This window comes from Nonomuraea sp. NPDC004354 (assembly GCF_053602555.1).
The window spans coordinates 1127248-1182959 of the sequence record NZ_JBSGDV010000001.1 but is presented as its reverse complement, the minus strand read 5'-3'; the positions used below and the strand labels follow the sequence as shown (position 1 = coordinate 1182959).

Genomic DNA, 55712 nt, shown 5'->3' with positions numbered 1-55712 from the left:
CGTCGTGCTGCTCGTGTCCGGCAACCCCCGCAGCTGAGCCCCTCCGGCGCGCCCGCCCGCGCTCTCATGAACAAGAGAAGATGGTTGAGCTGGGCGTTTTAGCGTACTCACCGACGGGGACGCCCCGAATGTCACATGACGTCCGGGGTATCCGCGTTGGGGGGCGCAATGGGAGAGCCACGGCCGCCTGAAGGCGGAGGCGTCGGCACCGTCGAGACCGAGCTGACGGGCGTCACCGAAGGCCCACAACGCAGTCTCGGCCTCGGCGCGGCCATCGCCCTGGTGATCGGCAACATCGTCGGCACCGGCATCTTCCTGCTCCCCGCCTCGCTGGCCGCCTTCGGCACCGTCAGCATCGTGGCGATGGGCCTGGTCACCCTCGGGGCCATCGCGATGGCGATCGTCTTCGGCAGGCTGGGCGCGCGCATCCCGGCCGGCGGCGGCCCCTACGCCTACGCGCGCAACGCCTTCGGCGAGTTCGTCGGCTTCTGGAACGCGTGGTCGTTCTGGCTGACCGCGTGGATCGGCAACGCCGCCATCGCCGTCGCGTGGGTCGGGTACGTGCAGTACTTCGCGCAGCAGGTCTTCGGCCTCAACTGGACGGGCACGACCGCGGCGATCGTCATCGCGCTGGTGGGGCTGTGGATCCCCGCGGTGGTCAACCTGATGGGCCCCAAGAACATGGCCGCCTTCCAGCTCGTCACCACGGTGCTGAAGTTCGCGCCGCTGCTGTTCGTCTCGCTGGTCGGCCTGTTCTTCATCCAGGGCGGCAACTTCGGGCCGTTCAACGCCACGGAGGGCAACGTCGTCGCCGCGATCTCCCTCGCCGGCGCGGTGGCGTTGTTCATCTACTCGGGCGTGGAGAGCGTCTCCATCGCCGCGGAGAAGATCAGGGACCCGATGCGCAACATCGGGCGCGCCAGCGTCATCGGCGTGCTGGCCTGCGCCGTGCTCTACATGCTGAGCACCGTCGCGGTCATGGGCACTGTGCCGTACGCCGAGCTCGTGAAGTCGTCGGCGCCGTTCGCCGACGCGATCAACAACATGTTCGGCGGCACCGGGGGCGGCATCGCGATGGCCGCCTGCGCCATCTTCTCCGGCATCGGCGCCCTCAACGGCTGGACCATGCTGGTGGCCGAGATGCCCAAGGCCGCGGCCCAGGACGGCATGTTCCCGCCGCTGTTCGCCAGGGAGTCACCGCGCGGGGCGCCCATCCCCGGCATCCTGATCGGCACCGTCCTGACGTCGGGCATGCTGCTGGTCGCCTACTCGTCGGAGAACGCCTTCAACACCATCGTGCTGCTGGCCTCCTTCACCACCGTCATCCCCTACTTCTTCTCCGCCTGCGCCCAGCTGTTCTGGCTGGTGACGGGTGAACGCCAGGTCAACAGGGGACGGCTGGGCCGCGACCTCGTCATCAGCGTCGTCGCGCTGCTGTTCGCGTTCTGGATGGCCTACGGATCAGGCCCCGAGGCGGTGCTCGGCGGAACGCTGATGCTCCTGGTGGGCGTGCCGGTCTACATCTGGGTGAAGGCCAAGCGCGGCGAGTACGGCCCGCTGGTCTAGGAAAGGAATACCTGTTATGACCTTTCATGTCGATTCCGAGGTAGGCAGGCTCCACCAGGTTCTGCTGCACAAGCCCGAACTGGCGCTGAAGCGGCTCACCCCCACGAACAAGGACGAGTTCCTCTTCGACGACGTGCTGTGGGTGCAGCGCGCGGTGGAGGAGCACGAGGAGTTCCAGCAGACGCTGCGCGACCAGGGCATCACCGTCCACATGCTGGCCGACCTGCTGCGCGAGACCCTCGACATCCCCGAGGCGCGCAAGCACATCCTCGACCACGTCGTCGACGAGCGCTGGCACGGGCCGCTGGCCACCGACGCCATCCGCAACACCCTCGACTCGCTGCCGTCGAAGGACCTGCAGCAGGCCCTGACCGGCGGCATCACCAAGTCGGAGATCATGGAGCGCGGGGCCGACCCGAAGAGCGTCGCCTTCCACGTGCTCGGCGGGAACGACTTCGTCCTTCCGCCGCTGCCCAACCACCTGTTCACGCGTGACACCTCGTGCTGGATCTACAACGGGGTGTCCATCAACGCGATGAGGAAGAAGGCCAGGCAGGCCGAGACGGTCAACTTCGAGGCCATCTACACCTACCACCCGATGTTCACCTCGGAGGCGGGCCGCTTCCAGGTGTGGATGCCGGGCACCAAGGTCGCGCCCGCCACCATCGAGGGCGGCGACGTCCTGATCATCGGGCGGGGCGCCGTGCTGATCGGGATGAGCGAGCGCACCCAGCCGCAGGCGGTCGAGATGCTCGCCCGCCACCTGTTCGCCACGGGCGGAGCCAAGAAGATCGTCGCGCTGGACATGCCGAAGGCCCGCGCGTTCATGCACCTCGACACGGTCATGACCAACGTGGACGTGGGCGTCTTCACCAAGTACGCCGGCCTCGGCATGCTGCCGTCCTACACGATCGAGCCGGGCGACACCGAGAAGGAGCTGAAGGTCACCGACCACCCGGCCGAGGACATGCACAAGGCGATCGCCCAGGCGCTCGACCTCGACGACATCAAGATCCTCACCGCGACCCAGGACGTCAACGCCGCCGAGCGCGAGCAGTGGGACGACGGGTGCAACGTGCTGGCCATCGCGCCGGGGGTGGTGGTCGCCTACGAGCGCAACACCACCACCAACAACTACCTGCGCGACAACGGCATCGAGGTCATCACCATCCGCGGCAGCGAGCTGGGCCGCGGCCGGGGCGGGCCGCGCTGCATGAGCTGCCCGCTGGAGAGGGACGGCATCTGACCATGGGCTTCAACCTTCGCAACCGCAGCTTTCTGAAGGAGCTCGACTTCACGCCCGCGGAGTTCGGCTTCCTGCTCACCCTGTCCGCCGAGCTCAAGCAGGCCAAGTACGCCGGCACCGAGCAGCGGCGGCTCACCGGCAAGAACATCGCGCTGATCTTCGAGAAGACCTCGACCAGGACCCGCTGCGCGTTCGAGGTGGCCGCCCACGACCAGGGCGCGCACGTGACCTACCTCGACCCCTCGGGTTCGCAGATGGGGCACAAGGAGTCGGTCAAGGACACCGCGCGCGTGCTGGGCCGGATGTTCGACGGCATCGAGTACCGGGGTTCCAAGCAGGAGCACGTCGAGGAGCTGGCCGCCTACTCGGGCGTCCCGGTCTGGAACGGCCTGACCGACGAGTGGCACCCCACGCAGATGCTGGCCGACATGCTCACCATGCGGGAGCACACCGACAAGCCGCTGCGCCAGGTCTCCTTCGCCTACCTCGGCGACGCCCGCAACAACATGGGCAACTCGCTGCTGGTCACGGGGGCGATGTTCGGCATGGACGTGCGCCTGGTGGCGCCCAGGTCGCTGCAGCCCGACCCGACGATGGTCGTCAAGCCGGCCACGGACCTGGCCAGGCAGACCGGCGCCACCCTGACCATCACCGAGGACGTGGCCACGGGCGTCGAGGGCGTCGACTTCCTCTACACCGACGTCTGGGTCTCGATGGGCGAGCCCAAGAGGGTGTGGGACGAGCGGGTCAGGCTGCTCAAGCCGTACCAGATCAACGACGAGGTGGTGGAGGCGACGGGGAACGACGGCGTGAAGGTCATGCACTGCCTGCCCGCCTTCCACAACAGGGAGACCAGGGTCGGCGAGGACATCTACGAGAAGACGGGACTCGACGCCCTGGAGATCACCGAGAGCGTCTTCGAGTCGCCCCGCTCGATCGTCTTCGACCAGGCCGAGAACCGCCTGCACACGATCAAGGCCATCATGGTCGCCACCCTGGGGAGCTGACATGAAGGTCCTGGTGGCGCTGGGGGGAAACGCGGTCCTGCGGCGCGGCGAGCGGCAGGACGACCACGTCCAGCGGGCGAACCTGGCCGCGGCGATCAGGCCGCTGGCCAAGGTCGCCGAGCGGCATGAGCTGATCATCACGCACGGGAACGGTCCACAGGTGGGCATGCTGGCCCTGGAGAGCGCCGCCGACCCCAAGCTGACCAAGCCCTACCCGTTCGACACGCTGGTCGCCGAGACGCAGGGCATGATCGGCTACTGGATGCTCCAGGCGCTCCAGAACGGCCTGCCGGGCCGCCAGGTGATCTCGATCATCACCCAGACCCTGGTCTCGGCCGTCGACCCGGCCTTCCAGAACCCGACCAAGTTCGTCGGGCCGGTCTACGACCAGGCGGAGGCCGAGAAACTGGCCGAGGAGAACGGCTGGGTGGTCAAGCCCGACGGCCAGTACTGGCGCCGCGTGGTGCCCTCGCCCAAACCGCAGCGTGTGGTCGAGACGCGGCTGATCCGCGGACTGATGCGGGACGGCGTCATCGTCGTGGGCGCCGGGGGCGGCGGCGTGCCCGTCATCCGCGACGAGAACGGCCGGCTGACGGGCGTCGAGGCCGTCATCGACAAGGACCTGACGGGCTCGCTGCTCGCCGAGGCCCTGGAGTGCGACGCCTTCCTCATCCTCACCGACGTGGAGCGCGTCATGCGCGACTTCGGTACCCCCCAGCAGACCGAGATCGGCCACACGACGCCGCACGAGCTGCGCGCGATCGACTTCCCCGCGGGGTCCATGGGCCCCAAGGTGGAGGCGGTCTGCAGGTTCGTGGAGACGACCGGCGACATGGCGGCCATCGGGCGGCTGGATCAGGCCTTGGAGATCCTGGACGGCAAGGCGGGCACCATCATCACGCCCAACGCCACCTGGCCGCTGTCCAGCACGTTGTAGGGAGGTGCCCGTGGCGCTGGCCGAGCGGCTGTTCCGCACCAAGCCCACCGACCAGATCGTGGCGGAGGGCGGTCATGGGGAGGGCGGCGACCTGCGCCGCACCATGTCTTTGTGGCAGCTGACGCTGTTCAGCGTCGGCGCCACGCTGGGGACGGGGATCTTCGTCATCCTCGGGCAGGCGGTGCCGAAGGCGGGGCCCGCGGTGGTGCTGTCCTTCGTGCTGGCCGCCATCACCGCGCTGTTCTCCGCGCTGTCCTATGCCGAGCTGGCCGGGACCATCCCGGTGTCCGGGTCGTCCTACTCCTACGCCTACGCCACGCTCGGCGAGCTCGTGGCGTGGGTGTGCGGCTGGTGCCTCATGCTCGAGTACGCGGTCTCGGTCGCGGCCGTGGCGGTGGGCTGGGGCGAGTACCTCAACACCTTCTTCGAGAGCACCTTCGGCTTCTCGCTGCCCGACTCGATCACCCACTCCCCCGGCAACCAGGGCGGCGTGATCAACCTCACGGCCATCCTGATCGTCCTGCTGGCCACCTGGCTGCTGCTGCGCGGCACCTCCGAGTCCGCCACCGCGAACACGATCTTCGTCTACATCAAGGTGGCCGTGCTGATCTTCTTCTGCGTGGTCGCCTTCACCGCCTTCAACTCGGCCCACTTCACGCCCTTCGCGCCGCTGGGCGTCGCCGGCATCACGGCCGCGGCCTCCCAGGTGTTCTTCTCCTACATCGGCTTCGACGCCGCCTCCACCGCCGGCGAGGAGGCCAAGAACCCCAAGCGCGACCTGCCCCTGGCGATCCTCCTGTCGCTGAGCATCGTGACGGTGATCTACGTCCTGGTCGCCATCGCCGCCATCGGGGCCATGGCCTGGACCGACTTCGATCCCGAGAGCACCGAGGCCGTCCTCGCCGTCATCGCCAACATGGCCACCGGCTCCACCTGGGCGGGGGCCATCGTCTCCTTCGGCGCGGTCATCTCGATCGCCAGCGTGGTCATCACCGTCCTGTACGGCCAGACCCGCATCCTGTTCGCGATGTCCCGTGACGGGCTGATCCCCAAGATCTTCGAGAAGGTCAACCCGCGCCGCCAGGTGCCCGTCGCCAACACGATCATCGTGAGCCTGTTCGTCACCGTGCTCGCCGGGTTCGTGCCGCTCGGGCAGCTGGCCGAGGCCACCAGCATCGGCACGCTGTTCGCCTTCGCCATCGTCAACGTCGGTGTGCTGGTGCTGCGCCGTACCAGGCCTGACCTGCCGCGCAGCTTCCGCACCCCGCTGTTCCCCGTCACCCCGGTGCTCGGCGTGATCTTCTGCGTGCTGCTCATGTCCGAGCTGGCGGGGGTCACCTGGGTGGCGTTCCTGCTGTGGTCGGCCGTGGGCCTGCTGGCCTACTTCGCGTACGGCTTCAGACATTCGCGGCTCAACACCGGGAGCATCCGATGAAGCCCGAGCACGTCCTGTCCGGTTTCCTGCCCGACTCCCGGGGCCGCGACGGCCTGACGCTCGCCGTCATGCTGGCCAGGCAGGCAGGCGCGCGGCTGACGGTCGCCACCATCCAGCCGCCGCCGTGGACCACGCCGGGCCCGGCCAAGGCCGAGGAGAGCGCCTGGCTGGCCTTCCTCAACGAACAGGTCGAGGCGGGCTTCGAGCAGGCCAGGAAACTGGCGGGCGACGAGGCCGAGTACGTCATCCACTACAACAGGGGCAGCGGGCGGGGCCTCGTGGAGGTGGCTCGGGCCGCGGACGCCGACCTCGTGGTGATCGGCTCGGGCCCGCGGGGCCGCAAGGGGAGCATCTCCCTCGGCAGCACGGCCGACCAGTTGCTGCACGCCTCTCCGGTGCCGGTGCTGCTGGCCCCCAACGGCTACGCCGAGCAGGCGCCGCGGCGCATCGAGCGGCTGACCGTGGCCTACCGGCGCAGCCCGGGCTGCGACGCGGCCCTCGCCTCCGCCGTGGAGCTGGCCGCCGCCCTGGACGCGCCGCTGCGGCTGGTGACGCTGGTGGTCGGCGCGGGGCGCGCCAAGATCGAGCAGCGGATGCTCGACGGGCTGCGCGCCCAGGCGACGACCGACCTGGAGAAGGCGGCGCGGGGCTGGGAGCCCGAGGCGGCGATCGAGACGCTGGCGGGCAGGACCGTCGCCCAGGCCATGGACGGAACGTCCTGGCTGGACGGCGAGCTGATCATCGTCGCCTCCAGCTCGTCAGGACCGCTGCGGCGCGTCTTCCTCGGTGACACATCGGTCAAGATCATAAGGGTGGCGCCGCGTCCTGTGCTCGTTCTGACCAGACAGCCCGGCGGCTCTCGGCAAACAGTGACGAAGTAGTGTTGGCCATGGGACAAGAGTGATGTTTGAGGCGGACCATCCCGGACCGGATTCGGCATCTTTTTTCCAATCAGCTTGACCTTAGGCGTCCACAGCTTTACCGTCACTGTCCGTAACCACACCTTGCGGCGTACCGGGGTAAACCCCAGTAGCCCGGCTACCGAAGGTGCCTGTCCGGCACCCACCCCCCGGTGGTCCAGGCAATCGTCGCGAGGGAGGACAATCAACTGAGAGCAGCACATACAACAGCCGGGGGCCACACAATGCCGTCTGAGTACGCCAAGTCGCTGGGTGCACGACTCCGCGCCATCCGCACCCAGCAGGGTTTGTCCCTGCACGGAGTCGAAGAGAAGTCGCGTGGACGCTGGAAGGCCGTCGTCGTGGGTTCCTACGAGCGTGGCGACCGGGCGGTCACGGTGCAGAAGCTTGCCGAACTTGCCGACTTCTACGGCGTGCCGGTCTCGGAGCTGCTGCCGGGGGGTGCAGCGCCCAGCCCTCTCGGGCCGACGCCGAAGCTTGTGATCGACCTGGAGCGTCTGGCGACGCTGCCCAAGGAGAAGGCCGGCGCGCTGGCCCGCTACGCGGCCACCATCCAGAGCCAGCGCGGCGACTACAACGGCAAGGTCCTCTCCATCCGCCAGGAAGACCTGCGCTCGCTTGCCGTGATCTATGACAAGTCGCCCAGTGAGCTGACGGAGGAGCTCATCAGCTGGGGTGTGCTGGACGCGGAGGCCCGCAGGGCCGTCGAGTCCTTCTGACGCTCCCGTAGGCGCGGGCGGGGCGCTTCCCGGTGATCGGGGGCGCCCCTTTCGTCGGTCTCCGGCGGCGCGCCCCGGCCCGAGACCCCCGCACCAGACTCCCCCACCGCCCGTGGTGCCGGTGAAGGAGGGACACATGGCCGTTCAGGTCGCGGTGTGCGGGCCGCGAGAGTGCTCGGCCACCGACCGGGACAACGCCCGCGAGCTGGGCCGGCTGCTCGCCGAGCGAGGGGCCGTGGTGGTGTGCGGCGGCTACGCGGGGGTCATGGAGGAGGTCGCCGCCGGAGCGCGGGCCGCCGGCGGAACGGTCGTGGGCATCCTGTCGCGCGCCGACCGGGAGGGCGCCAACCCGCACCTGACGATCGTGGTGCCCACCGGCATGGGCGAGGCGCGCAACGGCGTCATCGTCAACTGCGGGGACGCCGTCATCGTGGTCGGCGGCTCGTGGGGCACGCTGTCGGAGCTCGCCCTGGCGATGCGCAAGGGGCGGGTGCCCGTCGTGCGGCTCGGTGGCTGGCAGGTGCTCGACGAGCAAGGTCATCCTCTCCCCGGCGTCCGGTACGCCACCAGCCCCGAACACGCACTGGAGCTCACCGGCCTGTGGTCGTGAGAGCGATGGTTCGGCGCCTTTCCCGAAACCCGTTCGCCCGCCGACGCGTGGTTACCCGCATGAAAGCGAGCGGCAAGCTGTCCTGCCTATAAATCTGCCAATAGAGGCACATATAGGACTTTTTGGACAGATCCATGGACTGGCAGCACGAATGGCTCACGTCGTTCACATCAACCGCGGTGACCTTCGGCGGCATCGTCCTCGGCGGCGCCCTGGCGGTCCCGCTGCTGACCCGCTACACGCGCTGGGGGCGGCAGTTCCGGCTGCTGGCCTTCCCGTACTTCCGGCCCGGCCGCACGTGGGCCAGCCGGCGGCCGCTCCTGGCCATGCTGCTGGTGCTCTGGCTGACGGTCGTCGGGGTGCGCCTGGAAGTGCTCGCCTCCTACGCGACCAACGGCCTGTTCACGTCGTTGCAGGCGATGGACCCGGACATGTTCTGGCTCCATGTCATCGTGTTCGCGGTCCTGGCGGCGATCTACGTCGTCAGCAGCCAGCTCGCCTACCTCATCACGCAGCGCCTGATCATCCACTGGCGAGACTGGCTCAACGACCGCGCGGTCGCCGACTGGCTGGACGGCCGCGCCTACCATCGGGGCAGGTTCGTCGCGACCCCGGTCGACAACCCCGACCAGCGCATCGAGCAGGACATCACGCAGTTCGTCGAGCAGTCCTACGACCTGTCGCTCGACGCCGTCCGCGCCGCCCTGCGGCTGGTGTCGTTCACCGCCGTCCTCTGGACGCTGTCAGGACCGATGACGATCTTCGGGTACGAGGTGCCCAGGGCGATGGTCCTCCTCGCCTACGCCTACGTGATCGGGGCCTCGTTCATGGCCTTCAAAATCGGCCGCCCGCTGATCCAGCTCACCTTCCTGAAAGAGAAGTTGTCCGCTTCCTATCGATACGCGCTGATGCGCCTGCTGGACAACTCCGAGAACATCGCGTTCTACGGCGGTGAGGAGGTGGAACGGACCACCCTGGCCACCAGGTTCCGCTCGGTCATCGGGAACGCCTGGCAGTGCGCCAAACGGTCGTTGCGGCTCCAGGCGTTCAACGGCGCGGTGTCCCAGGCCTCGATCGTGTTCCCGTTCATCATCCAGGCGCCGCGCTTCTTCCACGGGGCGATCTCGCTCGGCGACGTCACCCAGACGGCCGACGCCTTCAGCCAGGTGCACGAAGCGCTGTCCTTCTTCAGGTACTCCTACGAGAGCTTCGCCGCCTACCGGGCGACACTGGACCGGCTCACGGCGCTGACGGACGCCAACAAGGAGTCGCGCGCCCTGTCCGGACCGGCCTTCACCAACCGGCCCGACGCACTGGAGATCGAGGACCTCCAGGTGTGGCGCCCCAACAGCCAGCCGCTGATCGAGAACCTGACCCTGAGCATGAGCCCGGGGCAGGCCCTCCTGGTCAGAGGACCCTCGGGAAGCGGCAAGACCACGTTGCTGCGCAGCCTGGCCAGCCTGTGGCCGCACGCGCACGGCGTCGTCCGCCGCCCCGCGGGGCCTCACACGCTGTTCCTGTCGCAGCAGCCGTACCTGCCTCTGGGCGACCTACGCACCGCGCTGGCCTACCCCGAGCCCGCGCACCGCATCGGCGAGGAGCAGGCCCGCGAGGCGTTGCGTTCGGTCCACCTCGGCCACCTGGAGGACCGCCTCGACGACGAGGCGCACTGGGCGCGCACGCTCTCACCGGGCGAGCAGCAACGGCTCGGGTTCGCCAGGATCCTGCTGACCCGGCCCAGCCTGGCCTTCCTCGACGAGGCGACGTCCGCTGTCGACGAAGGGCTCGAGCACACGCTGTACCAGCTGATCCGCGAGCGCCTACCGCGGTGCATGTTCGTCAGCGTGGGCCATCGCCGCACGCTGCACCCCTTCCACACCCACCACCTGCAGCTGCTCGGCGCCGGACGCTGGGGCATGGCCGCGGCGGGTGGATAGTCCTTGCCTGCGCCGGTCAGACGCGGCCCCGCCCAACTCCCGGCCCTCCGCCCAGCGCCATCGCGGAGCGAGTCCGTGACACCGGAGCGCAGGGCCGGCCGTGAGACCGCAGCACGGGGCTGAGCTGTGCGTGGGGCCGGGCCCGAGCCGGGCCATGGGGCCAGGACGTCGCGGGCCCAGCGCGGGCCCGGGGCGCGGGACCAGGGCGTCGCAGGCCCGACCGCCGGGCCGGAGCGCGGGACCAGGGCGCGGGACCAGAGCGTCGCGGGCCCGACCGTAGGGCCGGAGCGCGGGACCGGACCACGAGACCAGACCACGAGACCGGGGCGCGGGACCGGGGCGCGAGACCGGGGCGTGGGGTCGAGACCGTCGCGGGCCGGACGTGAGGCGGGGCGTGGGGTCGAGGCCGTCGGGGGCCGGGGCGTGAGGCCGAGACCGTCGCGGGCCGGGGCGTGAGGTCGAGACCGTCGCGGGCCGGGGCGGGTGGCGGGGCGCGTCAGGCGGGTGTGGCGTGCCGGGCGAACTCCCACGGGTCGTGCGCGGAGAACACCCGCACCTCGTCGGCGTGGTCGCGCACGAGCTCGCGCAGCCTGGCCTGGTTGGCCACCCGTAGCTCCCCGTCCACCTGCGAGTCCAGCTGCACGATGTCGAACAGCAGGTGCGACTCGGGCCCGGCCGGGTCGATCTCCTTGTGGTAGAAGTACGCGTCGCCGGCGTGCAGCCACCAGCCGTCCCCGTCCCTGACCGCCACCGCCGCGTGCCCCACCGTGTGACCGCCGAGCGGCACCAGCAGGAAGTCAGGTGACAGCCCGCGCAGCGGCTGGGCGCCCGCCAAGCCGTACCACTCCTCGCGCGACTCCCCCGTGGCGTACAGCTCCCAGCGGGGGCCGTGCGACCAGTGCGCGGGACGGTAGCGGCGGCTCGGCGCCCCTGCCATCGCCGCCGCGTGCTCGGCCGCCATCACGTGGACGGTCGCCTCGGGGAAGTCGGGCAGCCCGCCCGCGTGGTCGACGTCGAGGTGGGTGAGCACGATGTGGCGCACGTCGGCGGGATCGTGGCCGAGGTCGGCGATGCGGCGGAGCGCGGTCTCGCCCCTGTCGAGGCTCGGGGCGACCAGCTCCACCCACTCCGGGTCGAGCACCTCCTCCGGCCGCTCGACCGAGTCGACGCCGAGGCCGGTCTCGACCAGGACGAGACCGTGGGCGTCCGTCTCGACCAGCAGGGCGTGGCTGACGGCGGGGGCTGGGGCGAGCCCGTCGTAGGTGGGGTCGACGGTGCGCATGGAGGCAAGGTTCAGATGGTGAACTTTCGTCATGCCCCTAGACTGCGACTTGAATCGCGGTTCAAGTCAAGGGGTGCGAAGAATGCTGCTCGACATCGGCGAGGTGGCCCAGCGGTCGGGCCTGGCGGCCTCGGCGCTGCGGTTCTACGAGCGCAAGGGGCTCATCAGGGCGACCGGGCGCAACGGGCTCAGACGCGCGTACGAGCCGGACACGCTCCACCGGCTGGCGTTGATCGCCTGCGCGAGGAGCGCGGGGTTCTCCCTGGGCGAGATCGGCCGCTTGCTGGACGCCAAGCCGTCCGACGAGGCACTGCGCGACCGGATCGCCGAGAAGGCGCGCGAACTGGACGACCGGATCGCGCAGCTCACCCGGATGCGTGACAGCCTGCGCCACGCGGCCTCGTGCACGCACGACCCGCTCGTCGCCTGCCCGGAGTTCAAGCAAACGGTGCGCGGGACCGGATGACGCTCAGCGCCTCATGACACCGGAGACCACTGAGTGCGGGAGGACGAGCGCACAGAGAGCGGTAGCAGGAGCGGGAGCGGGGATGTGAACGCGTGGGGTGGAAGGGGGAGGTCCGGCTCGCGGAGGGATCGAGCCGGACGGCCGGCTGGGCGTTCATCCTCCCACCGACGAGAATGACGCGACCAGCCGCGACTGAGACCGGGTGTGCGGCCCTCAGCCCGCCAGCGGGACGCTGACGGGAAGGGCGGGCTGCCCGGCGACGCCGAGGATCTCCTCGACCATGGACACGAACGTCTCGGCCTCGGCCAGGAGCTCGTCGGCGTCGGCGAGGGTCACGCCGCGCACCATGCCCGCCTCCGCGGCCGCGCGCTTGGCGGCGCTGACGGAGAAGTAGGCGGCCCACTCGGCGAGCCTGGGCTCGACCTCGGGCAGGAGCTCCCAGGCACTGCGCAGCCGGCGCCTGCGCCCTTCCATCGGACGGGGCCGGGCGGCCAGGATCGCCGCCGCCGAGCGCAGGGCGGCGAGGTGGGCGGCGACGTAGCGGGTGGCGGGGGTACGGGCCGTCACGGCGTCGGCCAAGCAGGTGCGTGACTCGGTGAGGTGCGCCCTGACTGCGGGCGACAGTCGGGGCCCGTGCGTGTCGCTGAGCCTTGTCGTCATGCCAGCCTCCTTTGAGGGGTCGTGGCGGCTCCCGGCGTCTCCGTCGGTGGAGCCAACACTCGCAGACGCCACCGACATTTCCGCCGGGCGACCGGACGAGGAGCTTCCCCTCTCCCCGTCCGGTCAAGGCGCGCCCGCTCGTCTCCGCCGACGACGAGGACGCGCCTTTCGCCCGTGGAACCCGACCGCGGGCCCCGCATGGGGGTGGCGGGAGCCCGCGACCAGGTTCTTCGACGCGAGCCGCGAGTCTCACGTCACTCCGTCGAACATAATTTCGATGACCTTGAATGTCAACCGATTGGCGAACACAGGTTCGATCATGGGGCCTGACCTGCGGGGCGAGCGCGACACGCGGAGCGACCGGGACACCGGGCGATGCCGCAGGAGGACCGCCAAGAGGCCCTTGAGGGACCGCGAAGAGATCGCTGGAGGCGCGCCGAGAGGCCGGGAGGGATCGTCGGGAGATCGCTGAAGGTACGCCAAGAGGCCCCGGAGGGGACCGCCAAGAGATCGCTGGAGGCACGCCAAGAGGCCGGGAGGGATCGTTGAGAGATCGCTGAAGGTACGCCAAGAGCCGCTGGAGGGATCGACGCGGGCGATGCCGCCCGAGGACTCCCGCGCCTCGGCACGGCGGCGCCATCACCTGCGGGTCTCTGCGCATCGCCGCAGCGATGGCACCACCTATGGGACTTCCGTACATCGGCGCGGCGATGACGTCGAAGGACTCCTCGGTCGCCGGGACGATGGCGCCCACGAGGCACTTGCCGATCGGCGCGACGAACTCGCGAAGGGCGCCCACAGATCGGCTCAGTGACACCCGAGGGCGCCCATCGAGCAGGCGATGACCGAGGGCTCCCACGGATCAGCGGGATGACACCCGAGGGTGCCCGAAGCAGGCGATGACCGAGGCCGCCCACAGATCAGCGCGATGACCGAGGGCACCTACAGATCGACGCGATGGCCGGGGGCGCCCTCGGACCGGCGCTATGAGGGCCGAAGGCCGCCTACGGATCGACGCGGGTGATGGCGCCGGAGGGGCACAGGGTGAGCGCACGGCTCACGGCGTCCTCGGCCTCCGGCGGCACCTCTGCCGACGTCAGCACGACCAGGCCCTCCTCCTCGTCCTGGTCGAACACCAGCGGCGCGGTCAGCACGCACATGCCCGCGCCGATGCACACGTCCCTGTCGGCCTTGACCTTCACCACGCCACCTCCAGTGCGTGCACGCCGTAGATGCTCATGTCCGAGCGCATGGGCACCGCGTCCACGGGGACGGCGAGCCGCAGGGCGGGGAAGCGTCCGAGCAGCGCGGGGTAGGCCACCCGCATCTCGATCCTGGCCAACTGCTGCCCGAGGCACTGGTGGATGCCGTGCCCGAAGGACAGGTGCCCGCCCGCGGGCCGCCGCACGTCGAGGACGGCAGGGTCAGCATAGCGGGCGGGGTCGCGGTTGGCGGCCGGGATGGACACCGCGACGCAGTCGCCCGCCTTGATGAGCGTGCCCTCGATCGTGACGTCCTCCACGGCGGCCCGCGTCGCGCCGAAGTGGATGATCGACAGGTAGCGCAGCAGCTCCTCCACCGCGTTGTCGATCACGGACGGGTCGTCGCGGACGAGCGCCAGCTGTTCGGGGTGCTGCAGCAGCGCGAACGTGCCGAGCGCCAGCATGTTGGCAGTCGTCTCGTGACCCGCCACCAGCAGCAGGAAGCCCATGCCGGCGATCTCGTCGTCGCTCAGCTCGCCGCTGTCGACCAGCCCGGTGAGCATGTCGTGGCCCGGCTCGGCCCGCTTGCGCGCGACCAGCGTGTAGACGTACTTGATCAGGTCGCCGACCTTGGCCGTCAGTTGCTCGGGCGAGTTCGCCAGCCGCAGCAGCTCGGTCGTGTCTCGCTGGAACTGCTCCCTGTCGTCGTACGGCACGCCGAGCAGCTCGCAGATCACCAGTGAGGGGATCGGCAGCGCGAAGGTGCGCACCAGGTCGGCGGGCGGGCCCGCGCGCTCCATGTCGTCGAGGCGAGCCGCGGTGATCTCCTCGATGCGCGCCCTGAGCTGGTTCATCCTGCGCACGGTGAACTGCCCGGTGAGCAGGCGCCGGTAGTGCGTGTGCTCGGGCGCGTCCATGCGGAGGAAGAATCCGGGCGGCACCTCCCCCTCGGGTACGCGCCGCGAGGCGAGCAGCGGGTGCAGCCGCCGGGGGACGGTGCTGAACCTCGGGTCGGCCAGGACGGCCCGGCCGGCCGCGTGTCCCGTCACGAGCCAGCCCTGGTGTCCGTCCGCGAAGGTCAGCGGCCGCACCGGCGCCGGGTCGTCGAAGAGCTCGTCGGGCGGGTCGAACCTGCGCTGCCGGGTCATCGGGTAGCTCATGTCGCGCTCCTTCGTGAGATCGACGTGATCGACTACCCTCCAGAAAACCTCATCGCATGCAAAATTTCCATCAGTGCACTACATTGCTTCAATGACGGATATGGCAGGACTTCGGGCGCGCAAGAAGGCAAGGACCAGGCGCGCGCTCGTCGAGGGCGCGATGCGGCTGTTCGCCGAGAAGGGGTTCGAGCAGACGACGCTCGCCGAGATCGCCGCCTCCGCCGAGGTGTCGACGCGCACGTTCTTCAGCTATTTCGCCGGCAAGGAGGACATCGTCTTCTTCGACGCCGGGGAGCGCCTCGACCGGACTCTCACCATGGTGGCCGCGCGGCGGCCGGGAGAGTCGGTGGCGCAGCTGCTGCTGCGCGTGGTCGAGACGGGCGCGACCTGGGAGGACGATCTGGCCAGGAGCCTCGGGGGCGAGCGCTTCCAGCTCGTGATGACGGTCCCCGCGCTCCAGGCGAGGGCGCTCCACCTGCTGTTCGACAGCCAGCGGCGGACGGCCGAGGCGCTGTGCGCGGCCTACCCGGACGAGCTGGACCCGGTGGCGGCTGCTGCCGCGGTGGGGGCGATGGTGGGCGCGACGAAGCTGGCGGCCGTCATGAGCCTGTCGAGGGGCGAGCCGTACGCCGAGGTGTGGGCGGCGGTACGCGCGGCGGCGCGGATCGTCGCCGGCGGTCTCGACTCGCTCGGCACCACGAGACGATCCGCCTGAGACCCGCCTGACGGTCCCGCCTGAGACCCGTCTGACGGTCCCGCCTGACGGTCCCTTCTGAGGCCCGTCTGAGGCCCGTCTGACGGTCCGTCTGAGGGCCCCGCCTGACGGTCCGCCTGAGGAGGCCCGCCTGAGACCCGCCTGGCGATCCCGCCTGAGACCCGCCTGACGGTCCGTGGTCCGTCTGAGGAGGCCCGCCTGACGACAGCCTGCGCCCGCCAGGGCTCACCTGAGGTCCTGAACCACTGACCCACGGCGGCGCGCCCAGCGGCCGGCGGAGCGCGGCGGGTTGGCGGTCGCCCACGTCCTGCCCCGGATGGCATCCCCCGCGTGACCGCCGTGAGCCGGCACGGCCGCGCCACCGGCCGGCCCGACACCCGGTCGCTGATCGGCTACGACCACCGACCGGGGTCAGGACCTCCTCGGCTAGCGCCTGAAACGGCCCCGGACGTGCACGGGCACGCCCTTGCCGAGCATTCCGGGCAGCACCTCGGCCACGTTCATCGGCAGCCGCACGCAGCCGTGGGAGGCCGGGTACAGCGGCACCGACAGCGCGCCGTGGAAGGCGATGCCGCCGTTGAAGAAGATCGGGTTGTAGAGCTGGCCCAGGTACGACTTGTGCCAGCCCTTCGCCCGCCACGTCGTCCTGTAGTCGCCCGTCGGCGTCGTCGCCGACCCGCAGAACCGCTGCGACTTGCCCTGCCAGACCGCCGTCTCGCAGTACGGCACGCCGCTGCCCGACGAGGTGTGGGAGATCAGCTTCACCTGGTCGTCGACGTAGTAGACCAGGATCTGCTTGGTCAGGTTGACCTCGACCCTGGTCGGCTTGCCGTTCTTGACCAGGACCTGCGGCTGCTTGGGGTTCTCCAGCGCGTCCCAGGTGCGCCTGCCGACCGTGCTGGTCGGCCTGATCCCGTTGACCTTCTGGAACGCCCATACGGCGGCCAGCGTGCTGCCGCCGTACCTGCCGTCGGCCTTGCCCGGCAGGTAGGAGAGCTCCCGGAGCCGCTTCTGCAGCCACACGACCGCCGAGCCCTTCGAGCCGAGCTTCAGCGTCTTGTCCGGCGCGGTGACGGTCCGCTCCACCCGCGCCATCGCGCCGGCCGCCGTGGCGGGCGACGTGATGGGCGCCGCGGCGGGCGACGTGACGGGCGCGGGGGCGCGCATGACCGCGGCCGCGGGCTGCGGCGTGGCGGCCGTGCCGCACGCTGAGAGAACGACGGTGCCCACCGTCAAGAGAGCAGCCAGGCCGAGCTGGCGCCGAGCTCCCATGCCATCCATCCCCTCAAATAATTAACAATCGAATCAAAGGACCCTAGCGCACCACCATGGACCGGCAATTCCTGGGTCAATCTGTTTAGAGTGGGCGCATGCCGGAAAAGTTCTTGCACCCCAACGCTGTTCGTGTCGCATCGGCGCTGCGTGAGCTGGGCGCGACGGGTGAGATCGTGGTGCTGCCCGAGTCGGCGCCGACGGCCACCGCGGCGGCCGCGCAGCTGGGGTGCGAGGTCGGCGCCATCGCCAACAGCCTGATCTTCGCCGCTGACGGCGCTCCGCTGCTGGTCCTGACCAGCGGCGCCCACCGCGTGGACGTCGAGCTGGTCGCCCGCACGGCGGGGGTCGAGCGGGTGCGCAGGGCCACCCCTGAGTTCGTCCGCGAGGCGACGGGCCAGCCGATCGGCGGGGTCGCCCCGGTCGGGCATCCGGCGCCCATCCGCACCTTCGTCGACACGTGGCTGGACAAGCACGACCAGGTCTGGGCCGCCGGCGGGCACCCGCACACGGTCTTCCCGACCACCTTCGACGAGCTGTTGCGCATCACCGGCGGCACGGCGGTCGAAGTCGAGTGATAGCCATCCGCGGCACCGGATCTGCGGAGTTCACCGACCGTCTCGAGTCGGTGATGGGCATCTACACGGCCGCCATGAAGCCGCCGGCCGACCAGCTCGCCGGGCGGCAGGCGATCATGCGCGGCCACGGCGCCAACCCGGCCTTCCGCTGCCTGTTCGCCGAACTGCCCGACGGCCGGGCCGCGGGTTTCGCCTACGGGTTCCACGGCCAGGCCGGACAGTGGTGGCACGACGTGGTCTACCGCGCGCTCGCCGAGAAGTCGGGCCTCCAGGTGGCCGACGCCTGGTTGGGCGACTCGCTGGAAGTGGCCGAGATCCACGTCCACCCCGATTACCAGGGCAAGGGCATCGGCAGGGCGCTGATCCACGCCCTGTGCGAGGGCCGTCCTGAGCGGTCGGCGGTGCTGTCGACGCACGACCAGCCGACGGCCGCCCGGCACCTCTACCGGGCGGTGGGCTTCACCGACCTGCTCACCCAGTTCGTCTTCCCCGGCGGGTACGAGCACTACGCGATCGCGGGCACGCCCCTGCCCCTGCCCCCGCGCTGAGCGGGCGCGGCGGCGGGATCAGGCCGACAGGGCGGCCGGCTGGATCAGCTGGAACACCTCACGCGTCGCGCTCGACCGGTTGAAGGTGATGAAGTGGATGCCGGGGGCGCCCTCGTCGAGCAGCCGCTGGCACAGCTCGGCCCCGTGGTCGATGCCCAGCCGCCGGACGGCGGCCGGGTCGTCGGCGACGGCCTCGAAGCGGGCGGCGACGTCGGGCGGGAACGGCGCGCCCGACAGCTGCTCGGACCTGGCGATCGTGCTCATCTTCGTGACGGGCATGATGCACGGGATGATCGGCGTCTCGCAGCCGCGCGCCGCCACCCGGTCCCTGAGCCTGAAGTAGTCGTCGGCCCGGAAGAACATCTGGGTGATGGCGTAGTCGGCCCCGGCCGAGCATTTCCTGACGAAGTACTCGGTGTCGCTCTCGATGTCGGGCGAGCGCGGGTGCTTGTAGGGGAAGGCGGCCACGCCGACGCAGAAGTCTCCGGCCTGGCGGATCAGCTTGACCAGTTCCTCGGCGTAGAGCACGCCTTCGGGATGGCGGATCCAGTCGCCGTTGGGGTCGCCCGGCGGGTCGCCGCGCACGGCCAGGATGTTGCGCACCCCGGCGTCGGCGAAGCGCCCCACGAGGTGGCGAAGCTCGCGGACCGAGTGGTTGACCGCGGTGAAATGCGCCACAGGGGTGAGCGTGGTCTCGTGGGCCAGCCGCTCGACGATGTCGACGGTGCGGTCCCTGGTGGAGCCGCCCGCGCCGTAGGTGACGGACACGAAGGTCGGCCGCAGTGCCTCGAGCTCCCTGATCGACCGCCAGAGCTGGCGCTCGCCCTCCTCGTTCTTCGGGGGGAAGAACTCGAAGGAGAAGGAGCGGCCGCCAGAGGCGAGGAGATCGCGGACGGTGGGGACGCGATCGGGAAGGACGGAGGGTCGACCCAGAGCCATAATCCAAGGCTACCGGTACGGACGCGGGCGACGTGGCCACGTCCATATGACGGGAGCGGGAGATCGAAACGCCGGCTACAGCCCGTTACTCTCATGGCATGAGCCTGGACACCCTCCGTACCGAGGTGGATCGCTCCCTCGGGGAGTTCCTCGACCGGCAACGTGCCGTGGTCAGCGGCCCCGACCTCGCCCCCCTGCTCAACGCGGCCAGAGAGCTGCTGGCGGGCGGCAAGCGGCTGCGTCCCGCCTTCTGCTACTGGGGGTGGCGCGCGGCGGGCGGTTCCGACGAGCCCGGCGTCTTCGTCGCGGCGGCCTCCCTGGAGCTGCTGCAGGCCAGCGCGCTGGTGCACGACGACGTCATGGACAAGAGCGACCTGCGCAGGGGCATGCCCTCGGCGCACCGCCGCTTCCAGCACCTGCACGAGAAGAGCGACTGGTACGGCTCGGCCGAGCAGTTCGGCGAGGGCGCGGCGGTCCTGCTGGGCAACCTGCTGCTGATCTGGTCGGGCGAGATGTGGCGCTCGTGCGACCTGCCCCACCTGGCCGTCGCCCAGCCCTTCCACGACCACATGCGCACCGAGCTGATGTGCGGCCAGTACCTCGACCTGCTGGAGCAGGCCCACGGCGAGAACACCTTCGAGTCGGCCCTGCGGGTGGCGCTCTACAAGAGCGGCAAGTACTCGGTGGAGCAGCCGCTCAGGCTCGGCCTGATGCTGGCCGCGGGCGCCGGCGCGCCGTGGATCGACGAGCTGTGCGTCGAGTACGGCAACCGCGTCGGCATCGCCTTCCAGCTGCGCGACGACATCCTCGGCGTGTTCGGCGACCCGATGGAGACCGGCAAGCCCGCCGGCGACGACCTGCGCGAGGGCAAGCGCACCATGCTCATCGCCCGCACGCTGGCCGCAGCCACGCCCGAGGACGCCGCGACGGTGCGCAGGCTGCTCGGCGACCCCGGCCTCGACGCCGAGGGCGTCGCCAAGCTGCGCGGCGTCATCGAGGCCAGCGGCGCGCTCGAGGCGTGCGAGAAGATGATCGGCACGTACCTGGAGGAGGCTCTCGCCTCGCTCGACGACGCGCCGATCACCGCCGAGGCCCGTGCCGCCCTGGCCGAACTGGCGGTGGCCGCCACCTCGCGCAAGACCTGACGGGCCGCGGCGGTCGCGGACCTACCGGCCCAGCCGCTTGGCGAACTCGGCCGCCGCCGCTCCGGGGTCGTCCGCCTCGGTGATCGCCCTGACGACCACGACGCGGCTGACGCCGTACGACCTGACCTCGTCGAGGTTGCCGAGGTCGATGCCGCCGATGCCGAACCACGGACGGTCGCCGAGCCCCGCCGCGTGCCTGAGCAGGGCGGGTCCAGGCGCCGGCCGGCCTGGCTTGGTCGGGGTGGGCCAGATCGGCCCGCAGCAGTAGTAGTCGACGCCCTCCTCGACGGCGGCGGCCGAGGCCTCCGCCGTCGAATGGGTGGACCTGCCGATGAGGATGTCGTCGCCGAGTATCTCTCGCGCGACGCTCACGGGCAGGTCGTCCTGGCCCAGGTGAAGGATGTCGGGGCGGGCGGCGAAGGCGATGTCGGCCCGGTCGTTGACCGCCAGGAGCGCGCCGTGACGGTCGCACGCCTCGCGGAAGACCTCCAGCAGCGCGAGCTCCTCGCGCGCCTCCAGGCCCTTCTCCCTGAGCTGGACGATGTCGACGCCGTTGGACAGCACCGCGTCGAGGAAGTCGGCCAGGTCGCCGCGCTTCCTCCGGCCGTCGGTGCAAAGGTAGAGGCGGGCTTCAGAAACCGAGCGCTTGGGCACGCCGCTTGACCTCGGTATGGCGACCCGCCTTGATCGCGTCGATGGGCGAGCCGGGCAGCGACTCGTCCGGGGTGAACAGCCAGCGCAACGCCTCGGCGTCGTCGTAGCCGGCGTCGAGCAGGAGCGTGAGCGTGCCCGGCAGGCCCTTCACCACGTCCCTGCCCTCGAGGAACACCGCCGGGACCTGGGGGCCGCCCGCGCCCCGCCGTACGCCGAGGAGCTTGTGGTCCTTCAGGAGCTGCTTGGCCCGCCCGATCGAGAGGGCGAGGCGGTCGGCCACTTCGGGAAGCGTCAGCCACTCGCCGACGAGCTGGTCGGTTTCCCGGTCTATCTGCGCAACAGAAAGCGTCACGAATCCACCACTACCACATCGCATCCGGCTTCAAACTACACAGTCACGTATCCCGACCTCGGGATCTTCCAGGCGTAGGGGGTCGAGTCGCTGTCCTGACTCGATGATCCTACGGCCCTGGACGAGGTCGCGTGGCCTGTTGACGGTCAGCACCCCGGCCAGCCTGTCGGTGTCTGTCAACCAGCAGACCGACCACTTGGCCGCCGAGGGATCGCCGCGGCGCAACAGGCGCGCGCCGGCATGGTGGCCGGCGTACTGCACCATGTGGCCGAACTGCTCCGACCAGAAGTACGGCACAGGATCATAGACCGCCTCGTCGCCCAGCAGCGTGGCCACGGCGACCTCGGGGGCGTTGAGCGCGGTGTCCCAGTGCTCCACGCGCAGCCTGGTGTGGAAGCGGCGCGACCACCAGGCCGCGCAGTCGCCGACGGCCACGACGTTCGGCAGGGAGGTGCGCAGGTGCTCGTCGGTGACGACGCCGTTGTGCAGGTCGATGTCGGAGCCGGCCAGCCACTCGACGGCCGGGCGGACGCCGATGCCCGACACCACCACGTCGGCCTCGACGAAGTCGCCGTCGACCAGGCGCACCCCGCCCTCCTCCACGGCCGCGACCATGGTGTCCAGCCGCAGGTCCATGCCCTCGTACCAGGGGACGGTGTCGCCGCCCACCTCGGGCCCGAGCACGTGCGCGAGCGGGGCGGGGCCCGCCTCCACGACGGTGACCCGGCAGCCGGCCGTACGGGCGGCCGTGGCCACCTCCGCGCCGATCCAGCCCGCGCCGATGACCGTGACCCTGGCGTCCGCCACCAGGCGGGCCCGCAGCTCCAGGGAGTCGTCGAGGGTGCGCAACACGTGCTGGCGGCCCTCGCCTGGCAGCCTGATCGGCTCCGCCCCGGTGGCGATGACCAGGCCGTCGTAGCCGATCTCGCCCTCGGTCGTCTCCAGGACCCCCGCGCGCAGCCCCTTGGCCGACACCCCCGGCCGGTGCTCCACCCGCATGGCCTCGAGGTCGGAGTCGACGAAGCTGGAGTCGGCCGTGCCGAGCAGCACCGCCTTGGACAGGGGCGGACGATCGTAGGGCCGGTGCCGCTCCTCGCCGACCAGCGTGATCCTGCCGCTGAATCCACGAGATCTCAGCGCCTCGACGCTGCGTATGCCTGCCAGTCCGGCGCCCACCACCACGACATGATTCACGCTCAGACCATAACCAATCCGGCGCCGGTCACCAGGGTCCGGGCCTTGAGTAGGCTTGTTCGCGGAAGACGCGCGGGAGTCCGGCCGTACCGGGCTGAGAGGAAGGCTGTGACGGGCCTTCGACCGCAAGACACCTGATCCGGGTCATGCCGGCGAAGGGAGCGAGATGCATCTGATCGTGGGCGGCGGCGTGGTTGGCCTGTCCGTCGCCTGGCGTCTGGCGCGCGCGGGCACGCGTGTCACGGTGATCGACCCGGCCCCGGCGCGTGGCGCCTCCCACGCGGCCGCGGGCATGCTGGCCCCGGTCAGCGAGGTCTCCTACACCGAGGAGTCGCTGCTCAGGCTGGGGCTGGCGGCGCTGGAGCGCTGGCCCGCCTTCGCCGCGGAGCTGGAGGCCGACAGCGGGCTGCGGCTCGACTACCGCGCCCAGGGCACGCTGGACGTCGCCTTCGACACCGACGACCTGGCGGCGCTGGACGAGCTCGCCGTGTTCATGGACAAGCTCGGGCTGCCGGTGCGGCGGCTGACGGGGCGCGAGTGCCGCCGCAGGGAGCCGATGCTGGCGCCGTCGGTCAGGGGCGGCGTGCTGGCCGAGGGTGACGCGTGGGTCGACCCCAGACGCGTCACCGCGGCCCTGCTGGCCGCGCTGGAGAAGGCGGGGGTGGCGCTGGTGCGGCGGCGCGTGGCCGCGCTGGTCCGCGACGGCTCGGCCGTGGTGGGCGTACGGCTGGAGCCACCCTCGGCCGCCACCGGGAACGTTCCGGCGGACGCCACGGACGGCGGGCCGGCCGACTCCCCGAACGGCAGGCCGATCGACGCCTCGGACGACGGGCGCGCGGACGCCTCGGACGCCTCGGGTGATGTGCTGACGGGCGAGCGGGTGGTGCTGGCGGCCGGCGCGTGGAGCGGCGGGCTGACCGACCTGCCGGTGCGCCCGGTCAAGGGCCAGATCATGCGGCTGCGCTCGCCGTCCCCCCTGCTCGGCACCTGCGTGCGCGGCGTGGTCCACGGCTCGCCCGTGTACCTGGTGCCGCGCGGCGACGGCGAGCTCGTCGTCGGCGCCACCCAGGAGGAGCTGGGCTTCGACACCACGGTGACCGCGGGCGGCCTGTACGAGCTGCTGCGCGACGCCAGGGAGCTGGTCCCCGGCATCACCGAGCTGCAGGTGGCCGACGTCGTGGCGGGACTGCGGCCGGGCACCCCCGACAACCTGCCGCTGATCGGCCCGTACGGCCCCGGCCTCACCGTCGCCACCGGACACCACAGGGGCGGCGTGCTGCTGGCCCCGCTCACCACCGCGATCCTCCACGGCGAGGAGGGCGAGCTGGCCGCCCTGTGCGCGCCGCAGCGGTTCCAGACAGCCGGACAAGGAAGTGACTGATGCACGTGACGATCAACGGGGCCGCGCACGAGGTGCCCGACGGCACCACGGTGGCCCAGGCCGTCCAGCGGCTGACGGCGCAGACGACGGGTGTCGCCGTGGCGGTCAACGACGAGGTGGTCACCAGGGGCACGTGGGAGAGCACCTCGCTGGCCGACCGCGACAGGGTCGAGATCCTCACGGCGGTGCAGGGTGGATGAGCTGATCATCGCCGGGGAGAAGTTCGGCTCCCGGCTCATCATGGGCACCGGCGGGGCCCCCTCCCTCGAGGTGCTCGACCAGGCGCTGGCCGCCTCCGGCACCGAGCTGACCACGGTCGCCATGCGCCGCCTCGACCCCGGGGCCAAGGGGTCGGTGCTCGACGTGCTGCGCGCCCGCGGGATCAAGGTCCTGCCGAACACGGCGGGCTGCTTCACGGCGGGCGAGGCGGTGCTGACCGCGCGGCTGGCGCGCGAGGCGCTCGGCACGAACTGGGTGAAGCTCGAGGTCATCAGCGACGAGCGGACGCTGCTGCCCGACCCGATCGAGACCTTCGACGCGGCCGAGCGGCTGGTGGCCGACGGGTTCGTGGTCCTGCCGTACATCGGGGACGACCCGGCGCTGGCGCGGCGGCTGGAGCAGGCGGGGTGCGCGGCGGTGATGCCGTTGGGCGCGCCGATCGGCTCGGGGCTCGGCATCCGCAACCCGCACAACATCGAGCTGATCGTGGAGGCGGCGTCGGTTCCGGTGATCTTGGACGCGGGCATCGGCACGGCGAGCGACGCCGCCCAGGCGATGGAGCTGGGGTGCGACGCGGTGCTGCTGGCGACGGCGGTCACCAGGGCGCGGCGGCCCGACCTCATGGCGGCGGCGATGCGGTCCGCCGTGGAGGCCGGGCGGCTGGCGCGCCAGGCCGGACGGATCCCGCGCCGCCGCTACGCCGAGGCGTCCTCCCCGATGACCCCCTGATCCGCGCGGGGGTCCGCCACGGCCCCCGCGCCACCGGGGGCCGTGGGGCCGCGATGGGCGCAGAGCACCGGTGGGACGTGACCTCCGGGCAGGCTTCGCGCCGCCTTCCCAGATCAGGAATCAAACGGGCATCGGTTTGGGACTGTCGGGCCATGCGGGGGGCGAATCGCCCGTAAACTCGGCCAGGTGGACACGACGATCGCGGACCCCCTCGTAGGGCGACTGCTCGACGGGCGCTATCGCATCGAGTCCCGGATCGCCCGGGGCGGGATGGCGACGGTCTACCTGGCGCTCGACATCCGGCTCGACCGCACGGTCGCGCTGAAGGTCATGCACCGCACGCTGGCCGAGGACCCCGCTTTCGTGCGCAGGTTCATCGGCGAGGCCAAGTCGGTGGCCAGCCTGTCCCACCCCAACGTGGTGCACGTGTTCGACCAGGGCACCGACGGCGACGTGGTGTACCTGTCGATGGAGTACGTGCCGGGCAAGACGCTGCGCGACGTGCTGCGCTCGCGGGGCAGGCTGCCCGCCCGCGAGGCGCTGGAGATCATGATCCCGGTGCTGGCCGCGCTCGGCGCCGCCCACCAGCAGGGCATGGTCCACCGCGACATGAAGCCGGAGAACGTCCTGCTGACCGACGACGGCCGGGTCAAGGTCGTCGACTTCGGCCTGGCCAGGGCGATCGAGGCGACGAACCAGACACGCACCGGCGTGATGATCGGCACGATCGGCTACATGTCGCCCGAGCAGGTCACCACCGGAGGGGCGGACGTCCGCAGCGACGTCTACGCGGCGGGCATCATGCTGTTCGAGCTGGTGACAGGCCGCCAGCCGTACGACGGCGAGACGCCGATGTCGATCGCCTACCGGCACGTCCACGACACCGTCCCGCCGCCCTCGTCGGTGGTGCCCGACGTGCCGCCGCTGATCGACACGCTGGTGGCGCAGGCGACCGCGCGCGATCCCGAGAACCGCCCCGCCGACGCCTCGGCGATGCTGGTGGCGGCCGTCGACACGCACCGGATGCTGCCGCGGGAGTCCATCCCGCCCTACTCCACGGGGCAGCACGCCGTGCCCAACGCCTCGCAGCCGCAGCCGCAGCCGTCGCAGCCACAACCGTCGCAGCCGCAGCCGCAGCCGAGGGCGGCGGCCGCGCCGAACCCGACGCTGGTGGTCTCCCGCACCGAGGTGCTGACCGCGCCCGCCGGACAGGCCGGCCAGCCCCCCGCGCGCCGGCGGGGCTTCCGGCCGAACTGGTTCCTGGTGACGCTGGCCGGGCTGATGGTGGTCGCGGTCGGCCTGACCGGATGGTACTTCGCGCAGAGCAAGTACGCGCTCGTGCCCAACCTCGTCGGCATCAGCGTCTCGGCCGCCAAGAGCGAGGCCGCCAAGAACGGCTTCCTGGTGAAGGAGGCCCCGGGGCAGTACGACGAGAAGGTGGCGGAGGGCAAGGTGATCAGCACCGACCCCGTCGCCCAGACCGAGGCGGAGATCGGCCAGACGATCACGCTCGTGCCCTCGCTCGGCGCCAAGCGGGTGACCGTGCCCAACGTGGAGGGCCTGGGCCAGAACGACGCGGCGGTCAAGCTCGCCGAGCAGGGCCTCAAGGTGGGCAAGGTCACCAAGATCGCCAACCCGAAGGTGCAGCGCGGTCTGGTGACGCAGACCAGGCCGAGCATCGGCGACCGGGTCAAGGAGGGCACCCGCATCAACCTGGTGCTCAGCGCCGGGCTGGTGATGCCCGACGTCGGCGACATGTCCAAGGACGAGGCCGCCGCGTTCCTGACCCAGCAGGGCTTCCAGGTGCAGGTCAACGAGGTCGACGACGACGCCGAGCCGTGCCAGGTCATCTCGCAGAACCCCCGGCCGAAGGCCGAGGTCGACCCCGGCACGATGACCAGCATCACGGTCTCGCGATGCGGCGGCCTCTGGCTCGACTGGTTCGGCAAGCGCAACGGCCAGGCCGACGACCACGCCGAGTTCAGGATCGTCCCCAACGTGGTGTTCAAGAGCGTCCGTGACGCCACGACCGAGCTGCAGCAGCAGGGCTACCGGGTGCGGGTGCGCAACCTCACCAACGGCGAGCAGGTTCGCTTCCAGCGCCCGATGCCCGGGGAGGAACGGCCCTCCGGCACCACGGTGACGATCTGGCGCTGAGCGGCCGGAACCCGTGGCGGCCCGGCGCGGTAGAAGGAGCGTGAGACAGACCTCCTTGCCTGCCGCTGTGTCTGCCGCTGTGCCCGCTGTCGTGCTGGTCGCCGTGCTGGTCCCTGTGCTGGCCGCCGCCGCGGGATGCTCGCCCGCCGTCCCCGCGTCCTCTGCCCGTACGGCCGGCCCCTGCGATCCCGGCCCGTGCGCGCCCGGCACGTCGGGGGTTCCCGGGACGGACGGTCCCGGGCGCGGCCCCCGTGACCCCATGCCGCCCGTCTCCGGCCGTCCGCTGCCGCCGGGCAGCGGGCTGCGGCTGCTGGTCACCGGCGACAGCGGCGCCTTCAGGTTCGACGTCGACTCGGGGGTACGCACCGAGCTGCGCGGCCTGCCGGACGGCCGGCCGGTCTGGTCCTTCACCGCGGGCACCCGCGAGCTCGTCGTGACCACGCCCGCCGACCCCTCCGCCGAGGGCCGCCTGTTCCTGCTGTCCGGTGACCGGGCCCGCCCGCTCGGCGGCGCGGTGTCGTCCGCCTTCGCCGCGGCCGACGGCAAGGGCGTGTGGGTGCTCCAGCGGGCGCGCGGCGACGACGGCTGCCGCCTGCGCCCGCTCGACTTCCGAGGTCGCGAGCGCGGCCCTGTCCTGCCGATCGCCTGCTCGCGCGCTCCCGCCCAGGACACCCCGCAGGGCCTGCTGTCGTATGCCGCCCAGGAGCGCGCCCGGCTGCTCGACAGGACCACGGGCGAGGAGGTCTTCGCCGAGGAGCGGGTGCACGCCGTCACCCGCGACCTCGTCCTGGTCTCGAGGGCGTCCCGGCTGTCCCTGGTCGAGCCGGCGGCCGGCCGCCGCACGCCGCTGCCCTCCCCCGTCACCGGGGGCAGCCCGTCCACCGCCGAGGTCAGCCCGGACGGGCGGCTGATCGCGCTCTGGTTCGCCGATCCGGCCTGGCCGGGACCACGCCAGTACCTGGACGTGCAGGTGCTGGATGTGCGGGCGCGGACGTGGACGCGACTGCCGTCGATGCCGGTGCCCGCCTCGCTCAAGTCGACCTCGATGGCGTGGAGCCGCGACGGGCGGCTGGTCCTGACCGGCGACTTCGTGACGACCGACCGGGTGATGCCCGCCGAGACGGACTACGCCGGCTTCGTGGCGGCGTGGCGGCCCGGCGAGCCCCGGCTGTCGCTGCGCAGGCTCACGCTCCCGCCGCGGCACCAGGCCAGGCTCGTCCCCTGAGCCCGCCGCCGCCTACGGTGTCTGTGACCTGCAAGGACGCGTTCTGCGGGCTGCAGGTGACGTGCAAGCGGCACGCGATATCGGTGGTCACCACAGCCCGGGATCCGGCAGGGGGCCGGAGGGGGGAGGGCTGTCCGGAGAAAGCATGAGCACGAAGTCGACACCGGGGTTGCTCGCGACGGCCGCCGTGGGGGCGCTGGTCCTGTCGGTTCCCGGGATCGCCACCGCCGCGACCGTCCCGGCCGCCCCGCCGCCCGTCGCGGGCACCGCGGACATCGCGGACATCGCGGACATGCCCAGCTCCTGGGGTTCGGTCTCCTCGGCGAACGGCCTGGCCGAGGCCAGCGGCACGATCATGGTGAGGGCCTCGACCGACGGCGACACCGACGCCAGGGCCGCCGTGATCCTCCGCGACCTCGACAACGGATCGGCTGAGACGCGGCGCAGGTGCGCGCGGGTGGTTTTCCAGGCCCTCGCCACCACCACCGGGCGCTGGAGCACGGCGTACACCGCGACGGCGTGCGGCGACGTGGCGCGGACCTTCGGCTTCGAGGTGACCCGGGTGAAGGGCATGCGGGTCCGGGCCTGCCAGTCCGACGGCCGCGTCGCCCAGCACTGCGGCGGCTGGAAGACGCTCTACGACCTCGACCGGCTCGACAGCCCGGAGGTGGAGATGGCCGACGAGGTCGTCAGGCTGACCAACGAGGCACGCGCCGCCGCCGGCTGCGAGCCGCTCACTCCCGACCCGCGGCTGCGCGACGCCGCGGTGAGCCATTCCGACGACATGGCGGCCCGGAACTACTTCGGCCACACCTCCCCCGACGGCCTCGGGCCCGGCCAGCGCATCGAGGCGGCGGGCTTCACCCCGCCGGCCGCGTGGAGCGAGAACATCGCCAGAGGCAGGGGCACGGCGGCCGAGGTGGTGAAGAAATGGATGGCCAGCCCCGGGCACAAGGCCAACATCCTGAACTGCGGCTACGCCTACGTCGGCGTCGGCTACACGCGCCAGCGCTGGACCCTGTTGATGGCCAGCCGGTGACCGGCCCCGCAGGGGCGGGCGGGCCCCCGCCGCCGCGCCCCGCGTGACGGCTAGGCGAGCGTGCCGAGCAGGCGAACGCGGGCGAGGCCGCCGTCGGGGTAGATGTCGACGCGCGCGTAGGCGGCCGGACGCGCCTCCTCCAGCCGGAAGCGGTGCGGCGTGTCGGGCTGCAGGCGTGTCTTCGGCAGCAGCTCGAACCACGTCTCGCCGTCCAGGCTGCCCTGCACGGACGCCGCGCCGGGCGCGTTGAACAGCAGGTTGGTGGTGTCGAGCTCGACCACCTTGACGACACCGGGCGCCGCCAGTCGGATGACGAGCCAGTCGTTGCCGCCGTCGCGCCTGCGGGCGGTCTCCCAGCCCTCCGCCTGGTGCCGGGCCAGGCCGGGGGCCAGGACGTTGTTCGGCGCGGAGTAGAACTCGTCGGAGCAGGCGGTGACGACCGCGCCGTTGGCCAGCGCCGCCAGGTCGAGGCCCAGCCCCTCGTACACCGACAGGTCGGCGCGGACCTCGCCGTGCACGCGCAGGCGGGCGATGCCGCCGTCGGGGAACATGTTGAGCCGGACGTGGGTGTAGCGGCTCTCGTCGGAGACCTCGAAGGCGTGCTCGGCGTCGCCCTTGAGGTCGGCCTTGGGGACGATCTCCACCCACGTCGCCTCGGCCAGCTCGGCCGGGCTCGGGTGGCCGCTGACCGCGCAGGCCTCGACCGAGGCGTGCGGCGGGTAGTTGCCCTTGAACCAGGCCGTGTCGATCACCACGCCGCGGATCACGCCGGGCATGCCGAGGCGCACGACGGCCCAGTCGTGGCCGGGCTCGCGGCGCCGCCGGGTCTCCCACCCGTCGTACACCTGGCCCTTGTTGCCGAACGTCTCGGCCTGGAAGCCGGGACGGCCGGGCCTGATCAGGCTCTCCTTCTCGGCGAAGGACTCGTCGCTGGCGGCCACGACGGAGCCGCCCACGGTACGCAGGGCCAGGTCGGGAAGGGTGGTGAAGTCCGGCATGCGGTTCGCTCTCTCTCCTGCTCGGTCTCGATGGTAGGTCAGCGGAAGACGCCTCGCGGCGGCGCGGTGACGTCGACGGGGACGCCGCGCAGCCACGTGGTGCGGACGGCGCCCTTGAGGGTGCGCCCGTGGTAGGGGGTGACGGGGTTCTTGTGGTGGAGGGCGGCGGCGTCGACGGTGAGGTCGGCGGCCGGGTCGAAGGCGACCAGGTCGGCGTCGCCGCCGGGAACCAGGCCGCCCTTGCCGTGGAGGCCGGCCAGCACGGCCGGGTTGGCCGACATCCAGCGCACCACGTCGGCCAGGCCGTGCCCGCGGGCCGCGGCCTCGGTCCAGACCGCCGCCAGCCCGAGCTGGAGGGAGGCGATGCCGCCCCAGGCGGCGGCGAAGTCGGGCAGCTTGAGGTCGGCCGTCGACGGCGAGTGGTCGGACACGACGCAGCTCAGCACGCCGTCGGCGAGCCCGGCCCACAGGCGGTCGCGGTTGCCGGCCGAGCGGATGGGCGGGCAGCACTTGAAGGCGGTGTCGCCTTCGGGGACCTGCTCGGCGGTGAGCGTGAGGTAGTGCGGGCACGTCTCCGCCGAGACGCGCACGCCGTCCCGCTGGGCGGCCGCCAGCGGCTCCAGACAGTCGGCGCTGGAGACGTGCAGGATGTGGACGCGGGCGCCGGTCTGCCTGGCCAGCTCGATGACCTGCTCGACGGCGCGCCGCTCGGCGGCGCCCGGCCGCGACAGCAGGAACTCCGGGTAGCTCGGCCCGGCCGGCTCCCGCAGCAGCGACGGGTCCTCGGCGTGGACGACCATGAGCCCGTCGAACCCGGCGACGACCCTGAGCGCCTGCCGTAGCAGGTCGGGGGTCAGCGGGGGGAACTCCTCCACACCGGAGGGCGACAGGAAGCACTTGAAGCCGTGGACGCCGCGCTCGTGCAGGGGGTACAGGTCGTCGAGGTTGCCGGGGACCGCCCCGCCCCAGAAGCCCACGTCCACGTAGCACTGGCCGCGCGCCGCCTCCTGCTTGACGGTCAGCGCGTCGGCGCTGACGGTGGGCGGCAACGAGTTGAGCGGCATGTCGACGATCGTCGTCACCCCGCCCGCCGCGGCCGCCCTGGTGGCGGAGGCGAAGCCCTCCCAGTGGGTACGGCCGGGCTCGTTGACGTGCACGTGGGTGTCGACCAGGCCGGGCAGCAGGGCCAGGTCGCCGAGGTCGAGGTCCTCGGCCGTGTCGAGGGCGGCGTCGTGGGCGTGCAGGGACACGATCTTCCCGTCCCGTACGGCCACGGCAGCGGGCCGCTCGCCGTCGGGCGTGACGGCCCTGCGGGATCGGATGACGAGCTCGTAACCGGTCATCTGCTGCCTTTCCGCGAGGTGGTGCGCATCAGCTCAGCCGGTCGGCGGCGACCCGGGCGGCCAGCCGCTCCAGAAGGGGACCCGCCTCGGCCATGCAGCGGGCGGGGTCGGGCTCGATGTCGGTGAGCGCGTAGGCCGCCTCGATGCCGGCCGCCCGGAGCTCCTCGTCGGTGAGCGTGCGGCGACCGCAGACGGCGACCACGGGCACGCCGGCCTTCGCCGCGGCCTGGGCGACGCCGACGGGCGCCTTGCCGCGCAGCGACTGCCCGTCGAGCGAGCCCTCGCCGGTGACGACCAGCCGCGCGCCCTTGACCTGCTCGTCGAAGCCGAGCAGCTCGAGAAGGTACTCGATGCCGGGGCGGATCTCGGCGCGCAGGAAGGCGAGGGCGGCGAAGCCCACCCCGCCCGCCGCGCCGGCGCCGGGCGCGCCCGCGACGCCCATGGGGCGCGGGACGCCGTCGTGCTCGACCGCGCCGACCAGTCCGTGGGTCTGGGTGGCGACGGCGGCCAGCCGGCCGAGCGCGGCCTCCAGGACGGCGACGTCACCGGGTGTCGCGCCCTTCTGCGGTCCGTAGACGGCGGCGGCGCCGTGCGGGCCGAGCAGCGGGTTGTCGACGTCGCTCGCGACGACGAACTCCACGCCGGACAGGTCGGCGAACCCGGACAGGTCGATCCTGGCCAGCTCGCGCAGCGCCGCCCCGCCGGCGCCCAGCTCCTGTCCGCCGGCGTCGAGCAGGCGGGCGCCCAGCGCCTGGACCATGCCCGCGCCTCCGTCGGTCGAGGCGCTGCCGCCCAGGCCGAGCACGATCCGGCGGGCGCCGCGCCGTACGGCGTCGGCGACGAGCTCGCCGGTGCCGCGGCTGGTGGCCGTCAGCGGCTCGGGCCCGCCGGGCAGCCGGCGCAGCCCCGACGCCTCGGCCAGCTCGACGACCGCGACGGCAGGCGGGCCCGCATCGCCATGGGCGGGAGGCAGGAAGGCGTAGGAGGCCGTCACGGGCGCGCCCGTGGGCCCGGTCACCTCCTGGGTGACACGGGTGAAACCGCAGGCCACAGCGGCGTCGACGGTGCCGTCACCGCCGTCGGCGACGGGCAGCTCGACGGTGGGGACGCCCAGGCCCGCCGACACCCGCGCGGCCACCTCGGCCGCCGTCAGCGACCCCTTGAACTTGTCAGGGGCGACAAGAACATGCTCAACCACTGCGACACTCCCAGCCTGATGATGAAGAATGGGCTGGCACGCCTTCCTGCCCGGTGCGAGCGGGCAGGAGGGCGTGCCTGCGATGACCCATCATCACACCTCGGCGGGAAGCGGTTCGAACTCGCGGACGGCGTCGATGGACAGGCCGTGCGGGGTGTTCGCCTCCCGCTCGATCATGATCTCCACGAGCACCGGCCGGGACGTGCGTGCGGCCTCCTTGGTCGCCCACTCCAGCGAGGACCTGATCTCGGCCGGGTCGAAGACGCGGACGCCCGCGCAGCCGTACGCCTCCATGATCTTGACGTTGTCGGTGCCGTACTCGTCGTAGTGGATGTCCACCTGGTAGTTCATCTCGTACGGGAGCGACGCCTGCCTGATCAGGCCGAGGTACTCGTTGTTGAGCATGACGAGCACGAACGGCACGTCGTACTGCGCCGCGACGGCCAGTTCCTCGACCAGGTACTGGAAGCCGTAGTCGCCGACCACGCCGACCACCTGCGCGTCGGGCGCGGCCTTCTTGACGCCGATCGCCGCGGGGATCTCCCACCCGAGCGGGCCCGCCTGTCCGCACACCTGGTAGCGGCGCGGCTTGAAGGCCTTCTGGTGCTGGCCGCCCCAGATCTGGTAGAGCCCGATGGCGGTGACGAAGTAGGTGTCCTCGTCGAAGAAGTCGTTGATCTCCTTGTAGACGCGGGGCGCCTTGACGGGGATGTCGTCGAAGTCCTCGCGCCGGGTGAGCGTCCTGCGCAGGTCGCGCACGCGCTCGACCCACGCGCCGGGGGCGCGGGTGATGCCGCGCGCCTTCACCAGGTCGATCATCGCCCGCAGGAACAGCCCGGTGTCGGAGACGATGCCGAGGTCGGGCTCGAAGACCTTGCCGAGCTGGGTGGGCTCGATGTCGACGTGGATGAACGTGCGCTCGCCGCGGTAGACGTCGAGCGCGCCGGTGTGGCGGTCGCCGAAGCGGGCGCCGAGGGCGAGCACGAGGTCGGACTCCAGGAAGGAGGCGTTGCCGTACCGCTGGGAGGTCTGGATGCCGGTCATCCCGCTGTGGAGCGGGTGGTCGTCGGGGATGGAGCCCTTGCCCATGAGGGTGACCTGCACGGGGACCTGCAGCAGTTCGGCCAGCTCCACCAGCTCGGCCGAGGCGCCGGCGCCGATGACGCCGCCGCCGGACAGCAGCAGCGGGCGCTCGGCGGCCAGCAGCAGGTCCAGCGCCCGTTCCACGCGCGGCAGGTGGGGCTCGACGGCGGCGACGGGAAGGGGGGCGTCGATGGCGGGGTCGTACTCGATGACCTGGCGGGCCACGTCGACGGGGATGTCGATCAGCACCGGGCCCGGCCGGCCCGAGCGGGCGACGCGGAAGGCCTCGCGGAAGATCCACGGGGCCTGCCCGGCCTCCTTGATCTGCACCGCCCACTTGGTGACGGGCGTGGCGACCGCGACGATGTCCACCGCCTGGAAGGCCTCCTGGTGCAGCTTGGTGGAGACGGCCTGCCCGGTGACGCAGACGATCGGGATGGAGTCGGCCAGCGCGGTGTAGAGGCCGGTGATCATGTTGGTGCCGGCCGGGCCCGAGGTGCCGATGGCCACGCCGACGCGGCCGTTGGTGCGGGCCCAGCCGTCGGCCATGTGGGTGGCGCCCTCCTCGTGCCGGACGACGAGGTGTTCGATGCCGCCGACCTCCTCCATCGCCTTGTACAGCGGCAGGATCGCCGCGCCCGGGCAGCCGAAGGCGACGTCGACGCCCTCGGACTTGAGGACCTCCACGACCGCGTTCATCGCGGGCATCTTCATCTGCTGAGCCTTTCGATCACCAGGAGCAGGGCGGAATGGTCGAGCGAGCCGTGGCCCTGCGCGCGGGCGGCCGCGACGAGCTGCGCGGTGAGCGCGGACATGGGCAGGGCGACCTCGGCGGTGCGAGCGGCGTCGAGGATGATGCCCATGTCCTTGTGGTGCAGGTCGATGCGGAAGCCCGGCTGGAAGCTGCGGGCCAGCATCGACTCGCGCTTGAGGTCGAGGATGCGGCTGGCGGCCAGCCCGCCCGCGAGCACGTCGAGACCCGCGGCGGCGTCCACGCCCGCGGCCTCCATCAGCACGATGGCCTCGGCGACCAGCGCGTAGGTTCCGCCGACGACGAGCTGGTTGGCGGCCTTGACGAACTGGCCCGCGCCGGGCCCGCCGACGAGCCGGTAGGTCCTGCCCACGGCCTCGAAGATCGGCTTGGCGGCCTCGAAGTCGCTCTCGGCGCCGCCGACCATGATGGACAGGACGCCGTCGACGGCGCCCTTCTCACCGCCGGAGACCGGGGCGTCGAGCGTGCGCTTCCACCGGGCGGCCAGCGAGCGGGAGGTCTGCGGCGTGATGGTGGAGAAGTCGATGTAGAGCGCGTCCTGCGGGGCGTGCGCGGCGATCTCCGGGAAGACCGCCTCGACCTGCGGGTCGGCGGGGAGCATCGTGATGACGACCTCCGCGTCGCGCACGGCCTCGCCGACGCCGGCCGCGGTCGGGAACGGCCGTGCGACCACGTCGTAGCCGATGACGTCGTGCCCCGCCTTGACCAGGTGCCCGGCCATGGGCAGGCCCATGATGCCGAGCCCGATGAAAGCGATCCTCACGTGACGAGCTCCTGTTCGTGTGTCGGTGCCGACCAGGTCGAGATCCACCCGAAGTCGAGGTCGGGGTCCTTGTACTCCAGGCCGACCCAGCCGTCGTAGCCGTCGAGCAGCTCGGCCAGCGGCAGGGTGCCGGTGCCGGGACGGCCGCGGCCGGGGGCGTCGGCGATCTGGACGTGCCCGGTCAGCGGGTGCGCGAGCGCGGCCCGCAGGTCCTCCCCCATCCGGGCCAGGTGATAGAGGTCGCAGAGGAAGCGCACGTTCGGCTGCCCCACCGCCTCGATCACGTCGGTCGCGGCCTTGACGGAGACGAGCGGGTAGGTCGGCGACTCGTAGGCGTTGAGCGCCTCGACCAGCACGACCGCGTCGATCGCCGTGGCCTTGCGGGCGGCCAGGGCCAGATTCTCCAGCGCCAGGTCGGGGTCGGCGTTGTTGCCGTACAGGGCGTTGAGCGCCTGGCAGCCGAGCCGTCCGGCGATGCCGACGGCCACGTCGAGGTTGTCCCTGAACCTCTTCACGTCGCCGGGGCGACCGGCGAGCCCGCGCCCGCCCTCGGGGATGTCGTCGGCGAAGTTCAGGCCGACGAGCCGCACGCCCGCGTTCCTGATCGCGTCGATGAAGGCGTCCACCTGCCTGTCGTCGGGGACGGCCGTGTCGAAGGGCCACCAGAACTCGACCGCGTCGAAGCCGGCGGCCTTGGCGGCGGCCGGGCGTTCGAGCAGCGGGAGCTGGGTGAACAGGATCGAGCAGTTGACGTCGAACCTCACGAAACCCACCTTCCTTGCGAGGTGATGTCGATGAGCGGAACGTGCGAGGTGATCGGCTTGCGCAGCACCATCGCCAGGGACGAGCGGCCGTCGGCCAGCTCGATCACCCCGAGCTCCAGCTCGGGCGGCTCGGCCGGCAGCAGGCGGTCGCGCAGGACGTCCATGTCCACGTCGTACAGCTCGCCCGCGATGGCGGCGCCGCCGTGCGCGACGGGCACCAGCGCGGGGCAGCGCCCGCCGACCGAGTAGAACCGGTACTTGGGCGCCGTGTCGATCTGGGCGACGAGCGGCGCGCCGTCGAGGAGGTGGTGCAGCGGTCCGCCTCGCATCGCGCCGCCGTTGAGGAACATCAGGGCCATCGCAGGCTCCTCTCGTGGGGAGAGGCCCGTAGTTCTGCCGTACGGCAGCGCGGTACCTGGTGTGCCAACCAGTAGACACACCCGCCCTCCACCGGGTCTACCGGCAGGACGTCCGAAGCTGCGGGGCCGGGAGCGGGGTGGGATTGTGCGTTGGTCCAACCCCATATGCTCCGATCATGCGCATGACGACGGCACAGCGCCGTGCCCGGCTGGGCGTCAGGCACCTGCTCGCCGAGCGGGGCCGCAGCGTCGAGGAGGCGGCCGGGGCGGTGGTGGCGCTGCACGGCACCGACCCCGCGACGGTGTTCCTGTCGGCGGCGGCGCGCACCGGCACGCCGGGACCTGGGCCGATGGAGCGGGCCCTGTACGAGGACAGGACGCTGGTCAGGATGACGGGCATGCGGCGCACGATCTTCGTGGTGCGGCGCGAGCTGGCTCCTGTCATCCACCACTCCAGCGCGCTGGCGGTCGCCGTGAAGGAGCGCAGGCAACTCCTCCAGCATGTCGAGCGGGGCGGCGGCTTCGACGGCGCGTGGATCGCACGGGTCGAGGGCCAGGTGCTGGCGGCGCTGCGCGAGCACGGCGAGGCGACCGCGGCCCGGCTGGGCGAGCTGGTGCCGGAGCTGCGCGAGCAGATCGTCTACGCGCCGGGCAAGCCGTACGAGGCCAGGCAGGGTGTGGGCACCAGGCTGCTGTTCCTGATGGCGGCCGAGGGCCTGATCGTCAGGCAGGGGCGGCCCGCCGGCTCCTGGGTCAGCGGGCAGCACCGGTGGGCCCTGGCGCCCGAGATGCCGGTCCTGACCGTGCGGGAGGCGCAGGCCGAGCTGGTGCGCCGGTGGCTGTGGTCCTACGGCCCCGGCACCGAGGCGGATCTGAAGTGGTGGACCGGCTGGTCGCTCGGCGACGTGCGCAAGGCTCTGCACGCGGTCGGCGCGGTCCCGGTCGAGCTCGACGACGGTGCGACGGGCCACCTGCTGCCGGACGACCTGGAGGCGGGCGATCCGGAGCCGTGGGCGGCGTTGCTGCCGGCCCTCGACCCGACGCCGATGGGCTGGCAGCACCGCGACTGGTACCTCCCGCGGGAGCACAGGGCCGAGCTGTTCGACCGGTCGGGCAACGTCGGCCCGACCGTGTGGTGGAACGGCGCGGTCGTCGGCGGCTGGGGACAGCGCGGCGACGGCGAGGTGATGTGGCGGCTGCTGGAGGACGCCGGCTCCGACGCGCGGGCCGCCGTCGAGCGGGCCGCCGCCGCTGTCACGACGTGGCTGGACGGGGCGACGGTGACGCCGCGCTTCAGGACTCCGCTGGAACGCGCGCTGCGCGAAGACCCCTCCGGTCGTCGCTGAACCGGTGGATCGGCCCGCCGGTCCGCGACAGCGGCAGGCCGCTGCCGCCGCGGCGGGCGGCGACGATCTCCGCCACGATCGACACCGCGGTCTCCTCCGGCGTGCGCGCGCCCAGGTCGAGGCCGATGGGCGAGCGCAGCCTGCCGAGCTCCTGCTCGGTCAGCCCCTGCTCGCGCAGCCGCCGCAGCCGGTCGGCGTGCGTACGGCGGGAGCCCATCGCCCCCACGTAGGCCGCGTTCGTCCGCAGCGCCACCTCCAGCAGCGGCACGTCGAACTTGGCGTCGTGGGTGAGGACGGCGACGACCGTGCGGGAGTCCACCTCGGTGCCGGCCAGGTAGCGGTGCGGCCAGTCCACGACCACCTCGTGGGCGTCGGGGAAGCGCCGCCTGGTGGCGAAGACCGGGCGGGCGTCGCAGACGGTGACGTGGTAGCCGAGCAGGCGGCCCGCCCTGGTGAGCGCGGCGGCGAAGTCGATCGCGCCGAAGATCAGCATCCGCGGCGGCGGCGTGTGCGACTCGACGAACACCTCCACCCGCCGCTCGCCGCAGCCCACCTCGCGCACGCCGGTCAGGCCCGCGTCGAGCATCGCCCTGGTCTCGGCCACGACGACCGCGTCGAGTTCGTCGTCGCCCGTGCCGCCCTCGTGCCGGTCGGGCCACACGACGAGGGCGCCGGCCGTCCCGTCGAGGGTCCTGGCCAGCGCGACCCGCTCGCCCTGCCGTACCCGCTCGAGGAGGCGGGGGCTGGGCCAGACGAGCACCTCAATGATGCCGCCGCAGGTCAGGCCCACGGCGAAGGCGTCGTCGTCGCTGTAGCCGAAGGTCTGGCGGACGGGGACGCCGTCGGCGGCGACCCGCAGGCACAGCTCGTAGACGGCGCCTTCCACGCAGCCGCCGGAGACGCTCCCGACGGCCTCGCCGTCGGCCGACACCGCCAGCGCCGCGCCCGCGGGGCGGGGGGCGCTGCCGGTGGTCGAGACGACGGAGGCGACGGCGAACGGGGTGCCGGTGGCGGCCCAGGCCCGCACCTGCTCCAGGAGTTCGAACATCAGCCGATCAGGCCCTCGATGAAGCCGATGCCGAAGTACCCGACGAAGATCGCGCTGATCACCCAGAGCAGCCAGTGGATCTCGTCGAAGCGGCCGCGCGCGGCCTTGATCACGGTGTAGGCGATGACGCCCGCTCCCACGCCGTTGGTGATGGAGTAGGTGAACGGCATCAGCGCGATCGTCAGGAACGCGGGGATCGCCAGGTCGAGGGAGTCCCACTCGATCTTGCGGGCCGCGGTCATCATGAGCGCGCCGACCAGCACCAGCGCGGGCGCGGCCGCCTGCGCGGGCACCACGGCGGCCAGCGGGGTGAGGAACATCGCCGCGCCGAACAGGGCTCCGGTGACGAGGCTGGCGAGGCCGGTGCGAGCGCCCTCCCCCACCCCGGCGGCCGACTCGACGACGACGGTGTTCGCCGAGGCCCCTGTGCCGCCGCCGATGACCGCGCCGAGGCCGTCGACGGTGAGGATCCGGCCGATGCCCTGGATGCGGCCCTGCGAGTCGGCCATGCCGGCCTCCTCGCCGACACCGAGGATCGTGCCCATCGCGTCGAAGAAGCCGGACAGGACCAGCGTGAACAGCACGACGGTCGCGGTCAGGACGCCCGCCGAGCCGAAGCCGCCGAACAGGTCGACGCCGAACAGCAGCCCGAAGTCGGGGGTGGCGATGATCTGCGACGGCATCTCGGGCGTCACGACGCCCCACTTCAGGCCGGGTACCACCGCGTTGACCACGACGGCGAGGACCGTCGCCGCGATGATGCCGATGAGCAGCGCGCCCGGCACCCTCCTGACGAACAGGGCGATGGTCAGCAGCAGGCCGGCGCAGAAGACCACGATCGGCCAGCCGGCCAGGTGGCCGCCGACGCCGAGGGTCACCGGCGTGCCCTCTCCCCTGCCGACGAATCCCGCGTCCACCAGCCCGATCAGCGCGATGAGCATGCCGATGCCGACGCCGATGGCGTGCTTGATGGGTGTGGGGATGGCGTCCATGATGAGCTGCCTGACCCCGGTGAGGGCCAGGATCACGATGACCACGCCCTCCAGGACCACCAGGCCCATCGCCTGGGCCCAGGTCATGTGCGGTGCCGCCTGGAAGGCCACGACCGGTGCCACTCCGAGGCCCGAGGCGAGGGCGAAGGGAGCGTTGCCCACCAGGCCCATGAGGATCGTGGTGAGTGCCGCCGACAGCGTGACGGCGGTGGTGAGCTGCGGAATGGTCATCTGGGCGCCGGTGACGTCCTTGGCGCCGCTCAGGATGATCGGGATGAGCAGGATGATGTAGGCGACGGCCACGAACGTCGTGATGCCGCCGCGCACCTCCCTGCCCACCGTGGTGCCCCTGTTCGCCAGGTCGAAGAAGTCTCCTGCGACAGGCTTCGGCTTCAGCTGGGTCATGGTCGGGCCCTCCTCGGGGCATGGTCGACCTGCGGCGGGACATGACGGGTCCGCCGCTGGGGGTGTGGTTGTGGGACCGCCCCGCGGGCGGCCCCCGTTGATCAACTCACTGCTGCTCCGAGCGTGATGTGCTCGGGGCGGACCGGCACCCGGTTGAGTGCGAGACCCGTGGCGTCGCGGATGGCCGCGACGATCGCGGGCGTGGAGGAGAGCGTGGGTGGCTCTCCGGCTCCGCGCAGCCCGTACGGCGCGCGCGGGTCGGCGTTCTCGAGGATCTCCAGCCGCATCGGCGGCATGTCCTGGATGGTCGGGATGAGGTAGTCGGTGAAGGAGGGGTTGCGCACCTTGCCGTCGCGCACCACGATCTCCTCCATCACCGCCAGACCGAGGCCCTGGGCGCTGCCGCCGTGGATCTGGCCTTCCAGCGAGAGCCTGTTGATGACGCGCCCGACGTCCTGGACGGCCGCCAGCTCGACGACCTTGACCAGGCCGAGCTCGACGTCGACGTCCACGACCGCGCGGTGGACGCACAGCGCGAGCTGGGTGTGCGAGTCGCCCTGCCCGGTCACCTCGTCCATGCCGGTGGTCGGCTCGTGGTGGTACTCGCGGATCTCCTCGATGGGCTCGTCGCCCAGGACCTCCTCGACGGTGGCGATCACTCCGGCGCTCGCGGAGACGACCTTGCCGCCGGACAGCGACAGGTCGTCGTGGTCCAGCCGCTCGAACAGCCGCTCGCGGACGGCCTCGCAGGCCGCCTTGACCGCGCCGCCCGTCATGTACGTCTGGCGGGAGGCCGAACTCGACCCCGCGTCGCCCACCTGGTTGTCGGCGGGGTGGATGACGACCCGCTCGATGCCCAGCTCGGTGCGAGCGATCTGGGCCTCGACGGTGACCAGTCCCTGTCCGACCTCGGCGGCCGCGGTGTGCACCAGCGCGGTGGCCACTCCCCCGACGACCTCCAGGCGGACCCTGGCGGTGGAGTAGTCGTCGTATCCCTCGGAGAAGCAGATGTTCTTCAGGCCGACGCCGTAGCCGACGCCGCGGACGACGCCCTCCCCGTGGGTGGTCTGCGACGCGCCGCCCGGCAGGTTCCTGATGTCGGCGGCGTCGAGCGCGGCGGGCATCGGCAGGGTGCGGGCCTGCTCCAGCATCTCGGCCATCGGCAGCGGCGCCCACAGCACCTGTCCGGTGGCCAGCCTGGTGCCCTGGGAGGCGGCGTTGCGCTGCCGGACGGTGACCGGGTCGAGCCCGCAGGCGGCGGCCAGCCGGTCCATCATCGACTCGTAGGCGAAGCACGCCTGCACCGCGCCGAAGCCGCGCATCGCGCCGCACGGCGGGTTGTTGGTGTAGACGCCGTACGCGTCGATCCTGATGTTGGGGATGTCGTAGGGCCCGACGCCGAGGGAGGCGGCGTTGCCGACCACGTTGAGCGTGGCCGAGGTGTAGGCGCCGCCGTCGAGCAGGATCTCCACGTCGGCGTAGAGGATCCGGCCGTCCTTGGTGGCCCCGTACTCGTAGCGCATCTCGGCCGGGTGCCGGTGCACGTGGCCGAAGAACGACTCGTGCCGGTTGTAGACCATCTTGACCGGCCGTCCGGTGCGCAGGGCCAGCATCGCGGCGTGGATCTGCATCGACAGGTCCTCGCGCCCGCCGAAGGCCCCGCCCACGCCCGACAGCGTCATCCTGATCCTGGACTCGGGCAGCCCGAGACACGGTCCGATCTGCTTGAGGTCGTTGTGCATCCACTGGGTGGCCACGTACAGGTCGACCCCGCCGTCCTCGGCCGGTACGGCCAGCCCCGACTCGGGCCCGAGGAAGGCCTGGTCCTGGATGCCGACCTCGAACGTGCCGGTGACCACGACCTCGGCCGCGGCCTTCGCCGCCTCGACGTCGCCCATCCGCACCGGCTGGTGCCTGGCGGGGTTGGGCCGCTCCTGAACCCGCGGGTAGGCCGGGTCGAAGGCGGCCCTGCGCGCGTCGACGAGCGGCTCCAGGACCTCCCACTCGATGGCGATCTTCTCCAGCGCCCTGCGGGCGATCTCGGGATGGTCGGCGGCCACCAGCGCGATCGGCTCACCCTGGTGGCGTACCTCGCCGATGGCCAGGACCGGCTGGTCCCAGGTGTGGTCGAGGCCGAAGTGCTTGCGTCCGGGCACGTCCTCGTGCGTGAGCACGGCGTGCACGCCCGGGTGGGCCAGTGCCGCGGACGTGTCGATGGAGACGATGCGGGCGCGGGGGTGCGGGCTGCGCAGCGTCGCGCCCCACAGCATCCCGTCGATCCACAGGTCGGAGGAGTAGGCGAACTCGCCCTTGACCTTGAGGGTGCCGTCGGGCCGCAGCGGGCTGTCGCCCACCCGGCCCTGTCCCGGCGCGGTGATCTCGTGCGGCGCTCTCAGCGGTGTGCTCTGTCGGGAGCCGGTCACGCGTGAACCTCCTTGGCGGCGCTGAATCCCTGCTCGGACGCCAGGCGCAGCAGCCTGCGGTGCGCGTCGGCCCCGGCCCTGCCCGCCACGTCCTGCGGCACCGTGCGCAGCTCGTCGTCCTCGACGACCGTCTGGCCGCCGACCAGCAGCCTGGCCAGGGGCGGCTGCCTGGGGCCGAAGACGAGCCTGCACACGGGGTCGGTGACGGCCGAGTCGAACGCGCCGTCCACGCGCCACAGCGCGATGTCGGCGAGCTTGCCCGCCTCCAGCGAGCCCAGCTCGTCCTGCCGGCCGAGGTTGCGGGCGCCGCCGAGCGTGGCCATCTCCAGCGCCTGCCTGGCGGTCAGCGCGGTGGGACCGTAGCGGGCGCGCTGGAACAGCAGCGCCTGGCGCATCTCACCGGCCATCGTGGTCAGCTCGGAGGAGGCGTTGCCGTCGACGCCGAGGCCCACGGTGGCGCCGCGGGCCAGCATCTCCGACACCCGCGCGATCCCCGCGCCGAGCCGGCCGTTGGACGAGGGGCAGTGCGCCGAGCCCGTCCCGGTCCTGGCGAACTTGTCGATGTCGCCGTCGCTGAGGTGGACGGTGTGCGCGAACCACACGTCCGGCCCGAGCCAGCCCAGCTTCTCCATGTAGTCGACCGGCCGCATCCCGAACTGCTCCAGGCAGTGCTCGTCCTCGTCGAGGGTCTCGGCCAGGTGGGTGTGCAGGCGCACGTTCGCCGCCCGGGCCAGCGAGGCGGCCTCGGTCATCAGCTCCGCGCTGACGGAGAACGGCGAGCAGGGGGCCACCGCGATCCGCAGCCTGGAGGAGAAGGAGGGGTCGTGGTAGGTGTCGATCGCCTCCTGCGTGGCGGTGAGGATGTCGTCGAGCCGCTCGACCACGACGTCCGGCGGCAGGCCGCCCTGCGACTGTCCCCGGTCCATCGACCCGCGCGCGGGGTGGAACCTGATGCCGACCGCGCGGGCCGCCTCGATCTCGGCGCCGAACAGGTCGCCGCGCCCCTTGGGGAAGACGTAGTGGTGGTCGGAGGAGGTCGTGCAGCCCGACAGGGCCAGCCAGCCCAGCCCCGCCGTGGCCGCGCCGTGCACCACCTCGGCGTCCATCGCGGCCCACACCTCGTAGAGCGCCACCAGCCACTCGAACAGCGTCGCGTCCTGGGCCAGCCCCTGCGAGGCCCACTGGTAGAGGTGGTGGTGGGTGTTGACCAGGCCGGGCGTGGCCAGGCAGCCGGTGCCGTCGATCCGCTCGGCGTCGCCGTCCTCGGCCGGCCTTCCGCGGCCGACCTCGGCGATCGTGTCCCCTTCGATCCTGATGTACCCGGACTCGATCTCGGGGCCGACGACGGGCGCGATGCGGACGTTCTCGATGATCACGGCTGCGCCGCCTTCCTGGCGGCGGCCAGCCGTACGGCGTCGAGGATCTTCTCGTAGCCCGTGCACCTGCACAGGTTGCCGGCCAGCGCCTCGCGGATCTCCGCGTCGGTCGGCCGGTCGTTGCGCTGGATGAGGTCGTGCGCCTGCACGATCAGGCCGGGCGTGCAGAAACCGCACTGGACGGCGCCGCACTCGACGAAGGCCTCCTGGACGGGGTCGAGGCGGTCGCCGTCGGCCAGCCCCTCGACGGTGCGGACCTCGCGGCCCTCGACCTGGCCGGCAGCGACCAGGCACGAGCAGACCGGCGTGCCGTCCAGGTAGACCGTGCACGAACCGCACTCGCCCTGCTCGCAGGCGTTCTTGGAGCCCGGCAGGCCCACCCGCTCGCGCAGCACGTAGAGCAGGCTCTCGCCCTCCCACACGTCGTCGACGGCCTCGGTGCGGCCGTTGACGGTGAAGTTCACGCGCATCACGCGGCCCTCGCTTTCCGATAGTCGTTCCAGGCCCACGTCAGGGTCCTGCGGGCCATGACCGCGATCGCGTGCCTGCGGTAGTCGGCCGTGCCGCGCACGTCGTCGATCGGCGACGCCGCCGCGGCGCACAGCTCGCCGAACCGCTTGAGCACGGCCGGGTCGAGGCGGGCGTCCCAGTCGAGCTCGGCGGCCATGAACTCCTCGGCCTCCAGCGCGCGGCGCGGCGTCGGGGCGGCCGAGCCGATCCCGGTGCCGACCCGGCGCCGCGACGGGTGCAGTGCCACCGCGAACGAGCACACCGCGATCACCATGGCGTTGCGGGTGCCGACCTTGGAGAAGTACTGCGGTCCTTCGGCGGGCCGCATGTGGAAGGCCCTGATCAGCTCGTCGGGCCGCAGCGCGCTGCGCTTGACGCCCAGGTAGAACTCGGACGCCGGGATCATCCTGACCCCGCCGTCGCGCGACTCCACCTCGATGACGGCGTCCCCCGCCAGCAGCGGAGGGTGGCTGTCACCGGCGGGCGAGGCCGCGCCCAGGTTGCCGCCGACCGACCCGCGGTTGCGGATCTGCGGCGAGCCGACCGTCCGCGCCGCCTGGGCGAGCCCGGGCAGCGCGCCGGGCAGCTCCTCGATGATCCGCGTGTACGGCACGCCCGCGCCCACCCGGTACATCCCGTCGACCAGCTCGACCGTCTGGAGCTCGCCGACCTGGTTGAGGTCGAGCAGCGCGGCGGGCCGGTGCACGTCGAAGTTGATCTCCACCATCACGTCGGTGCCGCCCTGGACGGGCACCGCCTCCGGCTGGTCGGCCTTGGCGGCCAGCGCCTCCGCCCACGTGGTGGGCCGCAGAAAGTCCATGTCTCACTCCCAGGCGAACGCCGCGTCCGGCGCGTCGTCTCGCAGCACGCTGCCCTCGATCAGCCCGTAGGGCCGGTCGGCGGCATAGAAGACCTCGTTGTCGTTGTCCAGCCCGAACGGCGCCAGGTCCACCAGGAAGTGGTGCTTGTTGGGCATGGTGAAGCGCACCTCGCACACCTCGGACCTGGCCTCCAGCACGCGCCGCCCCATCGCGTACAGCGTCTGCTGCAGCGACAGGCTGTAGGTCTCGGCGAAGGCGTCCAGCAGGCACTGGCGCACCTCGGCGTAGGACTTGCCGAAGTCGGCGCCGGGCGCGGCGTGCCGCCACCGGGCCGCCACCGCGGTGGCCAGGATCCTGTCGGTGGTCGGCTGGAGGGTGGTGTACTCGTCGACGATGTAGCCGTGGAACTCCGAGCCGGTGGAGTTCAGCACGACCAGGTCGCGCAGGCCCGAGACCACGCTGGTGCGGCCGTCGCGGTCGTGGTGGACGACGCAGGTGCGCACCTCCCTGCCGCCGCGCACGAAGGAGTGGCCGCCGCCGATGCGCTCCCAGGCGTACTCCTCGATCTCCACCCTCGCGTGGTGGATGGTCGGCTGGGTGTCGACGAAGTGCCTGGCCAGAAGCAGCGCGAAGTCCTCGATCTGGTCGACGCCGTACTTCCTGGCGAAGGCGTAGGCGGTGTTCTTCTGCGTGTCGGTGGGCAGCACGGCGGCGTTGTCGCCGGTCAGGTGGACCGCCGCCATGTCGCCCGACAGGGAGCTGCTGACGTTGATGTCCTTGAGATGGTGGACCTCGCCGTCGCGGACGACGCGGACGAGCCTGGTCTCGGCCTTGCCGTACCGGTTGGGTCCGAGGATGACTGACATCTAGCTCCCTCTGTAGGTGGAGTAGGCGAACGGGCTGAGCAGGAGGGGGACGTGGTAGTGCTCGGCCGGGTCGGCGATCGTGAAGGTGATGACGACCTCGGGGTAGAAGGTGTCCTGGAGGTAGGAGCCGGTGTCGAAGACCACGCGGTGCACGCCCGCTCCGGGGTTCCAGCCCTTGATCCGGCCGTCGTCGTCCGTACGGCCCTGCGCCACCACCTGGCCCTGGTGCTCCAGCCGTACGTGGACGCCCGCGGCGGGTCGTCCCGTGACCGCGTCGAGCACGTGCGTCGAGAAGCTCATATCCGCGCCACCCTCAGCTTGGTGATCTTGGCCAGCTCGTCCCGCACGACCTCGCGCTCGGTGGCGGGGTCGTGCGCCAGGCGCGCCTTCAGCCGGGCGAGCATCTCCTGCCCGGACAGGCCGGTGGCGCACACCAGGTAGACGTGGCCGAACCTGTCCTCGTAGGCGCGGTTGCCCTCGGCCAGCGCCTCGCGCAGGTGGTCCTCGACTCCCGACTGCTCCTGCCTGCTCCAGGCGGACTCGCGGCCGGCGCCCTGGACCCGCTCCCCGATCCTCGGGTGGGCGGCGAGCGCCTCCTCGACGTCCGGCCAGTCCAGGGCACGGACGGCGGCGTCGGCGGCGGCGGTCAGCTCGGCCAGGTCCGCGTAGGGACGCCGGGCCGCCACCTCGCGGGCGAAGGCGCGGGAGGCGCAGCAGGTCAGCAGCTCCTCCTCCGCCTCGCCGGCGCTGAGGGCGTTGAGGTTGGACATGTCACGAGTACACACAGCGCTGATGTCCCCGGTCCAGCAGCAAGAACTCCGAAGTGCGCGGGGGGTTGGCCAGGTCTTTTCGTGTCATGCTCCAATGCACGTCCCGTTCACCCATCGGTTACCCTCCGAGTACATGCGGCTCAACGCGTTGCTCGGCATGACCGAGCTGGGCCTGTCCGTCGTGGCAGGTCACGACGATCTGGAGCGGCCCATCAGGTGGGTCGTCACCACCGACCTGCTCGATCCGGGCCGCTATCTCAGCGGCGGCGAGCTGGTCCTCACCGGGCTGATCTGGCGGCGCGCGCCCGCCGACAGCGAAACCTTCGTCAGGGCGCTGGCCAGGGCCGGCGCCTCGGGGCTCGGCGCCTGCGAGGCGCGCAGCGGCGATCTGCCCGCCGACCTGGTCGACGCCTGCCGCCGGCATCGGATGCCGCTCTTCCACGTGCCGCAGGCGCTGTCGTTCGCCGAGGTGACCGAGCACATCGTGCGGCACCTGTCCACGGCCAGGGCCTCCGACGTGACCGCGGTCCTCGACCGGCACCGCCAGCTCGTCTCGGGGGCGGGGCTCGACCCCGTCCTGGAGATGATCGGGCGTGACCTCGGCATGCGGTGCTGGGTCCTCACCTCGTCGGGGCGCCTGGTGTCGGGCTCGAGCCCGCTGGACCGCGACACGGCCGCCGCCATGGCCAGGACCTTCCTGACCGTCAAGCGGCTGCCCTGCTCGCGGAACGGGTACTCGATCTTCCCCGTGGACGAGCAGACCACCTCCAGGGTGGCCGACTGGTTCGTCGCCGTCGAGGGCTGCTTCACCGACTGGCCGGAGGAGCGTCAGGCGCTGGCGGGCGAGCTGGCCGCCGTCGCCGCTCTGGAGCGGGTCAGGCTGGACGACCGGCTCAGCCCGGAGGGGCGCATCGCCCAGGAACTGGTGCGCCTGGTGGTCACCGAGGGCAGGCCCAGCGACATCCTGCCCCGGCTGGAGGTCACCGGCCTGGCGGGGGCGCCGGGCTACGTCGCCCTGGCCGCCGCCGCGCACGGCGCGCTGCGCCCCGCCGAGCTGCGCGCCGTCGTCAAGGAGATCCTCTACGCGGCCACGCCCGGCGGCACCGGCCCGCCGCCGGGCGACCGACTGACTCCGCTGGCGATCGGCGTCGTCGGCGAGGAGGCGCTCGCGCTCGTGCCCTGCGACGATCCCGGCCTCACCGAGCGGGTCCGCGCCGCCGTGCGCGAGCTGGCCCCTGGGCTGGCCGGGGCCCGCCTGACGGTGGGCGTCAGCGGCACGGCCCCGGTCGAGGGGTTGCGCGGCGCGGTCGAGGAGGCCAGGTACGCCCGCCGGATGGCCGAGGGCAAGCCCGGGCCCGACGCCGTCGTGGGCCAGGACGAGCTGGCGACGCACGTCCTGCTGCTGGCGTCGGTGCCGGACGAGGTCCGCCACATGTTCAGGGTGCGCCTGCTCGACCCGTTGCGCTCCTACGACCAGGTGCACAAGGCCGACCTGGTCGGCACGCTGGAGGCCTTCCTGCAGTGCTCGGGTTCGTGGACCAGGTGCTCGGAGTTGCTGCACGTCCACGTCAACACCCTGCGCTACCGCATCCAGCGCATCCAGGACCTGACCGGAAGGGACCTGTCGCGCCTCGAGGACCGGGTGGACTTCTTCCTCGCCCTCCGCCTGCAGTAGGTGATATATGTAAAGAAACCTTACAATTCGGGAGGGCCCGTTGCCGCACCGCCGACTCGCCGCGCTCATGACGGCCTCCGCCCTCGCCGCCGGGTGCGCGGCCGACGCGCCGGACCCGACGAGCCCGGCCCTGATCCCGCTGCCCGTCTCCGTGCGGGCGAGCGAGGGCGGCTTCACCCTGGACGCCGGCGCGCGGATCGGGGTGCGCGAGGCGAGCGGGGTGCCCGTCGCCGAAGGGCTGGCCCGGCTGCTGCGCAGGGCCACCGGCTACGCGCTGCCCGTCGTACGGCAGGAGGCGGAGATCACCCTGGAGGTGACGAGCCGGCCCCCGGCGGGCGGTCTCGGCCAGGAGGGCTACACCCTCGACGTCACCCCCGAGCGGGTACGGCTGGCCGCCGCCACCCCCGAGGGCCTGTTCCGCGGCGTGCAGACGCTCCGCCAGCTCCTGCCCCCGCAGGTCGAGAGCGCCGGCCCGCAGCCGGGGCCGTGGACGATCGACGGCGTCCGCGTCGAGGACCGGCCGCGCTTCCCCTACCGCGGCGTCATGCTCGACGTCGCCCGCCACTTCTTCACCGTCGAGCAGGTCAAGCGCTACATCGACCTGGCCGTCGCCTACAAGGTCAACCACCTGCACCTGCACCTCACCGACGACCAGGGCTGGCGCATCGAGATCAAGAGCTGGCCCCGCCTGGCGGCCGACGGCTTCTACACCCAGGACGACTACCGCGAGATCGTGCGCTACGCCGCCGAGCGGTTCGTCACCGTCGTGCCCGAGATCGACACGCCCGGGCACACCAACGCGGCCCTGGCCGCCTACGCCGAGCTCAACTGCGACGGCAGGGCGCGGGAGCCGTACAGGGGGAGGGAGGTGGGCTTCAGCTCGCTGTGCACGAGCAAGGAGGTCACCTACCGCTTCCTCGACGACGTCGTGCGCGAGGTGGCCGCGCTGACGCCGGGGCCGTACCTGAACCTGGGCGGCGACGAGGCGCACAGCACCGACCCCGAGGACTACGAGAAGTTCGTCACGCGCGCCCACCAGATCGTCGACAAGTACGGCAAGCGCCTGACCGGCTGGGCGGAGATGACCTCGGGCGAGGTGGCCCAGCACTGGAACCCCCGCGAGCCCGACCGCGCCGTGGCTGCCGTGACCAGGGGGGCCAAGCTGATCATGTCGCCCGCCGACCGCTCCTACCTGGACATGAAATACACCGCCGGTACCGACTACGGCCTGGACTGGGCTGGACTGGTCGAGGTCGGCGACAGCTACGCGTGGGATCCGGCCACCCTCGTCGAGGGCGTGACCGAGAAGGACATCCTGGGCGTCGAGGCCCCGCTGTGGACGGAGACGCTGGAGACGCCCGACGCGCTGGAGTACATGGCCTACCCGCGCCTGCCCGGCATCGCCGAGATCGGCTGGTCGCCCGCCGCCGCCCGCTCCTGGGAGGACTACCGGGGACGGCTGGCCGCCCAGGCGCCCCGCTGGCAGGCACAGTCGGTGACCTTCTACCGCTCCCCCGAGGTGCCCTGGCACTGACTCCCACCTGGGATGTCACCGCGTGCGCCTAGACTGGCCCCATCATGAGCGCTACATCTCTCATCGGCGGACACGTCTCCGTCACCGGCGGCCTGGCCACGGGCGGCCTGAAGTACATGGCCGAGATCGGCGCCGAGATGGTCCAGGTGTTCGTCACCAACCCGCGCGGCTGGGCCCTGGCGGCGGGCAGACCCGAGCAGGACGCCAAGCTGGCCGAGTCCGGCGTCCTGTCCTTCATCCACACGCCCTACCTGGTCAACTTCGGCTCGCCGAGCCCCGAGACGCTGGCCAACTCGATCGCCGTCACCCGCCACACGCTGCGGCGCGGGGTCGAGACCGGCTCCAGGGGCGTGGTCGTCCACACGGGCTCGGCGGTCAGCCAGTCCCGCGACGACGCGCTGCGCCAGTTGCGCGAGCACCTGCTGCCGCTGCTGGAGGAGATCCCCGACGACGGCCCCGACCTGCTGCTGGAGCCGATGGCGGGCCAGGGCGCGATGCTGTGCGCCACCGTCCAGGACCTGGAGCCCTACCTGGCGGCGCTCGACTGGCATCCCAAGGCCGGCGTCTGCCTCGACACCTGCCACGCCTTCGCGGCGGGCCACGACCTGGCCGCCGCCGACGGGGTCACGCAGACCTTCGACGCCCTCCACCGGATCGCGCCGGGACGGCTGAAGCTGATCCACGCCAACGACTCCAAGGACGTGTGCGGGTCGAAGAAGGACCGCCACGAGAACATCGGCGCGGGCCACATCGGCGCGCAGCCGTTCGCCGACCTGATGCGGCACCCTGCGGTGGCGGGCGTGCCGATCTGCATCGAGACGCCGGGCAAGGCCGACAAGCACCGCGACGACATCGAGCTGCTGAAGAAGCTGCGCGACTCCTGAGCTCCGCCGGGCCCGTGGAGACGTAAAGGGGCGCGCCGCTCGCGCGATCCGGCCGCCCCCGTATGGCCGGATCGCGGTTCAGCACGCGGCCACAGCGGGCGCCCCTTCACGTCTACGGCGTGCGGGCCCTACCCCCCGGTAAAGGGCCCGACCACCGTTCGGTGACCGGCAGGTCACCGGAGGGATCCGCGCATCAGGCCCGTATGAGCCGGGTGGCTCGTCCCTCTGATGCGGCGGAGTGGCTCTCCGATGCGGAAACACTACGGTCGCGATCTTGCAGCTGAAACCCCGTTGGGCGACAGCTCGGTAAACGGTCAGTAGTCATCGATGTACGGAGAGTATTGCCGCGACGAGCGGTCGTTCCCGGGCGACGAGTGGTCGTCGGCGGGGCCCGCGATCGGTTCGGGCAGGTGCATCCTGGCCATCATCCGATCCACCCCCATAGGTACCCGACCTGGTGTGACCAGGGAAATCACCACCATCGCGACGAAGGCGAGCGGCACGGTGAACGCCATGTGATACACGGACACCGCCCCCAGTTTCACGCCTGCCAGGTCGCCGGCGGCGAGGGCCGCGGTGAGCCCGCCGCCCACCACCAGCCCGGCTGCGGCGCCCGCGGCGGTCAGCCGCCGCCACCAGATGCCGAGCACCAGCAACGGGCAGAAGGTCGCCGCCGACAGGCAGAACCCGAACAGCACGCCGATCACGGAGGTGCCGGGGGTGGTGAGCGAGGTGAGGGTCAGCGCCGCCAGCGCCACGGCGGCCGTGGCGAAGCGGAAGGCGCCCACGCCCGCTCTCGTCACGCAGGCCGACACGGCGCCGCTCACGGCGGCCAGCACGCCGCAGGAGGTGGCCAGGAAGGCGGCGAAGGCCCCGGCCGCCAGCAGCCCGGTCAGCACGTCTCCGGCCGTCCCCGGCAGCAGCGCCCCGGGCAGCAGCAGCACGACCTCCTCCTCGCGGGCGCCGGGCACGTGCACCCGGCCGAGGATGCCGTACAGCGGCGGCACCAGGAAGAAGACGCCGAGCAGCACCTGGGTGGCCACGATCGAGCGCCGCGCGGCGCGCGCGTCGCCGTTGGCGTAGACGCGCACGATGATGTGCGGCAGCCCCATGGTGCCGAGCGCGCACACCAGCAGTACGGCCAGCACACCCGGCAGTGAGGGCTCGCCCGCCCCCGCCAGCGCCTCCCCGTACGGCGCCGCCAACCCCTCGAACCCCTCCAACCCCGCCGTCGCCCGCGCCCCGCCCCGCCCCCCGCACCGCCAGGCGCACCACAGCACCAGCGCGACCCCGGTGAAGACGACCAGCTTGAGCCAGTACTGCACCGCCTGCACGCTGGTCACGCTGCCCATGCCCCCGGCCAGCGTGACGACGACCGAGACGAGCGTGACCGAGACCCAGCCCGTCCACGTCGGCATCCCGGTCAGCACGCGCAGCACCACCCCCGCCGAGTGGAGCTGGGCGACGAGGTAGAGCAGGCCGATCGCCAGCACATGCCAGGTGGCGAACCTGCGCAGGGCGACCGACCCGAGCCGCCACTGGGCGAAGTCGGGCAGCGTGAAGGTGCCCGAGCGGCGCAGCGGCGCCACCACCAAGGCGATGACGACGACGTAGCCCGCCGCCGCGCCCACCGGGTACCACAGCGCCGACGCGCCGTGCAGGGCGATCAGGCCGGCCAGCCCCAGGCAGGCCGCGGCCGAGGTGAACTCCGCGCTGATCGCCGCCCCGTTCCACCACGGCCGGACGGTCCGCGCCGCCACGTAGAACTCCGCGGCGCTGGTGTAGCGCCGCGGCCGCACCACGCCGACGACCACCGAGATGACCACCACGAACGCGATGCCGACCGCCGACGCGGCGACGCTGCCGCCGCTCACCTGTCGCGTTCCGCGCGTTCCGCCCGTCTGAGCTGGAGCACGGCCAGCACCACCCACAGCGGCTGGACGGCCATCGTCACCACCAGCCAGTCGCCCCGCGCCGTCAGCAGCGGCAGGGCGACCAGCGCGGCGAGCACCGCCGCGACCGTGGCCAGCGCGATCCTGGCCTGCCTGCCCATGAGCGCCCTGACCCGCGCGTCACTGACGGCACCGTCAGAGGCGAGCGGCACGGGGGCCCGCGGCACGACGGCACGCCGCCGGGGACCGCGCCGACGAGCGGGCCGCCTGACCACGAGCACCCGCCTGCCGCTCACGTGAACGCCTTGTACTGCCGCACCAGCTGCTCCCTGACCTGCCTGGTGTGGCGGCGGCTGACGGGCAGCGTCTCCCTGCCGACGGTCAGCGTCACCCGGCCGCCGTCGAACCGCAGCTCGCTGACATGGCGGGCGGACACCAGCGTGCTGCGGTGCACCCTGATGAAGCCCGCGCCCGCCCACCGGCGCTCCAGCGCGGCCAGCGACATGCGCACCAGGTAGCCGCCGTCCGGCGTGTGCAGGCGCACGTAGTCGCCCTTGGCCTCGGCGTACCACACCGCCTGCTGCGGCACGAACCTGGTGACCCCGCCGAGCTCGACCGGGATGACGTCGTCACAGCCGTGGTCGGCGGCGGGGGCGGCGGCCGCCTCGAGCCTGCGCACCGTCTCGGCGAGGCGTTCGGCGCGCACCGGCTTGAGGAGGTAGTCGACCGCCTCGAGCTCGAAGGCCTGCACCGCGCAGTCGTCGTGGGCGGTCACGAACACCAGCCGGGGCGGACTGGGGAAACCGCCGATCAGCCGGGCCAGGTCGAGCCCGTCGAGCCCCGGCATGCGGATGTCGAGGAAGACGCCGTCGAGCCGCTCTCCCGCCCCGATCATCTGCACCATGTCCTGCAGCGCCGTGACACCGTCCGAGGCCGTCGCGACATGCTCGACCCTGGCGTCCTGACGGAGCAGGTAGGCCAGCTCCGCCAAGGCGGGGACCTCGTCGTCGACGGCCAGCACGCGTAGCATGACCTTTACGCTGCCTCAAGAACGCGCACGTCACAAGTGACACGCCAGCTTTGCGTAAAGATTTGACTACAAAGAGCTATGGTGGCTCTTGGGCACGCGGAGCCTCACCTTGGTGCCGGCGCCGACGCCGGTCTCCACGACCAGGCCGTAGTCCTCGCCGTAGATCTGCCGCATCCTGACGTCCACGTTCGCCAGGCCGATGCCGCCGCCCCCGCGGTGCGGGTCGTCGTCCAGCAGCCGGCGGGCGGTCTCGGGTTCCATGCCCGTGCCGTCGTCCTCGACCGTGATGTGCGCCTCGGGGCCGGCGTCGCGGACCACGATCCTGACCTCGCCGACGCCGTCGCGGCCGCCCATGCCGTGCTTGATGGCGTTCTCCACCAGCGGCTGCAGGCACAGGAACGGCACCGGCACCGGCAGCACCTCGGGCGCGACCTGCACGCTGAAGCGCAGCCGGTCGCCGAAGCGGGCCCGCTCCAGCAGCAGGTAGCGGTCCACGCAGGTCAGCTCGTCGGCCAGGGTGGTGAAGTCGCGGGCCCTGCGCAGCGCGTAGCGGGAGAAGTCGGCGAAGTCGAGGATGAGCTCGCGGGCCCGGCACGGGTCGGTCCTGACGAACGAGGCGATCGTGGTCAGCGCGTTGTAGACGAAGTGCGGGGAGATCTGGGCGCGCAGCGCGCGCAGCTCCGCCTCCAACGCCCGCCGCCTGGAGGAGTCGAGCTCGGCCAGCTCCAGCTGCCCCGACACCCACCTGCCCACTTCGGTGACCGTGCGCACCAGCGCCGCGCTCACCTGCCGGTCGTAGGCGGCCAGCGCGCCCACCACCGTGCCCTCGACCGTCAGCGGGACCACGACCGCGCCGTTCGGTTCGCCCGCGAACACGTGCGGCCGCCCGGAGGCCAGCGAGGCGCGCGCGTGCGCCAGCACCTCCTCGGGGCAGGCCCCGTCGCAGGCGAGCGCCGCGTCCGTGGAGGTGATCGCGACGGCCGAGGTGCCGAGCAGCGCCCGCAGATGCCGTACGGCCCTGCGCGCCGACTCCCGTGTCAGCCCCGTCCGCAGCGCGGGTGCCGCCAGCGCCGCCACGTGCAGCGTGGTGAAGGTGGCCGCACCCTTCCAGCGGCCCTCGGGGAGCACGGGACGCCTTCTGGCCAGGGCGAACCCCGCGACGAACGCGAAGGCGGCCAGAACCGCGCAAGCCGTGGTCGACATGCGCGTAACGGTAGCCAACAACGCACTGTGTCCGGGCGGGAACGGAGCGAGAGCTAGGGCGGCGGGCCCTCGCCCGGCTCCTCCTGGTAGGAGTAGCGCTGCTCCTTCCACGGGTCGGCCACGTTGTGGTAGCCGCGTTCCTCCCAGAAGCCGCGCCTGTCCTCGACCAGGTACTCCACCGCGCGCACCCACTTGACGCTCTTCCACGCGTACAGGTGCGGGACGACGATGCGCAGCGGGAAGCCCCGCTCGGGCGCCAGCGGCTTCTCGTCCAGCTCCGTGGCGAAGAGCGTGCCGGGCGCGGTCAGGTCGGACATCCTGAGGTTGGCGCTGTAGCCGTACTCCGCCCAGATCATCACGTGG

At 71.9% G+C, this 55712-nt stretch carries 55 protein-coding genes and 1 riboswitch (2 of these 56 only partly in view); of the genes, 25 read left to right on the top strand and 30 right to left on the bottom strand.

The window, feature by feature from the left end; all coding sequences use genetic code 11:
- The 10 genes from ACWENQ_RS05540 to ACWENQ_RS05495 all read left to right on the top strand — a co-directional run.
- On the top strand, positions 1–37 hold the end of the coding sequence (locus tag ACWENQ_RS05540) for a DUF3040 domain-containing protein (RefSeq protein ID WP_354910199.1). It extends 185 nt beyond the left edge of the window; 37 of the gene's 222 nt are visible here — the last part of the coding sequence; its start codon lies beyond the left edge, outside the window; the stop codon is at positions 35–37.
- A 131-nt stretch (positions 38–168) separates the two neighbouring features.
- Positions 169–1566: an amino acid permease gene (locus tag ACWENQ_RS05535; protein WP_449921123.1), complete on the top strand. Its 1398-nt coding sequence runs from the start codon at positions 169–171 to the stop codon at positions 1564–1566.
- 16 nt (positions 1567–1582) lie between these two features.
- Complete coding sequence (locus ACWENQ_RS05530) at positions 1583–2812, top strand: arginine deiminase (RefSeq protein ID WP_449921126.1); 1230 nt, start codon at positions 1583–1585, stop codon at positions 2810–2812.
- 2 nt (positions 2813–2814) lie between these two features.
- On the top strand, positions 2815–3819 hold the full coding sequence (gene argF / locus ACWENQ_RS05525) for an ornithine carbamoyltransferase (protein ID WP_449921128.1): 1005 nt from the start codon (positions 2815–2817) through the stop codon (positions 3817–3819).
- 1 nt (position 3820) lies between these two features.
- Positions 3821–4756 (top strand): carbamate kinase, encoded by a 936-nt coding sequence (gene arcC, locus ACWENQ_RS05520; RefSeq protein WP_354910190.1) that lies wholly within the window; start codon positions 3821–3823, stop codon positions 4754–4756.
- Positions 4757–4766: 10 nt separating this feature from the next.
- Positions 4767–6191 carry an amino acid permease gene (locus ACWENQ_RS05515; protein ID WP_449921132.1) on the top strand — a complete coding sequence of 475 codons (1425 nt, stop codon included), beginning with the start codon at positions 4767–4769 and terminating at the stop codon, positions 6189–6191.
- Positions 6188–7072, top strand: coding sequence for a universal stress protein (locus tag ACWENQ_RS05510; RefSeq protein WP_449921134.1), 885 nt, complete (start codon positions 6188–6190; stop codon positions 7070–7072). The genes ACWENQ_RS05515 and ACWENQ_RS05510 overlap by 4 nt, the downstream gene beginning before the upstream one ends.
- 263 nt (positions 7073–7335) lie before the next feature.
- Positions 7336–7830: a transcriptional regulator BldD gene (bldD, locus tag ACWENQ_RS05505; RefSeq protein WP_026214021.1), complete on the top strand. Its 495-nt coding sequence runs from the start codon at positions 7336–7338 to the stop codon at positions 7828–7830.
- A gap of 136 nt (positions 7831–7966) precedes the next feature.
- Entirely contained in the window at positions 7967–8440 is a 474-nt protein-coding gene (locus tag ACWENQ_RS05500) for a TIGR00725 family protein (protein ID WP_452412959.1), read from the top strand.
- Between the two features lie 134 nt (positions 8441–8574).
- Positions 8575–10377 carry an ABC transporter ATP-binding protein/permease gene (locus ACWENQ_RS05495; protein WP_452412958.1) on the top strand — a complete coding sequence of 601 codons (1803 nt, stop codon included), beginning with the start codon at positions 8575–8577 and terminating at the stop codon, positions 10375–10377.
- A gap of 496 nt (positions 10378–10873) precedes the next feature.
- Here ACWENQ_RS05495 and ACWENQ_RS05490 read toward each other — a convergent pair whose 3' ends face one another.
- Entirely contained in the window at positions 10874–11692 is an 819-nt protein-coding gene (locus ACWENQ_RS05490; protein WP_452412957.1) for an MBL fold metallo-hydrolase, read from the bottom strand.
- 49 nt (positions 11693–11741) lie between these two features.
- On the opposite strand from ACWENQ_RS05490, the gene ACWENQ_RS05485 reads away from it, so the two are divergent.
- Positions 11742–12125 carry a MerR family DNA-binding protein gene (locus tag ACWENQ_RS05485; protein ID WP_452412956.1) on the top strand — a complete coding sequence of 128 codons (384 nt, stop codon included), beginning with the start codon at positions 11742–11744 and terminating at the stop codon, positions 12123–12125.
- Between the two features lie 213 nt (positions 12126–12338).
- Here the strand turns inward: ACWENQ_RS05485 and ACWENQ_RS05480 are convergent, their stop codons facing one another.
- The 3 genes from ACWENQ_RS05480 to ACWENQ_RS05470 all read right to left on the bottom strand — a co-directional run bounded on the left by ACWENQ_RS05480 (position 12339) and on the right by ACWENQ_RS05470 (position 15147).
- Positions 12339–12785, bottom strand: coding sequence for an SAV_6107 family HEPN domain-containing protein (locus ACWENQ_RS05480; RefSeq protein ID WP_452412955.1), 447 nt, complete (start codon positions 12783–12785; stop codon positions 12339–12341).
- A gap of 1004 nt (positions 12786–13789) precedes the next feature.
- Complete coding sequence (locus tag ACWENQ_RS05475; RefSeq protein ID WP_449921144.1) at positions 13790–13990, bottom strand: ferredoxin; 201 nt, start codon at positions 13988–13990, stop codon at positions 13790–13792.
- The gene (locus tag ACWENQ_RS05470) at positions 13984–15147 is read right to left on the bottom strand and encodes a cytochrome P450 (RefSeq protein WP_452412954.1); all 1164 of its coding nucleotides are present in this window, start codon (positions 15145–15147) and stop codon (positions 13984–13986) included. Before ACWENQ_RS05470 ends, ACWENQ_RS05475 begins: the two co-directional genes overlap by 7 nt.
- A gap of 100 nt (positions 15148–15247) precedes the next feature.
- Between ACWENQ_RS05470 and ACWENQ_RS05465 the strand changes: the two genes are divergently transcribed.
- Positions 15248–15862 (top strand): TetR/AcrR family transcriptional regulator, encoded by a 615-nt coding sequence (locus tag ACWENQ_RS05465; protein ID WP_452412953.1) that lies wholly within the window; start codon positions 15248–15250, stop codon positions 15860–15862.
- Between the two features lie 426 nt (positions 15863–16288).
- Here ACWENQ_RS05465 and ACWENQ_RS05460 read toward each other — a convergent pair whose 3' ends face one another.
- Positions 16289–17134 (bottom strand): L,D-transpeptidase family protein, encoded by an 846-nt coding sequence (locus tag ACWENQ_RS05460; RefSeq protein WP_452412952.1) that lies wholly within the window; start codon positions 17132–17134, stop codon positions 16289–16291.
- Between the two features lie 98 nt (positions 17135–17232).
- Between ACWENQ_RS05460 and ACWENQ_RS05455 the strand changes: the two genes are divergently transcribed.
- Both ACWENQ_RS05455 and ACWENQ_RS05450 read left to right on the top strand, forming a co-directional pair.
- Positions 17233–17712, top strand: a complete 480-nt coding sequence (locus tag ACWENQ_RS05455) for a YbaK/EbsC family protein (RefSeq protein ID WP_354910163.1) — start codon at positions 17233–17235, stop codon at positions 17710–17712.
- Between the two features lie 53 nt (positions 17713–17765).
- The gene (locus ACWENQ_RS05450; RefSeq protein WP_449921154.1) at positions 17766–18260 is read left to right on the top strand and encodes a GNAT family N-acetyltransferase; all 495 of its coding nucleotides are present in this window, start codon (positions 17766–17768) and stop codon (positions 18258–18260) included.
- A gap of 18 nt (positions 18261–18278) precedes the next feature.
- On the opposite strand, the gene metF is transcribed toward ACWENQ_RS05450, so the two are convergent.
- The gene (gene metF / locus ACWENQ_RS05445) at positions 18279–19199 is read right to left on the bottom strand and encodes a methylenetetrahydrofolate reductase [NAD(P)H] (RefSeq protein ID WP_449921157.1); all 921 of its coding nucleotides are present in this window, start codon (positions 19197–19199) and stop codon (positions 18279–18281) included.
- A 98-nt stretch (positions 19200–19297) separates the two neighbouring features.
- On the opposite strand from metF, the gene ACWENQ_RS05440 reads away from it, so the two are divergent.
- Positions 19298–20344 (top strand): polyprenyl synthetase family protein, encoded by a 1047-nt coding sequence (locus ACWENQ_RS05440; RefSeq protein ID WP_452412951.1) that lies wholly within the window; start codon positions 19298–19300, stop codon positions 20342–20344.
- A 21-nt stretch (positions 20345–20365) separates the two neighbouring features.
- Here ACWENQ_RS05440 and thiE read toward each other — a convergent pair whose 3' ends face one another.
- Genes thiE through ACWENQ_RS05425 form a run of 3 tightly spaced genes read right to left on the bottom strand, consistent with a single transcriptional unit; the run spans position 20366 to position 22544 of the window.
- Positions 20366–20998, bottom strand: a complete 633-nt coding sequence (gene thiE / locus ACWENQ_RS05435; RefSeq protein WP_452412950.1) for a thiamine phosphate synthase — start codon at positions 20996–20998, stop codon at positions 20366–20368.
- Complete coding sequence (locus ACWENQ_RS05430) at positions 20976–21350, bottom strand: Rv2175c family DNA-binding protein (protein ID WP_449921162.1); 375 nt, start codon at positions 21348–21350, stop codon at positions 20976–20978. Before ACWENQ_RS05430 ends, thiE begins: the two co-directional genes overlap by 23 nt.
- A 30-nt stretch (positions 21351–21380) precedes the next feature.
- Positions 21381–22544, bottom strand: a complete 1164-nt coding sequence (locus tag ACWENQ_RS05425) for an NAD(P)/FAD-dependent oxidoreductase (protein ID WP_449921164.1) — start codon at positions 22542–22544, stop codon at positions 21381–21383.
- Between the two features lie 62 nt (positions 22545–22606).
- Positions 22607–22722: riboswitch (TPP riboswitch) on the top strand.
- Between ACWENQ_RS05425 and ACWENQ_RS05420 the strand changes: the two genes are divergently transcribed.
- From ACWENQ_RS05420 to ACWENQ_RS05395, 6 genes are all read left to right on the top strand, one after another.
- The gene (locus tag ACWENQ_RS05420; protein ID WP_449921166.1) at positions 22711–23925 is read left to right on the top strand and encodes an FAD-dependent oxidoreductase; all 1215 of its coding nucleotides are present in this window, start codon (positions 22711–22713) and stop codon (positions 23923–23925) included. (Overlaps the previous riboswitch by 12 nt.)
- A complete protein-coding gene (gene thiS / locus ACWENQ_RS05415; RefSeq protein WP_449921167.1) occupies positions 23925–24125 on the top strand; it encodes a sulfur carrier protein ThiS in 201 nt (66 codons plus the stop codon). Before ACWENQ_RS05420 ends, thiS begins: the two co-directional genes overlap by 1 nt.
- Complete coding sequence (locus ACWENQ_RS05410) at positions 24118–24873, top strand: thiazole synthase (RefSeq protein ID WP_354910143.1); 756 nt, start codon at positions 24118–24120, stop codon at positions 24871–24873. Before thiS ends, ACWENQ_RS05410 begins: the two co-directional genes overlap by 8 nt.
- A gap of 186 nt (positions 24874–25059) precedes the next feature.
- Positions 25060–27030 carry a Stk1 family PASTA domain-containing Ser/Thr kinase gene (gene pknB, locus ACWENQ_RS05405; protein WP_452412949.1) on the top strand — a complete coding sequence of 657 codons (1971 nt, stop codon included), beginning with the start codon at positions 25060–25062 and terminating at the stop codon, positions 27028–27030.
- 67 nt (positions 27031–27097) lie between these two features.
- Positions 27098–28255 carry a hypothetical protein gene (locus ACWENQ_RS05400; protein WP_452412948.1) on the top strand — a complete coding sequence of 386 codons (1158 nt, stop codon included), beginning with the start codon at positions 27098–27100 and terminating at the stop codon, positions 28253–28255.
- A 145-nt stretch (positions 28256–28400) separates the two neighbouring features.
- Positions 28401–29294: a CAP domain-containing protein gene (locus ACWENQ_RS05395; RefSeq protein ID WP_452412947.1), complete on the top strand. Its 894-nt coding sequence runs from the start codon at positions 28401–28403 to the stop codon at positions 29292–29294.
- Positions 29295–29344: 50 nt separating this feature from the next.
- Here ACWENQ_RS05395 and alc read toward each other — a convergent pair whose 3' ends face one another.
- From alc to ACWENQ_RS05360, 7 genes are all read right to left on the bottom strand, one after another.
- Positions 29345–30292: an allantoicase gene (gene alc / locus ACWENQ_RS05390; RefSeq protein WP_354910134.1), complete on the bottom strand. Its 948-nt coding sequence runs from the start codon at positions 30290–30292 to the stop codon at positions 29345–29347.
- A 38-nt stretch (positions 30293–30330) separates the two neighbouring features.
- Positions 30331–31635, bottom strand: a complete 1305-nt coding sequence (allB, locus tag ACWENQ_RS05385) for an allantoinase AllB (protein WP_452412946.1) — start codon at positions 31633–31635, stop codon at positions 30331–30333.
- A gap of 28 nt (positions 31636–31663) precedes the next feature.
- Positions 31664–32833 carry a glycerate kinase gene (locus ACWENQ_RS05380; protein WP_452412945.1) on the bottom strand — a complete coding sequence of 390 codons (1170 nt, stop codon included), beginning with the start codon at positions 32831–32833 and terminating at the stop codon, positions 31664–31666.
- A 93-nt stretch (positions 32834–32926) separates the two neighbouring features.
- Positions 32927–34624, bottom strand: coding sequence for a glyoxylate carboligase (gene gcl / locus ACWENQ_RS05375; protein WP_452412988.1), 1698 nt, complete (start codon positions 34622–34624; stop codon positions 32927–32929).
- Positions 34625–34626: 2 nt separating this feature from the next.
- Complete coding sequence (locus ACWENQ_RS05370) at positions 34627–35451, bottom strand: NAD(P)-dependent oxidoreductase (RefSeq protein ID WP_452412944.1); 825 nt, start codon at positions 35449–35451, stop codon at positions 34627–34629.
- On the bottom strand, positions 35448–36215 hold the full coding sequence (locus tag ACWENQ_RS05365; protein ID WP_452412943.1) for a hydroxypyruvate isomerase family protein: 768 nt from the start codon (positions 36213–36215) through the stop codon (positions 35448–35450). Before ACWENQ_RS05365 ends, ACWENQ_RS05370 begins: the two co-directional genes overlap by 4 nt.
- The gene (locus tag ACWENQ_RS05360; protein WP_449921185.1) at positions 36212–36574 is read right to left on the bottom strand and encodes an allophanate hydrolase-related protein; all 363 of its coding nucleotides are present in this window, start codon (positions 36572–36574) and stop codon (positions 36212–36214) included. The genes ACWENQ_RS05365 and ACWENQ_RS05360 overlap by 4 nt, the downstream gene beginning before the upstream one ends.
- Positions 36575–36750: 176 nt before the next feature.
- On the opposite strand from ACWENQ_RS05360, the gene ACWENQ_RS05355 reads away from it, so the two are divergent.
- Positions 36751–37920, top strand: a complete 1170-nt coding sequence (locus ACWENQ_RS05355; protein WP_452412942.1) for a winged helix DNA-binding domain-containing protein — start codon at positions 36751–36753, stop codon at positions 37918–37920.
- On the opposite strand, the gene ACWENQ_RS05350 is transcribed toward ACWENQ_RS05355, so the two are convergent.
- The 9 genes from ACWENQ_RS05350 to uraD all read right to left on the bottom strand — a co-directional run bounded on the left by ACWENQ_RS05350 (position 37868) and on the right by uraD (position 47131).
- Complete coding sequence (locus tag ACWENQ_RS05350) at positions 37868–38968, bottom strand: XdhC family protein (RefSeq protein WP_452412941.1); 1101 nt, start codon at positions 38966–38968, stop codon at positions 37868–37870. The two genes, ACWENQ_RS05355 and ACWENQ_RS05350, sit on opposite strands and share 53 nt — an antisense overlap.
- Positions 38968–40365: an NCS2 family permease gene (locus tag ACWENQ_RS05345; protein ID WP_449921194.1), complete on the bottom strand. Its 1398-nt coding sequence runs from the start codon at positions 40363–40365 to the stop codon at positions 38968–38970. The genes ACWENQ_RS05350 and ACWENQ_RS05345 overlap by 1 nt, the downstream gene beginning before the upstream one ends.
- Positions 40366–40466: 101 nt before the next feature.
- Positions 40467–42788 (bottom strand): xanthine dehydrogenase subunit D, encoded by a 2322-nt coding sequence (gene pucD, locus ACWENQ_RS05340; protein ID WP_452412940.1) that lies wholly within the window; start codon positions 42786–42788, stop codon positions 40467–40469.
- Positions 42785–44158 carry an 8-oxoguanine deaminase gene (locus ACWENQ_RS05335; protein WP_449921449.1) on the bottom strand — a complete coding sequence of 458 codons (1374 nt, stop codon included), beginning with the start codon at positions 44156–44158 and terminating at the stop codon, positions 42785–42787. Before ACWENQ_RS05335 ends, pucD begins: the two co-directional genes overlap by 4 nt.
- Before the next feature lie 2 nt (positions 44159–44160).
- Positions 44161–44634 (bottom strand): (2Fe-2S)-binding protein, encoded by a 474-nt coding sequence (locus tag ACWENQ_RS05330; protein ID WP_354910514.1) that lies wholly within the window; start codon positions 44632–44634, stop codon positions 44161–44163.
- The gene (locus ACWENQ_RS05325; protein WP_452412939.1) at positions 44634–45494 is read right to left on the bottom strand and encodes an FAD binding domain-containing protein; all 861 of its coding nucleotides are present in this window, start codon (positions 45492–45494) and stop codon (positions 44634–44636) included. Before ACWENQ_RS05325 ends, ACWENQ_RS05330 begins: the two co-directional genes overlap by 1 nt.
- Positions 45495–45497: 3 nt before the next feature.
- Positions 45498–46361, bottom strand: coding sequence for a factor-independent urate hydroxylase (gene pucL, locus ACWENQ_RS05320; protein ID WP_449921199.1), 864 nt, complete (start codon positions 46359–46361; stop codon positions 45498–45500).
- Entirely contained in the window at positions 46362–46661 is a 300-nt protein-coding gene (gene uraH, locus ACWENQ_RS05315; RefSeq protein WP_354910116.1) for a hydroxyisourate hydrolase, read from the bottom strand.
- Positions 46658–47131, bottom strand: a complete 474-nt coding sequence (gene uraD, locus ACWENQ_RS05310) for a 2-oxo-4-hydroxy-4-carboxy-5-ureidoimidazoline decarboxylase (RefSeq protein WP_452412938.1) — start codon at positions 47129–47131, stop codon at positions 46658–46660. The genes uraH and uraD overlap by 4 nt, the downstream gene beginning before the upstream one ends.
- 94 nt (positions 47132–47225) lie before the next feature.
- Here uraD and ACWENQ_RS05305 point away from each other — a divergent pair, with 94 nt between their 5' ends.
- From ACWENQ_RS05305 to ACWENQ_RS05295, 3 genes are read left to right on the top strand one after another with little or no spacing between them, the layout of a single operon-like run.
- The gene (locus ACWENQ_RS05305) at positions 47226–48806 is read left to right on the top strand and encodes a PucR family transcriptional regulator (RefSeq protein ID WP_452412937.1); all 1581 of its coding nucleotides are present in this window, start codon (positions 47226–47228) and stop codon (positions 48804–48806) included.
- 40 nt (positions 48807–48846) lie between these two features.
- A complete protein-coding gene (locus ACWENQ_RS05300) occupies positions 48847–50340 on the top strand; it encodes a beta-N-acetylhexosaminidase (protein ID WP_452412936.1) in 1494 nt (497 codons plus the stop codon).
- Between the two features lie 44 nt (positions 50341–50384).
- On the top strand, positions 50385–51224 hold the full coding sequence (locus ACWENQ_RS05295; RefSeq protein ID WP_449921211.1) for a deoxyribonuclease IV: 840 nt from the start codon (positions 50385–50387) through the stop codon (positions 51222–51224).
- Positions 51225–51538: 314 nt separating this feature from the next.
- On the opposite strand, the gene ACWENQ_RS05290 is transcribed toward ACWENQ_RS05295, so the two are convergent.
- From ACWENQ_RS05290 to ACWENQ_RS05270, 5 genes are all read right to left on the bottom strand, one after another.
- Positions 51539–53098 carry a sodium:solute symporter family transporter gene (locus tag ACWENQ_RS05290; RefSeq protein ID WP_452412935.1) on the bottom strand — a complete coding sequence of 520 codons (1560 nt, stop codon included), beginning with the start codon at positions 53096–53098 and terminating at the stop codon, positions 51539–51541.
- On the bottom strand, positions 53095–53412 hold the full coding sequence (locus tag ACWENQ_RS05285; protein WP_452412934.1) for a hypothetical protein: 318 nt from the start codon (positions 53410–53412) through the stop codon (positions 53095–53097). Before ACWENQ_RS05285 ends, ACWENQ_RS05290 begins: the two co-directional genes overlap by 4 nt.
- A complete protein-coding gene (locus tag ACWENQ_RS05280; RefSeq protein WP_354910099.1) occupies positions 53409–54146 on the bottom strand; it encodes a LytR/AlgR family response regulator transcription factor in 738 nt (245 codons plus the stop codon). The genes ACWENQ_RS05285 and ACWENQ_RS05280 overlap by 4 nt, the downstream gene beginning before the upstream one ends.
- A gap of 66 nt (positions 54147–54212) precedes the next feature.
- Complete coding sequence (locus ACWENQ_RS05275) at positions 54213–55349, bottom strand: sensor histidine kinase (protein WP_452412933.1); 1137 nt, start codon at positions 55347–55349, stop codon at positions 54213–54215.
- 53 nt (positions 55350–55402) lie between these two features.
- A protein-coding gene (locus tag ACWENQ_RS05270) for a molybdopterin-dependent oxidoreductase (protein ID WP_449921224.1) crosses the window boundary here: on the bottom strand, positions 55403–55712 show its 3' portion. Its footprint extends 323 nt past the window's final position; 310 of the gene's 633 nt are visible here — the last part of the coding sequence; its start codon lies off the right edge, out of view — the gene reads right to left on this strand; its stop codon occupies positions 55403–55405.

Bases quoted from the DNA above. Each gene is read 5' to 3' on its own strand.
- ACWENQ_RS05535 (WP_449921123.1), top strand. From the start codon at position 169: ATGGGAGAGCCACGGCCGCCTGAAGGCGGAGGCGTCGGCACCGTCGAG.
- ACWENQ_RS05530 (WP_449921126.1), top strand. From the start codon at position 1,583: ATGACCTTTCATGTCGATTCCGAGGTAGGCAGGCTCCACCAGGTTCTG.
- argF (WP_449921128.1), top strand. From the start codon at position 2,815: ATGGGCTTCAACCTTCGCAACCGCAGCTTTCTGAAGGAGCTCGACTTC.
- arcC (WP_354910190.1), top strand. From the start codon at position 3,821: ATGAAGGTCCTGGTGGCGCTGGGGGGAAACGCGGTCCTGCGGCGCGGC.
- ACWENQ_RS05510 (WP_449921134.1), top strand. From the start codon at position 6,188: ATGAAGCCCGAGCACGTCCTGTCCGGTTTCCTGCCCGACTCCCGGGGC.
- bldD (WP_026214021.1), top strand. From the start codon at position 7,336: ATGCCGTCTGAGTACGCCAAGTCGCTGGGTGCACGACTCCGCGCCATC.
- ACWENQ_RS05500 (WP_452412959.1), top strand. From the start codon at position 7,967: ATGGCCGTTCAGGTCGCGGTGTGCGGGCCGCGAGAGTGCTCGGCCACC.
- ACWENQ_RS05495 (WP_452412958.1), top strand. From the start codon at position 8,575: ATGGACTGGCAGCACGAATGGCTCACGTCGTTCACATCAACCGCGGTG.
- ACWENQ_RS05490 (WP_452412957.1), bottom strand. From the start codon at position 11,692: ATGACGAAAGTTCACCATCTGAACCTTGCCTCCATGCGCACCGTCGAC.
- ACWENQ_RS05485 (WP_452412956.1), top strand. From the start codon at position 11,742: ATGCTGCTCGACATCGGCGAGGTGGCCCAGCGGTCGGGCCTGGCGGCC.
- ACWENQ_RS05480 (WP_452412955.1), bottom strand. From the start codon at position 12,785: ATGACGACAAGGCTCAGCGACACGCACGGGCCCCGACTGTCGCCCGCA.
- ACWENQ_RS05470 (WP_452412954.1), bottom strand. From the start codon at position 15,147: ATGAGCTACCCGATGACCCGGCAGCGCAGGTTCGACCCGCCCGACGAG.
- ACWENQ_RS05465 (WP_452412953.1), top strand. From the start codon at position 15,248: ATGGCAGGACTTCGGGCGCGCAAGAAGGCAAGGACCAGGCGCGCGCTC.
- ACWENQ_RS05460 (WP_452412952.1), bottom strand. From the start codon at position 17,134: ATGGGAGCTCGGCGCCAGCTCGGCCTGGCTGCTCTCTTGACGGTGGGC.
- ACWENQ_RS05455 (WP_354910163.1), top strand. From the start codon at position 17,233: ATGCCGGAAAAGTTCTTGCACCCCAACGCTGTTCGTGTCGCATCGGCG.
- ACWENQ_RS05450 (WP_449921154.1), top strand. From the start codon at position 17,766: ATGGGCATCTACACGGCCGCCATGAAGCCGCCGGCCGACCAGCTCGCC.
- metF (WP_449921157.1), bottom strand. From the start codon at position 19,199: ATGGCTCTGGGTCGACCCTCCGTCCTTCCCGATCGCGTCCCCACCGTC.
- ACWENQ_RS05440 (WP_452412951.1), top strand. From the start codon at position 19,298: ATGAGCCTGGACACCCTCCGTACCGAGGTGGATCGCTCCCTCGGGGAG.
- ACWENQ_RS05420 (WP_449921166.1), top strand. From the start codon at position 22,711: ATGCATCTGATCGTGGGCGGCGGCGTGGTTGGCCTGTCCGTCGCCTGG.
- thiS (WP_449921167.1), top strand. From the start codon at position 23,925: ATGCACGTGACGATCAACGGGGCCGCGCACGAGGTGCCCGACGGCACC.
- ACWENQ_RS05395 (WP_452412947.1), top strand. From the start codon at position 28,401: ATGAGCACGAAGTCGACACCGGGGTTGCTCGCGACGGCCGCCGTGGGG.
- alc (WP_354910134.1), bottom strand. From the start codon at position 30,292: ATGCCGGACTTCACCACCCTTCCCGACCTGGCCCTGCGTACCGTGGGC.
- allB (WP_452412946.1), bottom strand. From the start codon at position 31,635: ATGACCGGTTACGAGCTCGTCATCCGATCCCGCAGGGCCGTCACGCCC.
- gcl (WP_452412988.1), bottom strand. From the start codon at position 34,624: ATGCCCGCGATGAACGCGGTCGTGGAGGTCCTCAAGTCCGAGGGCGTC.
- ACWENQ_RS05360 (WP_449921185.1), bottom strand. From the start codon at position 36,574: ATGGCCCTGATGTTCCTCAACGGCGGCGCGATGCGAGGCGGACCGCTG.
- ACWENQ_RS05355 (WP_452412942.1), top strand. From the start codon at position 36,751: ATGCGCATGACGACGGCACAGCGCCGTGCCCGGCTGGGCGTCAGGCAC.
- ACWENQ_RS05350 (WP_452412941.1), bottom strand. From the start codon at position 38,968: ATGTTCGAACTCCTGGAGCAGGTGCGGGCCTGGGCCGCCACCGGCACC.
- ACWENQ_RS05345 (WP_449921194.1), bottom strand. From the start codon at position 40,365: ATGACCCAGCTGAAGCCGAAGCCTGTCGCAGGAGACTTCTTCGACCTG.
- ACWENQ_RS05330 (WP_354910514.1), bottom strand. From the start codon at position 44,634: ATGCGCGTGAACTTCACCGTCAACGGCCGCACCGAGGCCGTCGACGAC.
- ACWENQ_RS05325 (WP_452412939.1), bottom strand. From the start codon at position 45,494: ATGGACTTTCTGCGGCCCACCACGTGGGCGGAGGCGCTGGCCGCCAAG.
- pucL (WP_449921199.1), bottom strand. From the start codon at position 46,361: ATGTCAGTCATCCTCGGACCCAACCGGTACGGCAAGGCCGAGACCAGG.
- uraH (WP_354910116.1), bottom strand. From the start codon at position 46,661: ATGAGCTTCTCGACGCACGTGCTCGACGCGGTCACGGGACGACCCGCC.
- uraD (WP_452412938.1), bottom strand. From the start codon at position 47,131: ATGTCCAACCTCAACGCCCTCAGCGCCGGCGAGGCGGAGGAGGAGCTG.
- ACWENQ_RS05305 (WP_452412937.1), top strand. From the start codon at position 47,226: ATGCACGTCCCGTTCACCCATCGGTTACCCTCCGAGTACATGCGGCTC.
- ACWENQ_RS05295 (WP_449921211.1), top strand. From the start codon at position 50,385: ATGAGCGCTACATCTCTCATCGGCGGACACGTCTCCGTCACCGGCGGC.
- ACWENQ_RS05280 (WP_354910099.1), bottom strand. From the start codon at position 54,146: ATGCTACGCGTGCTGGCCGTCGACGACGAGGTCCCCGCCTTGGCGGAG.
- ACWENQ_RS05275 (WP_452412933.1), bottom strand. From the start codon at position 55,349: ATGTCGACCACGGCTTGCGCGGTTCTGGCCGCCTTCGCGTTCGTCGCG.